Genomic DNA, 55,766 nt, shown 5'->3' with positions numbered 1-55,766 from the left:
GGACGCCACCGGCGGGAAGTCGACACCTTCACCTTGGGCAACCTGCAGCAGCAGGTTGGGAGAGCCACTGCCCAGACCACTCAACTTATTGCTGGTACCGTCTTGCAATAGTGTGCTGAAAACACTGGCCGGCGCTGCGTTAGGGTTTTGCGACAGAATCAACGCCGCCGCACCGGCAACGTGTGGCGCAGCCATTGATGTGCCGCTGATGGTGTTAGTGTCGTTATCGCCCTGGTACCAGGCAGAGGTGATTGCCGAACCGGGGGCAAAGATATCAACGCAGCTTCCTTTATTGGAGAAGGAAGAACGCGAATCAGATGACGTTGTTGAGCCAACGGTAACCGCTTCAGCCACGCGGTTAGGTGAACCGCTACAGGCGTCGGTATTGTCATTGCCGGCTGCCACCACAAAGGTAACGCCCGCATTAATCGCGCCTTTTACCGCTGCATCCAAAGCGGTACTGTTGCCGCCGCCGAGGCTCATGTTGGCAACCGCTGGCGCTTGATGGTTTGCCGCGACCCAGTCCACACCGGCAATAACACCGGAGTTGCTGCCTGAACCGTTACAACCCAGTACACGCACCGGATACACTGTGGCGCCCTTTGCCACACCGTAGGTGCTGCCCGCGGCCGTACCGGCAACGTGGGTGCCGTGACCATTACAGTCATCGGTATCTTCAGGGTCCGTACTGCTAAAGAACAAGCCGCCAGAGGCGGCAAAGTTACGCCCTACACCTGTGCGGCCGGAGAACTCATTGTGACTGCTGCGAATACCGGTATCGACGATGTAAACGTGAACGCCACTGCCATCGGCGCTGTAAGAGTATTGATTATCCAGCGGCAGCGAAGGCTGGTCGACACGATCCAGCCCCCAGGTCGCGTTATTCTGAACCGCAGCAATTGAGACGGTCTGATCCTGCTCAACCAGTTTTACCAGGGGATTCTTGGCCAGTAAGGCCGCCGCTTCCGGGCTCATTTTGGCCACGAAACCGCTGACCGCATTTTGATAAACACCCAATAGCTGACCGCCTACTGTCGCGAGCAATTCATCCACCAGGTCCGGCAGAGGCAGCGCCCCAAGCAAGCTGTCTTCTGCTTTTTGCAACAGCACAATGTATTGACCGTCGATCGGCTCACCTGCGGTCAGGTCGTCAGAGACCGAGGTTTCAAAGGTGCCCAGTTGCTGAGCGTCGTCTTGCTGCGCGGCACTCTGCAGGTTCGCGTCATCGCCCGAACCACCACTACCGCCGCCACATGCTGACAAGCCAAAGGCCAGCATCGAGCTCATAATCAGCGCTCTGTTTTTCATCATTGAAGTGCGTCCCCAATCAATTTTTATAATGTCCCAACGAAAAGCCCGATCCTTTCTTCGGGCCGGCGATGACTATAAACAAAGCACACTTATACAAACTGTTAACTGATGCCGATTGGAGAATTGGCGCGACTCAATTGCCTCGTTTTGTGACAGTGATCAACAAATGCCCTACCAGCGGGCGAAGTGATCTTCTGCAAAACCCCACTGCCCTGACAGCTCCAACTCCTCGCCCGGCAGGCTAATGCGACCATAGTAGCGGCCGAAAAACTGAGTAAAGTTTGAAGCGATCACCACCGCGTTGCGCTTTTCACTGCGCTGACCCGCTGGTTCAAAACGCAGATCCAAGATGCCATCTTGCGATCGCATAACCCACGGGGCCTCGCCGTCTTGGCGGTCAAAGTCGAACACGACAGTGCTGAGCTTCACCATCTGGTCATCCAGCCATAGCGCGTTTTCGGTATAACCCGTATCATTTACACCGGCGACTAAATTAAAGCCGATGCGACGGCCATCACTGAGGCGGGCTGACAAGCTTCCCCAGTTCCAGAACGTCTCGCGCCGCATATAACCCGCGCTCCAATCCACCCCCGCCAGCGCCGACATCGCAGCAAGATCGTAGTCGCGCCCCTGCCACCGCACGCTACCCGACACCGGCCTGGCCGTGGTTTTCTGGGTGTACACCCAGCCGGCGTAGCCTGCTCGCGTGCAAATAGATAAGGGTTGATAACCCTGTTCTTCATCGATAATTGCGTCGACCTGCAAACCACTGGCAAGCGACACAGTGAGGTGGCGTTGGCCGGGCCCGGCGACAATCTTTACGCGATTTTTCCCCGAGCAAAAATGCGCCTCGCCGTTATTGGGCTGAGTGTGAATGGCCGTTTTCAGACCCAGGGGCTGAACAAAGCTGAACTCATCGTACTCACCGCTATCCGGCGCATAGCAATAGACAAAGGCATTGCTCACCCACTTAAGGTCGACAATCGCCACGCCAATTATCAGCTCGTCACAACACAGCGATAAAAACTGAAATTGGTTGAAAGCGAAGTGGCGCGCCAACTTGCCGCGCGGCTTATCCATTGCGTTGCGCAGGTCGTAGTCGCGGTAATTGATATCGCCGACAGGCCGCTCGAAAACGCCAAAATGAGGCTGCCCATTCGCCTTGATTAACGCTGCTAAATCACCCAACTTCACCTCTCCATCGTCGACGGCTATGCCCTTCTAAACGGCGCCTATGGTAGACCAAAGCGCTTGAAGTCAACAGGTGAGACATGGTCATCATTACCCACAGCCAGACGCGCGGCGTTATTATTTTCGATGAGCACTGACCAGAATTTGCCCCGACGATGCAGCAATGGCTAAGCGACGCTAAAATCAACAGCCGCGAGCACCGCGTAGAGGGCTTGGAAAATGCCCCTCAAGCCTATATCAATCTGCTGGAGTCGCGTAATGTCGGCACAATGCTTGTCCGGGGAAGCGCCGAATCACAGTAAAAAACACAGGAAGCACTATGAAGATTTTGATGGTTCTCACCTCTCATGACCAACTCGGTGACAGCGGCGAGAAAACCGGTTTCTGGTTGGAGGAGTTTGCCGCCCCTTACTACGTTTTTCACGATGCTGGCGCCGACATTACGCTGGCATCACCGGCCGGTGGGCAGCCCCCACTCGACCCAAAAAGCGCGGCGGCCGATGCCCAAACCCCGGCAACAGCGCGTTTTAATCAGGACGCCGACGCTCAGCAGCGCCTTGCCCATACGCAGCGCTTAAACGATATGCGCGAACGCGACTTCGACGCAATCTTCTACCCCGGCGGCCACGGGCCACTCTGGGACCTAGCAGAAGACCCGCATTCAGTGCTGCTCATCGAACAGTTTATTCACGCCGAGAAGCCCGTCGCCGCGGTCTGCCACGCGCCCGCCGTCTTTCGCCACAGCATCGCCGCGAATGGCGAACCCTTGGTCAAGGGCAAACGCGTAACGGCGTTTAGCAATAGCGAAGAAGAGGCGGTTGGGCTTAGCAAGGTGGTGCCCTTTTCACTGGAGGATATGCTGAGCGAGCGCGGCGCGATTTATCAAAAAGCCGAGGACTGGGCCAGCCATATCGTTTGCGACGGCCTGATCTTTACCGGCCAAAACCCCGCCTCGTCGGCGGCCCTCGCCGAAGCCTTGCTAGCCCATCTCGCAAAAGGAAGCTAGATACCAGCCCGGCGCGACAGCATGCGCCGGGCAGCCTACAATAGTGGCGACATTCTAAGAACCTGCTCGCCATGCGTGAACCCACACGACCAGCCACTCTCCCGCCCTCCTTTTTGCACGCCTATCAGCAAACCGGCGCTGCGTCTGAGGGCCTGATACGCCTGAGCGCGGAATTTGATAGTGCGGCGTTCTCACCCTCTTTATTTGAGCAGTGGTCACTGTATTGCCCCGACAATATTGCCGACTCAATTACCAAGCGCCAGGCAGAGTTCTTCGCCGGCCGCTGGTTGGCCAGTCAGGCGCTGGCTCAGTTTGGACATCAAAATTTCACCGTCTTAGCCGATGAAAAGCGCTGCCCACTTTGGCCGGCGGGCACCGTCGGCAGCGTCACTCACAGCGACAACCAGGTTCGCTGCGCCATCGGTCGAGCCAGTGTGTATCAGACGCTGGGTATCGATATTCAGCCCTCGCTGAGCGAATCCGCAGCGCAAAAGCTGCAACGGCGGATTTTGTCACCAAGCGAAGTGCAGTTATTGGCATCGAGCGCGCTGCCCTTAGCTGTTGGGGTCGCGCTGAGTTTTTCGGCGAAGGAGAGCATCTATAAGGCGCTCTATCCCATCGTGAAGCGCTATTTTGGCTTTGCCTGCGCTCGGCTGGTCGCGGCAGAGGCTTGCGCCCAGACATTGCGGTTCACTATCGACGACGAACTCTCTGGTCTACCCGGCTGCCCCGGTGAAGTCAGCGTGCGCTATGAGTACACCCAGGAATTTGTGTATACAGAAGTCACGCTATCGAGATAACCGCTAAACCAACAGGCGAAAAAAAGGGCACCCTAGGGCGCCCAAGTAGATGCTGGAGAAGCATTTGCCTCGTAACCCGGGGCGAGGTATCACAGTGCCAGCGGCTGGCTGACCACTGGAATTGGGGGAAGCAATTCGATTTCGGCGCTTAAAATGGTGCCGCCGTCGCTGAAGTAGGTGGCCAGCGATGCGGGGTCATCTTTTAAGGCACCCAGCAGGGGGACAACAGCAAACAGCGTGTCGGGACCAAGGCCTGAACCGATGGTCGTTAGCGACTGCGGGTCGGCAACAACACCTGTGATGAAGCCTTCAACGGCACCCACGGCCATTTCCACTTTTGCCAGCGTCGCGTAGTCAGCGAGTGCTGGAATATCGATAATCGCGTCGAGTCCGGGAATACTCAGGTCACCGGTACCCACTGCTGCGATCTGCGCCAATGGCAGGAAGTCAGCGCCGGGCAGTCCGCCAGTGCCCAAGCCATTCAATATACTCAGCAGGGCATCCACACCCGGTAATTGCGGTGTTTCAGATGACAGCAGTGGCAGCGCATCCAACAGGTCACTCAGCCCTGGAACATCGCCAGCACCAGCGCCGCCCATACCACCTATGCCCAACACGCCGACGAGGGGCAGTGAATCCAGGCCGGGTAGACCGCCGCTACCAATATTGCCCAGTACATCGGGGAGTGCTTCCAAGCCTGGCAGCGGCAGCGCGTCTAAACCTGGCAAGCCTGCGCCAGACAGGCCATCCAGGCCCGCAGCGGGATTCATCAATGCATCGAGAGGCAGCGCGCCGATAATAGGTAGGCTGCCAAGGCTTGTAAGCAGACCACCAAGAACAGGAATTTGTGCCGCTTGGGCATGACTAAAGCTGGATGCCGCCAGCGAGACGCTTAGGGCAAGGCCATTTCTTAAACCGCGGAAAGACATGGTAAAGACTCCGTATTTATCATTTATTGCGAGACGTGTCGTTTCGAGTAACCATCAACGGCACGATGCTACGCGCAAGCTCTGCAGCAAAATTTGAACTCGCTCACATTTGACAACATCGCCACATATTAAATGCGTTATAAATAAACACTCTGCTATCAGTGAGTTATTGCAGGCTACGTTACTATGCACAACTACGAACAGTAATACGTAGATACCCGTATCTTAACAAGTGTTTACCTATATTTTGAAGCCTGTCGCAATGAAACACACCCCCGACTTTGCGCCGTACCTGAGCGCGTCAGTGAGCGCTATTCCTGACCAAATTACACATTGAGATCGCCTTGCCATAGACTGCATGGGCAAGCCCTTATTGACAGCTACCACGCTTTCAATTTGCGCCTTATAGCCGCACTTACTGCACCGAGCTCGAAGGACACACCAATGACCGCATCACCGCTAAGCCAGCGCACGCACTACCGTTGGTTTACCCCAATCACCACCCGCTGGATGGACAACGACGTCTATGGTCACGCAAATAACGTGAACTACTATTCGTGGTTCGACACAACCGCGAATCGTTATTTGATAGAAGCCTGTGGACTGGATATTCACCGCGGCGAGCAAATCGGGTACATCGTTCACAGCGAGTGTTTCTACACCTCTGCTGTGGCGTTTCCAGACGAGCTGGAGGGCGCGCTGTGCGTCAACAAACTGGGCAATAGTTCAGTAGAGTACGGCGTAGCGATTTTCCGGCGGGGAGAAACCATCGCTGCCGCACACGGCCGCTTTACCCATGTGTTTGTCAATCGACAAAGCGAACGCCCCATGCCGATGACCCCAGCGCTTAGGCAGGGCCTGGAAAAAATTCAACGTGAGGCCGAACCATCGTGACTAGCACCGCATTTCGTCAATGCCGACCTGGCGATAGGGAAAAAGCCCTACCGCTTATCATCAGCTCCGGCCCGGAAGCGTTCCACTACGTGTTCTGCGACCGCCAAAGCGAGCAACTTACGTCGTTTCTAGAACGCGCCTTCATCGCCAAAGGCAACGAATTCAGCCACGATCAACACCTCGCGCTTATCGACAACGACCAGCTGGTGGCCGTGGGCGCACTGCGCTACGCAGAACAAACCAATCGTTTCACCCTAGCCGCGATGCGTCTGATTTTCGCCCACTATTCACCACTGGCGGCACTGCGCACAGCCTGGCGCGGCCTGCGCACCGAGTCGGTTATCAAGCCGCCGGGTAAAGGTGTCGCCTTTATCTATCAGCTTGCCGTGTGTCCCGAACAACGAAGCCGGGGCTTTGGGCGGCGAATGATCGCCGAGCTGCTATCCCGCGCCAGGCAGCAAGGCTACCGGCGCGCAGGCCTCAATGTGTCGGTGGAAAACCCCCGCGCCCAAGCCCTGTATGAACAACTCGGGTTTCGCGTTCAGCGAGAATACAGCGGCGAGCTGCGCAGCCCCTACGGCTACGTACCGGGCCAGCGTTATATGGAGTGTGAACTTCACGCCACCAATCAATAAAGGAGAGCAAGTATGCAGTTGCAGCGCCCCGATCTGCTTCGCGACAACAACTACATTAACGGCCAATGGCAGGCTGCCGCCAGCGGCCGGCGCTTTCCCGTAGAGAACCCCGCCAATGGCGAGAAACTGACAGAGGTTGCCGATGGCGGCACCGCCGATATGGACGCCGCCATCACGGCAGCCGACGCAGCACAAGCCGCCTGGCAAAGCGAAACACCTAAAACCCGCGCGCAGATTCTGCAGCGCTGGTATCAGTTGATCATTGAACACCGCCGCGATCTCGCGGCGATTCTCACCGCCGAACAGGGCAAAGTACTCGCCGAGGCGGATGCTGAAATTGGCTACGGCGCCAGCTATGTTGAATGGTTTTCTGAAGAGGCCAAGCGCATCGATGGCGACATTCTCGCGGCCCCGTCGCGCGACAAACGGCTACTGGTCATCAAACAGGCTATTGGTGTGGTTGCGGCGATTACGCCGTGGAATTTCCCCAACGCCATGATCACTCGCAAGGCCGCGCCGGCATTGGCAGCGGGTTGCTGCATTGTGATCAAACCCGCCCATGAAACGCCGCTCAGCGCCCTTGCCTTAGCGGCCCTGGCCGACGAGGCCGGCTTCCCTGCCGGGGTGTTTAATGTGGTCTGCGGCACACAGGCCAGCGACATCGGCAGCGTGATGACAAGCAGCCCATTGGTGCGCAAACTCAGCTTCACCGGATCGACCCGCGTCGGCAAAATTCTGATGGAACAGTGCGCCGCGACGGTTAAAAAAACGTCCATGGAATTGGGCGGCAATGCGCCATTTATCGTATTTGACGACGCCGATATAGACGCCGCCGTCGCCGGCGCCCTGGCGTCTAAGTACCGCAACGCAGGCCAAACGTGTATCTGTAGCAATCGCATTCTCGTGCAGGATGGCATCTACGATGCCTTTGCCGCGCGCTTTGCCGCCGAAGTCCAACAATTCCGGCTCGGCGATGGCCGCGATAGCGATGCCACAATGGGGCCCCTCATTACCCGCCAGGCGTGCGACAAGGTCACCGCGCTGGTCGACGATGCGCTGTCGAAAGGCGCATCAGCCATTACCGGTGGACGACGCGCCAGTATTGGCGAGCATTTTTTTGAACCCACTGTGCTGCGCGATGCCACGCCAGCCATGCGGGTATTTCAGGAAGAAATTTTTGGCCCGGTGGCCCCCTTGTTCCGCTTCGAGGATGAACAACAGGCGATCGCGCTGGCCAATGACACTAACTACGGGCTCGCCGCGTACTTTTACACCCAGAATTTAAACCGCGTCTGGCGGGTGGCAGAGGCCCTTGAGTACGGCATTATCGGCATTAACGAGGGCGTCACATCGAGTGAAATGGCGCCTTTCGGCGGCATGAAGGAATCGGGGATCGGTCGCGAAGGGTCGAAATACGGCATCGACGACTACGTTGAGCTGAAGTACCTGTGTCTGGGTGGCCTGGACAACTAGCGGCAATCTTCAGGCAAAAAAAAGCCCCCAAAAGGGGGCTCTTAGCACGGCCGCTACACTTAGACTTCTGGGTCAAAAGTAATCGGCATGGCTTTAATGGTGTTGATGAAGAACGAGCGCATGTAGGTAACATCGCCGGCAAACTTGGGGTTACGCAGGCGTGGAATCAGCTCTTCAAAAATAATGTTCAGCTCCATGCGCGCCAGGTTCATACCCAGGCAGAAATGCTCGCCGATACCAAAAGAACGGATCTCGCGGCGCATATTCGGCAGGCGCTTAGCGCGGTGAATATCGAACTTCATGGCATCGTCACCGTAGGCGTCTTCGTCGTGGTTGACTGCATGGTAGTGCAGCACAACTTTGTCGCCTTTTTTGATGTTGTGGCCATTCCATTCAATGTCCTGAGTGGCGGTGCGGCGCATCGCGATGAACGCGGTGTTGTAGCGCAGCATTTCCTCGACCGCATCGGGGATGTCTTCAGGGTGATCCACCAGGTGTTGCAGCTGCTCGGGGTGCTCGATCAGCAGGCGCATACCGTGAGCGGTTGCAGTACGAGTACTCTCGTTACCACCGACCATAATCAGGATGAACATCCAGGCGAACATTTCCTCGTCGACTTTTTTGCCGTCAACTTCACCATTCAGCAAGGCTTCAACCACGGGGCTGGTGGGGTTTTCGCGCTGTTTAGCCGCCAGCTCGGCAGCGTAGGCAATAACCTCAAAGCTGACCGCGTTGGCTTCATCGCGGCTGGTCGCCAAGTCGGGGTCATCGGCGAAAGCCATGATGTTAGTCCAATCGAAGAACTGCTTGCGGTCTTCCTGGGGCACGCCCAGCAATTCCAGAATTGCCATCAAGGGCAGCTCGGCAGCCACATCTTCAACAAACTCACACTCGCCTTTCTTGGCAACACGGTCAATGATTGAGCGCGCACCTTTGCGCAGCCACTCTTCCATATTTGCCACTGCGCGCGGCGTGAAAGCATCGCGAACAATTTTGCGGTACTTCATGTGCTTGGGCGGATCCATGGCGATAATGATGTTTTCGTGCATCACCGCTTGAATCTCTTCCTCGCCTTCGGGCACTTCCATCGGGAAGGGACCTTCAATGTTAGATGAGAATAAATCCGGGTTTTGCGAGACGAAATCCAGCGCATCACGCTTTACAACGGCCCAGTACGGCACGCCATTTTCGGGGTCATCCATGTACACCATTGAACCGGCTTGGCGAATCTTCGCCAGCTCTTCATAGGGCATACCGTTTACGTAAGTATCCAGACTGAGCAGGTTGGTAAAGGGACACTGGCTCATAATTGTTTTCCTCAATTACGCCCGGCACGAGGGCTATTTCGATTATTTACCGCGTGACGACCCGGGAAGGTGGTCATCTATAAACCCTAAAAGTAACAGGTCATTAACCAAATTTCGAGTTCATAAACGGTCAGGCAAATAACTTTATCGGCAACATTAAGATAGTCAGCTTTTCTGGAACCAGCGAGCACAATCCCCGATAATGCCGCCTTTCGTCACCACCGAGACAACACAATGACCCTGCCTACCCTGCGCCTTGCCAAAAATGAAGAACGTCGACTGCGCGGCGGCCATCTGTGGATCTATAGCAATGAGGTCGACAAACAGGCCAGCCCACTGAAGAGTTTCCAGGCCGGCGAGCAAGTGGTTGTCGAGTCATCCCAAGGCAAAACACTGGGCGTGGCGTACATAAACCCGCAGTCGCTGATCTGCGCGCGGCTGCTCAGCGGCGGTCAGCAGCCCTTTGGCCAGGCAATGATAGAACAGCGTATTGCCCAGGCGCTGGCACTGCGTGAGCAACTCTTTTCATCGCCCTGCTACCGGCTTGTCTACGGTGAAAGTGACCTGTTACCGGGCTTGGTCGTCGACCGCTTCGGCGACCACCTCTCGGTACAGTTTAATACCGCAGGCATGGAAGCCCTGCGCGAGCCGGTGCTGAAAGCGCTGGATAAACTGCTGTCTCCGGCGTCAATTTTGCTGCGCAACGACGCCTCGGTGCGCAAGCTCGAGGGCCTGCCCAGCGAAGTGGTCTGCGTTCACGGCGAGTCGCCGGAAGACGTTGAATTAACGGAGAACGGCGTGCGTTTCCTGGCGCCGCTGAGCAGCGGCCAAAAGACCGGCTGGTTCTACGATCAGCGCCCCAATCGCGCTTGGTTACGCGACATCGTTAAAGATAAGCGGGTGCTGGACGTCTTCAGTTATGTGGGCAGTTTTGGTGTGCAAGCCGGCGTTTTTGGCGCTCGCGAGGTCTGGTGCAACGACGCCTCAGAGCTCGCTCTGGAAAAAGCCCACGAGAACGCCGCGCTAAACGGCATTGGCGAGCGCTTCAACACCCTTCAGGGCGATGCCTTTGCGGCGCTCAAACAGCTCAAGGAAGACGGCCAACGTTTCGATGTCATCATCGTCGACCCACCAGCCTTTATTAAACGCAAGAAAGACCAAAAAGAGGGCATTCTGGCGTATCGGCGCATCAACGAACAGGCCATGCGCTTACTCGAACCCGGCGGCTATCTGCTATCGGCCTCCTGTTCCATGCACATGCCTCGCGAGTCACTACTGGATATTGTGCGGGCCGCCTCACGCCATATTGACCGCCACGCTCAAATACTGGCCGAAGGTATGCAGGGCGCCGACCACCCCGTACACCCGGCAATCCCCGAGACCCGCTACTTGAAGGCCGTACTGAGCCGGATCTGCCGCAGTTAGCCCTTTCGTTCTCTAGGGGGCGGGATTTGGCTGGGCGGTGTGAATGGCCTCGATACCTTCCATTAGCGCATCGCTGAGAACGAGCTCGGCGCTGTCGATATTGCTTTTTAGCTGCGCCATTGAAGTCGCGCCGATAATATTGCTGGTGACAAATGGCTGATTGGTTACGAATGCCAACGCCATCTGCGCAAAGTCTATACCGTGTTCTTCCGCTAACAGGGCATAGCGCTCGGTCGCCACGGCAGCCTGGGGATTGTTGTAACGCTGAAAACGCTCGAAAAGCGTAATGCGGGCATTCTCGGGCCGTTGCCCGTGACGGTATTTGCCACTGAGCATGCCGAAGGCCAGCGGTGAATACGCCAGCAGCCCCACATTTTCACGCAGGGCGATTTCGGCCAGCCCCACTTCAAAACTGCGATTCAACAGGTTGTAGGGGTTCTGAATACTCACCACCCTCGGCAGGGCATAGCGCTCGGCCAGGCGCAGGAAATTCAATACGCCCCAGGGGGTTTCATTGCTCAGCCCCACCGTTTTTACCTGCCCGCTGGCCACCAACTCGCTGAGGGTTTTCAGTAATTCATGCTGATTCGCTTCGACGTCGGCGTTATCGCTGCTGTGGCGGTAGCCCAACTTGCCAAAAAAATTGGTGTCGCGGTTTGGCCAGTGAATCTGATAGAGATCGAGGTAATCGGTTTGCAGGCGCTGAAGGCTGCCTTCGAAGGCCTTGAGCAGGGCGTCGCGATCCAGCCCGCGGCCGCCGCGAATATGTGCATTGCCGGGGCCGGTGGCTTTACTGGCAAGCACCAGTTGGTCTCGACCTCCGCGCTCACTCAGCCAGCGACCGATGTACTCCTCCGTGCGCCCCTGTGTTTCCGCCCGGGGCGGCACTGGATACATTTCAGCGGTGTCGAAAAAATTGATCCCACGCGAGCGAGCATAATCCATTTGCTCGAAGGCCTCGTCACAGGTGTTCTGCTCGCCCCAGGTCATTGTGCCCAGGCAGAGCTCACTGACCTCGATAGTGGAATTTCCCAGGGGACGCATTTTCATCACACACTCCTTTTGTATTTTTGCGCGAATAATTCAGCAACAGGGCAAGGCGCCGTCATCATCAGCCGTACTGAAAGGCAGCGACACGCCGCAGCCTTCAAAAATGCCGTAGTGGCGGCTAAAGTCGCCCAAAAAATCAAAGTGCTCGGCAAAACGGCTGTCGGCCAGCATTCGCCAGGTATTGCCACACACCGGAAACACCCGACCCACTTCAATAATATGGTGCTTGTCGAGGACAAAGTTCACCGGCGTTTCACGAATGCTGCCACGGTAGCGAACCGCCTGGCCGTAATCTTCACAGTCGCTTTCCAAATTATCGAGATTGAACAAACGATAGGTCGCCGAGAAAAACTCCACGCCTGCCGTTTTTGCTGCAACAGCCGGGTCGGTCATTTCCAAGGGGCGGTCTTCGACTAACCGCGGGTCGGTAAAGCCCTGCCCCTTGGCGAGTTGCACAAAGTCGTTCCAGTACAGGGCGCCGCCCAAACACTCGCCGTAGAGCAATGGATCATCGCGCATTGCCTCGGGAACACGCCGATTGGCGTAAACATCTGAAAAATAGAATTCGCCGCCGGGCTTCAGCAGCCGCTTCACCCCCGCTAACACCGCGGCTTTATCGGGTGATAAATTAATCACGCAATTGGATACCACCACGTCGAAGCTGGCTGGCTCCAGGTCCAATTCGTCCAGGCGCTCAATATAGCCTTGGATAAAGCGCACATTATCAAAGCCGAATTGTTCAGCGTGCCAGGCCTGGGTATCGCGCGCGACCGCTAACTGCTCGTCGGTCATATCCACCCCGACTACCTCGCCCTCCGCCCCCACCATTTGCGCCAGGGCGTAGACATCGCGGCCGCTGCCGCAGCCCAGATCAAGCACGCGCCGCCCCCGCAGCTCCGTGGGACACACCAGCCCACAACCGTAGTAGCGCGACAACACCTCGGGATGCAGCTTGGCCAACAGCGGCTTGAGCCACTCGGGCATGGCACTGGCATCGCAGCAGGCGCTGGTCTTTAAGTCGTCGGAGCTCTGCAGCTGCTTGCCGTAATAATCTTTAACAATATCGTGACTGCTCATCGTGTCATTTCCTTACAATGCCCCACCGCAACTGCTGCCCTGCCCCGCTGTACAACCATAGCAATGCCCCGCTACGCGAATTGGCTGCCCTTGCAGCGTTGTAGAAAGCAGGGTCGTTAAGTCAGCGCGCTGATCACCGGTACTCGGCAAGCCGAGCCCCAGCTGCTGGTTAAAGTCGCAGTCGTACAGGTAACCCTGCCAGTCAACGCTGACCAGACTGCGACACATCACCGACGATAAGTTGGCCTCGCTGTAGCTGCCTTTTAGCAGTGCGAGGTAATCGTCGAATTGCCCCTTGGAGATAAGCGTGGAGCCGAAGCGCTGAATGGGCATATTGGCCAGCGCAAACAGCGAGTTAAAAACAATGCCAAAGTGCGCCATGAGTTCACGCCGATAATCGGCCTCCAAGCGCTGCTGATTTGGCGGCAGTGCCGGCCCCTGGGGGTTGTACACCAAGTTGAGAACCCGCCCGCTGCCGCTCTGCCCGTAACCCAATTGGTTGAGAGTCTGAAGGCCTGCAATACTTTTATCGAACACACCGTCGCCGCGCTGGGCGTCGACATTTTCCATTGAATAACAGGGCAGCGACGCGACAACCTCTACATCGTTGGCTGCCAAAAACTCGGCCAGCCCTTCCTGCTCCGGCTCAAACAAAATTGTCAGGTTACAGCGATCAATCACCTTTACCCCGAGTGCCCTGGCCTTAACAACCAGCTCGCGGAATTGCGGGTGAAGCTCTGGCGCCCCACCAGTGAGGTCCAACACCTTGATATCGCGCGCGCGGAGTACATCGAGCACCAGGGCAATATTGTCCTCGGTCATCATCTCGGTCCGCGTCGGCCCCGCATTCACGTGGCAGTGCAGGCAGCGCTGGTTGCACTTGTATCCCAGGTTCACCTGTAAGGTATCGATAGCGTGGCGATCTATGGCGGGGAATTCGGTCAGCTCTAACAGCGGCAGGGTCTCTCGCATAATTATCCTGTTTACAAACGTAAGCCGGCTGGGCACATGCAGCCTCTGCTCATAGTTTCACAAGCGTGGCCTTTGTTACAAAATTCGTCAAAAAATGCGCCGCAGCATGTGCAGGCTTACGCGCCAATGCCAGTGACGGAGCAAGCGGCCAGCAAAAAGCAGCAGAATTGCCGAGGGCCGGCGCTGCGATCGCAGGAATTCGTTCAATAATCCACCAATTGACGCGCGCAGAGCCGGAAAATTGATTTATAATGCGCGGTTTTTACGCGACGAGAGCAAAAGCCAATGTCAGCAAAAGTTGCCCTAATCATGGGCTCCAAAAGCGACTGGGACACCATGCGTCCAGCCACCGAGATCATGAGCGAGCTAGGGGTCGAGCACCACGTGGAAGTGGTTTCCGCTCACCGCACCCCCGACAAGCTGATGAGCTTCGCCGAAACAGCCGTCGACAACGGCTACTCGGTGATTATCGCCGGTGCTGGGGGCGCAGCCCATCTACCCGGTATGGTGGCATCGAAAACCCGCCTACCGGTATTGGGTGTGCCTGTGCAGAGCCGCGCACTGAATGGCATGGACAGCCTGTTATCCATCGTGCAAATGCCCAAAGGGATTGCCGTGGGCACACTGGCTATTGGCACCGCGGGTGCGTTTAATGCCGGCTTGCTCGCCTGCCAGATTCTGGCCACCCACGATGCTGAGCTGGCCGAGCGACTCGAACAGTTCCGCAGCAAGCAGACCGACACGGTTCTCGACAATCCAGACCCCCGGGAGGCCTAATGCAAACTGTTTGGGTATTGGGCGCCGGTCAATTGGGCGCCATGCTACAACAGGCCGCGTACCCGCTGGCGCTGCGCGTTGAACCACTCGACCCCGACGTGACCGCGCTACCCAGCATTGGCGACAACGATATTGTCACCGTTGAGCGCGAACAGTGGCCGGAAACACCGCTGACTCGCCACTTGAGTGAGCACCCGAATTTCGTCAACGCCGATGTTTTTTGGCGCATTGCCGACCGCTTCCACCAAAAATCTCTGCTCGACAGCCTTGACGTTGCCACGGCCCCGTGGCGCGCCGTTGAGCAGGACACCAGCGCCGACGAACTGCACCAGGCACTGGGCAAGGACGTATTACTGAAGCGTCGCACGGGCGGCTACGACGGCAAGGGCCAGTACTGGCTGCACAGTGACAATGCCGACGACGTGCCCGCGGCGTGGCAAGGCACCGCCATCGCCGAGCAGAAAATTCCATTCATGGAAGAGCTGTCTCTGGTCGGCGCCCGCGACAGCAATGGCAAGCACGTGTTTTATCCACTGACACTCAACCTGCACAGCAACGGTATTCTGATGGCGTCCGTTGCGCCGCTGTCTCGCGTGGATCACCTGCAGGGCCAGGCACAGGCCATGCTGGGTAAAATTATGGACGCCATGAACTACGTCGGCGTGATGGCGATGGAGTGCTTCCGGGTTGGCGATGAACTGATCGTCAACGAGCTGGCGCCCCGCGTGCACAACAGCGGCCACTGGACCCAGGCCGGCGCCTGCGTCAGCCAGTTTGAGATGCATTTGCGCGCTGTTGCCAAACTGCCGATCAAGGCACCCGAGGTGCGCGGTCACAGCGTGATGATCAACCTGATTGGTATTGAGCGAGACACTCGCTGGATGGCGATTCCCTCTACTCAGTGCTACTGGTATGGCAAAGACGTTCGCCCGGGGCGCAAACTCGGCCATATCAATATCAATCATCCACAGCTGTCGGCGGTCAGCACCGCATTAGAAGCGCTGAAACAACAGCTGCCGGAAAATTATGGCCCGGTTTTCGACTGGGTAGAAAGCCAGTTAACCTAAGGCGCTTTATTCTGACGGCACACGCCTGGCCCGGCCGCTTGCTGGGCCAATTGTTGCGTTTTCGCGCCGCTGTAGCTGGCAACTCAGTAGGGCGTAAGGTAGTTGAGCAATAAGCGCGGCAGATCCGGTTCGACACCCGCCCACAGCACTTCACCCTGATTGATCACATTTAATATCGTGCCCACGACGGCAGCCACTTTCAGCGCGGTGAAAACGACCGGCCGCGACATTGCGCTGTGCCAGAACCCCATTGCACTCTCCTTAAACCATTCCCCGCAATGACGCGTCGCGGGGCGCGGTGTTACAACTGCCACTGCTTTTCTTCGGCAGCTTGTTGCCGCAAGCCCTCCAGCATTTGGCTCAAGGCCAGCGAGCGCTCACCACGCCGGGTGAGCAAATACACCGGGTAGCTGAACTCGGGGGCGTCGTTCACACGGCGCAGCTGGCCACTGTCAAAGTAGGGCGCTAACACACGGCTGCGAAAATAGCCGCTGCCGCCGCTGGCCAACATCAGCTGCAGGGCCAACGGCCCGAGATTCACCCTACAGCGGTGTTGCTTTGCTCGCGGCAAACTTGCCTCAAATTGCTCGCGAAAGCCCGGCCCCCAATCAACCAGATAAAATGGCCCTGACCGCGATGGCGTCTCAGCCAAGAGGAGCTTTTCTTCCAGCAGCAATTCCACAACGTAGTCGCTGTGGTAACGCGGCAAGTGCACAAGCACGGCATCGAGCTCACCGCACTCTAACTTGGCCAGCAAGGTCTCGGCACTTTCTACACAGGCCTCAAACTGCACCCCGCCCAGTTGTTGCTGGGCCCACTGCAACCAACCGCTCAGCAAGGGATTCCACAGGCTGGTTTCGCCCCCCACCGCCAACCTTGCTTGCTCGGTAAGGGGCTCTGCTAGCGCGTCAACTGCCAGCTGCCACTCACTGAGCAAGCGCTGTGCATGGGGCGCAAAACGCTCCCCTTCCGGGGTTAAGCGCGCGCCTTTGCGGTTTCTCACAAACAGGGCACAGCCGAGCTGCTGCTCCAGGCGCTGCAAACGCACAGTCACCGCCGTTTGACTGATATGCAGGCGCTCAGCGGCCGCCAGCAAACTCCCGGCGCTCACTATCTCCATAAAGGTCTTTAACAGGGTTCTGTCCACAGCCGGCGCCGCCTATTTAAATTCACTTTTGTGAAATTTTAATATGATTAATATTCCATAAACATAATAATTATTGCTCGTTAGAATGCACGCCCTAAATTGGTGCCATGCCAAACCGGCAAGGCCAGTCAAAGGGCCCATCGCACGTGCCAAGCCACCACGTTCATCAGCCTCTCGCCCGCCTACTTGGCGTTGAGGCCAACACCACTTCCCATGCTGAGAAGTGGCTATCGATTATCGGCAGCACACTCGGCATGGCCTTCGCCTGCTGGCTGAGCAGCCAGCTGCCCGGTGGGAATTCGCTGGCCTGGATGCTCGCCTCAACAGGCGCCAGTGCGGCCCTGATTTTCGCCATCCCCCACGGCGCACTGTCTCAACCCTGGCCAGTATTGGGCGGGCATGTTATCTCGGCGTTTATCGGCGTGAGCTGCCAGCGCTATTTACCCGCCCACGAATTCGCCGCGATCGCGGCAACGGGGCTATCTATTGCGGCGATGTACTACCTGCGCTGCCTGCACCCTCCCGGCGTGGCCACCGCGCTATTTGCCGTGATGGGCGGGCCAGAGATTCACCAGCTGTCGTACTCACTTTTGCTTAACCCGGTGCTGCTGAACGCCTGCACCCTGGTGTTGGCAGGCCTGCTGTTTAACAATCTGTTTCCCTCGCGCCGCTACCCCAGCACCCTCGCACGCGGCGCCGCAGCAACATCGAGTTTGCAAGAAGAGGACGTTGCCAAGGCGCTGCGCGAGCTGGACTCCTTTGTCGATATCAGCCCAGAGGATTTAAGCCGCCTGTACACTTGCGCCAATACCTTTGCGGCGCAGCGCCGCCGCGACTGGCAACATCGCGAATCGCGTATATTGCGTCTGCGTCCGCGCATGAAAGCCCAGCCACACCCACGATCTCGCAAGCAAAAGCGCGCTAACTGAGGTAGTCGACCTGGCGAAACTGCTCTGCTAAAAAGTCGACAAAGGCGCTGACCTTGGCGGATAGATGACGGTTGTGGGGATAAACCGCCCACACGGCAGTATCGGCGGGTTGATAGCTCTGCATCACCGCTTGCAGGCGCCCTGCCTGCAGGTCCTCGTAAACGTAAAACTCTGGCAACTGCACCAAACCCAACCCGCGGCGCGCCGCCGCCAATAGCGCGTGGCCATTGTTGCTGCGCCAGCGCCCCTCAACCTTGAGCTCGATATGCTGGCCACGGGAATCGCGAAACCGCCACGTGGGTAAAGAACCCACCAGACAACTGTGTTCGCGCAGATCCTCTACGCTATTGGGCACACCGTAGAGGTCGAAGTAGTCGCGGCTTCCACAAATTAACAAGCGCCTTTCGGCGATTCGCCGGGCGATCAACGACGAGTCCTTAAGCACCCCTGCGCGAATTGCCAGATCGTAACCTTCTTCCAGCAAGTCGATGTTGCGATTATTAAAATCCAGCTGCAGATTCACGGCGGGGTAACGCTTTAAAAATTCTGCCGCCGCTGGCGCCACGTAACGTTCACCAAAGGCCCCCGCCACCGTCACCCGCAGATTGCCCTGTGGGCTGGCCTGCTGCTGCATAACCGCCTGCTCAGTTTCTTGCATTTGCCCGAGAATACTTTTGCAGCGCTGAAAGTATGCCTCGCCGATTTCACTCAACACCAAACGCCGGGTGCTGCGAGTAAGCAGTTGCACACCGAGGTGATTTTCCAGGCGGCTGAGCTGACGGCTGGCATGGGATTTTGACATCCCCAAATGCTGCGCGGCCGCCGAAAAACTGCCCTGCTCCACCACGGCAACAAACACTTCCACCGCTTCCCAATGTTTCACGGCTGCCCCTTATTGTTGTCATATAAAAACAATGAGTTTACCAAATAGTGGATTATCGTTGATCAGTTATCAATTTAGACTAGCGCCATTGACCAATACTGGGAGACACCCATGAAAACAAAAGCTGCTGTCGCCTTTGGCGCTGGAAAGCCCCTGGAAGTACTCGATGTGGACCTCGAGGGCCCACGCGCCGGTGAAGTGATGATTGAATTAAAGGCCACCGGTATTTGTCATACCGATGCCTTTACCCTGTCTGGCGATGACCCGGAGGGAGAGTTCCCCACCATTCTCGGCCACGAGGGCGCTGGCATTGTAGTAGAAGTCGGCGCGGGCGTTACCAGCGTTAAACCCGGTGACCATGTTATTCCCCTGTATACCCCGGAATGCCGCCACTGCGACTTCTGCCTGCATCCCAAAACCAACCTGTGTCAGTCGATCCGCACCACCCAGGGTCAGGGTTTAATGCCGGACGGCACTAGCCGCTTCTCCCTCGACGGCACACCACTCAAGCACTATATGGGTTGCTCAACCTTCTCCAACTTTACGGTGCTGCCAGAAATTGCTGTGGCGAAAATTCGTGAGGACGCACCCTTTGATAAAGTCTGCTACATCGGCTGTGGCGTCACCACAGGCGTCGGCGCGGTTGTCTTCGATGCCAAGGTAGAGCCCGGTAGCAATGTCGTGGTGTTCGGCTTGGGAGGCATCGGCCTCAATGTTATTCAGGGCGCACGCATGGCGGGCGCGAATATGATTGTCGGCGTGGACATTAACCCCAGCAAGGTCGAGCTGGCGAAGAAATTCGGCATGACCCACTTTCTCAACCCCAAGGAAGTGCCGGATATTGTTGAAGCCATTGTCGAGCTTACCAAAGGCGGTGCCGACTACAGTTTTGAGTGCATAGGCAATGTCACCACCATGCGCCAAGCACTGGAGTGCTGTCACAAGGGCTGGGGGGAATCCGTGGTCATTGGCGTGGCCGGCGCTGGCCAGGAAATTTCAACGCGCCCCTTTCAACTGGTGACCGGCCGGGTCTGGCGCGGTTCCGCCTTTGGTGGCGCACGCGGCCGCACCGACGTACCGAAAATCGTCGACTGGTACATGGATGGCAAGATCAATATCGACGACCTGATCACCCACACCATGCCGCTTGAGGACATCAACAAGGGCTTTGACCTAATGCATGCGGGCGAAAGCATTCGCTCCGTCGTACTGTATTAACCGGGGGACGACGATGGAGAAAATTGCAGAGCACCGCTGTTTTGGCGGCCGACAACTTCGCTACCGCCACCAAAGCCAGACACTGAACTGCCCAATGCAGGTGTCCGTTTTTCTGCCCCCCCAGGCGAAAAGCGCCAAGGTGCCGGTACTGTACTGGCTCTCCGGACTCACTTGCAGCGACGAAAACTTCGTGCAAAAAGCAGGCGCGCAGCAATTTGCCGCTCGCTATGGCGTGGCGATCGTCGCACCGGATACCAGCCCGCGCGGAGAGGGCGTTGCCGACGACATCGACGGCGCCTACGATCTGGGCCTGGGGGCGGGCTTTTATGTCAATGCCAGCCAGCAACCCTGGGCTGAACACTACCAAATGGAGAGCTATATCAGCACCGAGCTGCCAGAACTAGTAAGTGCACACTTACCTGTTGATGCCAGCCGCTGTGGTCTATTCGGCCATTCCATGGGCGGGCACGGCGCGCTGACTCTCGGCTTAAAATACCCCGAGCGCTTCCACAGTTTGTCGGCGTTCGCGCCCATTAGCTCGCCGATGAACTGCCCTTGGGGAGAAAAGGCACTCAGCCAGTACTTGGGGGACGATCGTGAGCAGTGGCAGCAAGCGGACAGCTGCTTTTTGATTCGTGAGCACGGCGCCACTGCCCCACGCATTCTGGTTGACCAGGGCAGCGACGATGACTTTTTAGAGAGTCAGCTAAAACCCGCGTTGCTGCAGGCCGCAGCCACAGCCGGCGGCGCTGGCCTGACTCTGCGGATGCAAGAGGGCTACGACCATAGTTACTTTTTTATCGCGAGCTTTATTGAAGACCATATTCGCTTTCACAGCGAGCAACTCGAGCCGGCTCACACTCGTTGAGTCACGCCTGTTGCAGCGAAAAATTCGCCGTTCGAAGAATGAGAGGGAACATTTGCTTATTCTAAATGAGCGGCGCAGCGGCGGCGGACTCAGTCCGCCGTTTTCTCAAACAGTAAGTCCCACACGCCGTGGCCCAGGCGTTCACCGCGACGCTCAAATTTTGTCACCGGCCGGTACTCCGGGCGCGGCGCGAATTGGCCTTCGCCCTCGCAGTTGGTAAAACCGGGCGCGGCTGACATGACCTCCATCATGTGCTCAGCGTAGTTTTCCCAGTCAGTCGCTAAGTGAATCACGCCACCGGGCTGCAGTTTTTTGCGCAATAGCTGAACAAATTCCGGCTGAATTAGACGGCGCTTGTGGTGGCGCTTTTTATGCCAGGGATCAGGGAAATACACCTGCACTCGGCTTAAGCTTTCATCAGCGATACAGCGCTCTAACACTTCAACGGCATCGTCGCAGTAGGCGCGCAAATTCTCGATACCGGACTCATCGATTAAATGCATCAGACGTCCGACACCGGGGCTGTGCACTTCAACACCGATAAAGTTTTTCTCTGGCGCGGCAGCGGCCATGGTGGCCAGCGAGTCGCCCATACCGAAACCGATTTCCAACACCGTTGGTGCGCGGCGGCCGAACACCTCGTCCAGGTCTATCGCGCCCTTTTCAAGCTCCAGCCCCTTGCTTGGCCAGTGCAAATCGTAGGAGCGCTTTTGGCCTTCGGTCATCCGCCCGGTACGCAGTACAAAGCTGCGAATTCGGCGCATTTTGGTGTTCTCTTCACTCATTGCACACCTCTTAGGGCTGCCACCATCAGGCAAATCCACGCCGCAAGAAAACACAAGCCACCCACCGGGGTGATCGCCCCCAGCACTTTAATACCACTAATCGACAGGGCGTAAAGGCTGCCACTAAACAGCACAATACCTATGCCAAAGAGCCATGTGGCCGCACGCAGCGCACCGTGTTGTACGCCCAACTGCATCAATAACGCGACGGCCAATAACGCAAAGGTATGATAGAAGTGATACTGCACGGCCGTTTCATACACGGCCAACATGTCAGCCGATAAACGACCCTTTAAGCCATGGGCACCAAAGGCGCCCAAGGCCACAGCGAAAAAGCCGGAAAGCCCGGCCAGAAAGAAAGTGATCGACGCCATACTGCCCCCACGAAAACAGCGCGTATTGTAAGGGCTGGAAGCCGATAGGCAAAGCTGCCGGCAGCAGCGTCGCAATTATGCAATTAGAAAGGCACGCGGTATTCAACCCCGAGCGCCAAGTTATTCACATCTTGCCGGCGATATTGATTGAGGCGGTATTCCGCCACCGCATACCACTGCTGCCACAGCCGCCAGCCGAGTTGTAGCTCGGCAACCATCGGGTTGGCCGGGAAGCCCTCAGGTAGGTCTTCATTAAAGGTGTGATCAATAAACCCAGCGAGGTATAGGCGCTCACTCACGGCGGGAGAACTCCAGCGCCAGCTATGCTCTAACTGCCAAACCGATTCGTCGCGGTCGTCAATTTGCAGGGCGTGCAGGGTCAGCGAATAGGTCAGATTGAGTTGCACAAACAGTTGGCGAAACCACGAACTATCATTCAGGCGCCACCGCAGGCCAAAGCGCAGTCGGTCATTGTCCTCGCCGGTGCGCATATTATGCTGCACGCTTAGATCGAGCGACGGTACTGCCGCCAACTGCCGACGCAGATTTTGCTCGGTGTAATAACTATTCGTTTCCGACAGCTCAGCCGTAGCCGGCTGGTTATAGAAATTGATAAAACCAAAGTATGACCAGCGCTGCGAAAGCTAGGCGCCAATATTCAGTGTAAAAACCGAATCGCTTTCTACGTCATCAAGGTAGGGGTATAGGTTAAAATCCAGAAAGCCCTTGCCATAGACGTGCCACGGGCACAGTAACAACGCGCCGCACAATACGAGGCAGCGCTTGCCGCCGCGTGCTGAAAGCCAAGGGAATGTCATTATTCTTTGCCCCGCCACACCAAACCTTGGCCATTTGTAGCGCGTCCCTCAGCGGGGGAACATGCGTATTTATGCGTGGCAGCCCGCAAAAAAAACGCCCCGACTAGCGGGGCGTTTTCAGGTGTTACTGGGGAGGGCCGCGGCGGGCGCGCTTACTCCATGGCCGCCTTAAGCTTTTTCATCGCCGCTTTTTCCAGCTGTCGAATGCGTTCGGCGGAAACACCGTAGCGGTCTGCCAACTCGTGCAGCGTCGCTTTGCTTTCAACCAACCAGCGGCTTTGCAGGATATCCCGGCTACGCTCGTCCAGCTCGTCCAGCGCCAGCGCTAAACTCTGGTGGTTGCTCTCTTCCCAGTTGTCAGCTTCCAGCAGGCGCGCGGGGTCTTGGCTGTTGTCTTCCAGGTAATGCACCGGCGCGACGAAACTGCTGTCGTCGTCGCTGTCGCTGGCATCGAAGCCGACATCCACCGAACTCAGGCGCCCTTCCATACGGCGCACTTCAGTGACATCAACGCCGAGATCACTGGCCACGGCGTGGGCCTCGTCATTACTCAGCCAAGCCAGCTGTTTCTTCGCGCTGCGCAGATTGAAAAACAACTTACGCTGCGCCTTGGTGGTTGCTACTTTCACAATGCGCCAGTTGCGCAATACGTATTCGTGAATTTCCGCCTTGATCCAGTGCACCGCAAAGGACACCAAACGCACCCCTTTGCTGGGGTCAAAGCGCTTAACCGCCTTCATCAGGCCGACATTGCCTTCCTGAATCAGGTCAGCCTGGGGCAGGCCATAGCCGCTGTAGCTTTTAGCAATGTGCACCACAAATCGAAGGTGCGACATAACCAACTCGCGGGCCGCCTCAAGGTTGCCACGATAGTGAAGTTCTTCCGCCAGTTCCCGCTCACGCTCAACACTGAGCACAGGGATACTGCCTACTGCTTGAATATATGCAGAGAGATCACCACCCGGCACAAGTTGCTGTACTGGCTGCAGATGGGTGCTCATGCACATCCTCCTCACTGGTTACGGCCTCCCTCGCGGGGGCCCGAAAATACCGACTGCTTATTAGATGCCTAATAGTCGAAAAGTTCAAGACTAAAACCCGCTCAAGTGCCCGAAGTCACTGGCGGCGGGGGTTACAGCTCGTTAATAAACACCACTACAAAAATTCTTGGAATACGGGTTCACCGTCAAAATGGGCATCCAACTGCGCAATCAGCGCATAGACACCCATGAGTTTACGCATAACGTAAAGGAAGTCCTTAGGGGGCAACGCAAAATACGTGCTGATGGAGGCCGCCACTGCCCGCTTGGCAATACGTTTAGGAAGGTTGCTGCGCCGCCAGTCGTAAAGGCCGTCGGCGCTACGCGCCTCATCCGGGGCCTGGGAGGCTGAGCGCAGCGGCTCGCCGATATCCATACCAATGTCCACGAAGTTATCCAGCACGCTGTCCGGGAAGTGCTCCTTCATAAAACCCAGATCAATACTGCACTGCCGGAACACCTTGCGATCGCGACGGTAAGCGGCACGCATCATCTCGCAAAAACGCTCGGCGAAGTCCGGCGGCAACAGTCGCATGGCGCCGAAATCCAGCAGCACTAACTGGTCGTTGGCATCGTCATTAATACGCACGCGGTAATTGCCAAAGTTGGGGTCGGTCTGCATACGCTGCCAGCGAAACAGCTCGGTAAGAAACAGCCTCAGCAGCGCCTCACCCAGCGCGTTGCGGCGCGCCTGCGACAATGACTCTACGTCGCAAGCAGCCACGCCCAGCGAACTCTCATAGCTCATGGTGAGCACACGCCGAGTGCAGTAGCGGTCGTAACTGCGGGGCACCACATAGCGCGCTTCACCGCTCAGGCGCTGGCGGGCGAAATCGAGATCGCGTTTTTCCTGCTCGTAATCGACTTCTTTGTGCAACAGCTGGCGGATATCACCAAACCAGTCATCAATATTACGCGTGGCATCCAGCAGCCGAGACAGTTTCAACAGCCCCATCAACGCCTGGAAGTCGGCGTCGATAGTTTTATCCACGCCGGGGTACTGCACCTTCACGCACAGCTGTTCACCACTGCTGCGCAAAACGGCCCTGTGCACTTGGCCTAGCGAGGCGGCGGCGAGCGGCTCGGTGTCGATATCCAGCTCAGCAAGGCGCTCTTCGCCCAGCTCTTTTTCCAACACCTTGCGAATCGCCCGCCAGCTCATTGGCGGCGTGTCGTCCTCCAGAGAATGTAGCGCTTCAGCAACTTCTGGCGGCATTAAGTAATCGGCGTAGGTGGCCATCACCTGGCCAATTTTCACCACACTACCCTTCAATTTACCCAGCTCTGCAATAAAGAATTCAATGTTCTCGCGGCGCTGGGCCAGGGCGGCCTCCTCATCGTTGGAAAAGCGCTCGCGCAGCGACTGGCGCAAGGCTCGGCTGCCGTAGCGCAGCCCCACTTTGGATAATTCCAGGCGGCGCGAAAAACCACCGGTTTTAATGCGGTGCAGGGACTTTTCTTTATCACTCATAACTACGTGGCACTGGGCGGGAAAATTGGCGGACGAGCGGCCTAGGGCCAGTCATCCCCGTAGTCGTGCAGCAGCTCTTCGCCAGGGGCGATATCTCGCAGCGCGACCACACTAAAGTCGTCATAGTAGATCACGTTGGCCGGCCGGCCGTGATTGATGTACTTCAAGGAGCAGCAAACATCCACGTCGCGGCCATCCGCCAGGCTCAAAGTGTGCAAACCCGGCTCTACTGTCGGCGCTGTTTCGCACCAGCCAATCACGGTATCGGCGGCAATAGCCCGGCGAGCAAACAAGCCCTTGCCATGCAAAGGGCTGTTGCGCACCTTATATAAACGCGAACCGGCCATCGCCGTGCTTAGTCTTCCAGCATGCGCATCAGGGCTGCCCAGCTCTGGCTGTCAGCCTTGGCGTCATAGCTCAATGGCAGACCGTATTTTTTACCGACGGCCGTGGCACCGGGGTTGGTAAAGCTATGCTGAACGCCAGGGAAGCTCATCAGCTGTAAATCCACACCTGCAGAAGACATCTCCTCAACGAAGGCGCCGACTTGCTCAGCGGGCACCATGGGGTCAGCCCCACCTGTGGCCACCAGCACCTTGGCTTTCACCGCGCCCGTTTGCGCCGGGGTTTCGGTACCCAGGCTACCGTGAAAACTCGCCACTCCCGCCAAATCCAGCCCGCGACGCGCCTGATTCAACACCACAGCGCCACCAAAGCAGTAGCCAATCGCGTAGATATCACCTTTGGTTTGGCGCTTCAAAATAGCCATCGCCGCATCAAAGCGGGCATTCATTTTTTCCGGCTCAGCGAGTGCTGCATTCATAAAGGCCGTGGCATCTTTTGGATGGCTCGCTGTTTTGCCGTGTCCGTACATGTCGACAGCAATGGCGGTATAGCCAGCCTCAGCAAGCATCTTGGCGCGCTTGCGAGCGTAATCATTTAAGCCCCACCATTCGTGCACCACAACAACTGCGGGAGCGTCACTGCGCTTGGCCTTGTACAACATTGCAATCCCGAGATCGTCCGGCAGCTGAACCTTCTCGGCGGCCAGTGATTGGCTGACGCCCGACAAGGCCAAAATGGCGGCGAACAATAACGAAAAAAGTCGCATTAATTTTTCTCTCCCTGATTAACAGCCTCAATGAAAAACCACATCGTGGTTCGTATTCTCAACATTACAGACTACACTCTACATCAACACCCAGTGGTGATGATAACTCTTGCGGTACGGACCCAAGTCTCATGTCGATTTTTGACCTCCACCCAGGCGCCGCAGCCAGTGCCTTTCTCCTTAGTTTACTGCTTGGCTACATCTGGTATTCACCGCGAGTATTCGGCGACGCCTGGCGTTTAGAGCAGGGGCTCAGCGATAAAGCGGCTGGCCCGGAATCGTCGTTGCTGGCAATGGCGAGCGCCTGCTTGCTGCAAAGCTGGATGGTTGGGGTGCTGGTAATGCTGCTGCACAAGGGCTTGCTTCCGTCTGGCACAATGATGCTTTGCCTCAGCAGCTATGTTAGCGTGGCCTGGCTATTGCGCCGGGTGCAGGCTAAAAATCGCAAGGTCGCCCTTATCGATTGCAGTTTTTTGGGCGCGACCACCATTCTCAGTTACTTGATGCACAGCATCATTTATTAGCGCTCACATCATGCTGCGCTCCACCTCCCGCAATCGGCGGGAATGATAGCGACAGTTCTTGCGCAACCAGAGCTCCCGGCTTTTTCGCGCCCGCTTCATGGCGGCACCACTTTTATAGCCCTTCAACTTACGACCATCGCGCAAGGCCTGCTGCAAACGCACCGCCTCTCGCTTAGCACTTTTACACTGTGGCCAATCCGCTGCATTGGCACTCTCCAATGACAGCAGTGACACCGTTAGTCCAACAATGATCCACCCACGCATTTCGACAACCTCCCTGTTGCGAAGCGACCTTTCCCCTTGAAGCTAGAACAGTAACCCCGCCTGCGCAACGTACTGTTACTGATGCACCCCCACTGGCATAATAGCTGCTTTGTTACCACACCGACCGGATGCTCCCGATATGTCCCGCCAGAACCTCTCTGACTACCTTTCCTCTAACGCGCCTTCATCGACACTGGCACAACTGATTTTGTCGATTGCCGAGGTCAGCCGCGCCATTCGCGACGACCTGTCCGGCGGCGCGCTGAATGATATTCTCGGTGCCGCCGGTGCAGAGAACGTTCAGGGAGAAGAGCAAAAGAAGCTGGATGTGATCGCCAACGAGCGCATTAAAACCGCACTGTCGGCATTGCCCAGCGTGCGCGGCATTGCCTCTGAAGAGGAAGATGAGGTCGTCGCCGCCCACAATGATGGCGAATTTTTGGTCACGTTCGACCCACTGGACGGCTCGTCGAATATCGATATAAACAGTATGGTCGGCACCATTTTTTCGGTGCTCGGCAGCCGCGGCGAAGGCGCCGTTAGCGAGGCTGAGTTCTTACAGCCGGGCCGCCAACAATTGGCTGCGGGGTATGTACTTTACGGGCCATCTGTAATGCTGGTATTAACCCTAGGCAAAGGCGTGGTGATGTTTACCTACGAGCCGAAATCGGGGGAATACCTGCTCACCGAGGCCGAGGTCAGCATTGCCAGGGAGTGCAAGGAATTCGCCATTAATATGTCGAACCAGCGCCACTGGCACCCCGCTATGCAGCGCTATATTGGTGAACTGCTACAGGGCAGCGAAGGCCCCAGAGGCAAGAATTACAACATGCGCTGGGTGGCAGCGATGGTGGCCGATGTGCACCGCATACTGTGTCGCGGCGGTCTGTTCTGCTACCCCTGGGACGCCCGCAAACCCGAGCAGGCCGGCAAACTGCGCCTGATGTACGAGGCGAACCCAATGGGACTGCTCGTCGAGCAAGCCGGCGGCAAAGTCTGCACCCCCGACGGGAATATTCTCGACATTCAGCCCGAGCATATCCACCAGCGCGTCCCCGTGATCCTCGGCGCCGCGGATGAAGTGACGCAGTGCCTGGACTATCACCAGCAATAAAGAAACGCTAGCGCCGCCTTGCCCTGCGCAGGCGGCAGCACTCGCTTAAAACCGCTTAAAGACTTCTACACCGTAAAACCGGGGATCCCCCAGCGCTTGAGCATAAGTCCCCAGCGACTCACCCGTTGCCACAGCACCAATATCGTAGCGCTCATCGGTGGCATTTTTCACGTAGGCGGCGATGTTCAGGTCGTCCTCGCGATTGCTCCAGCTCAGGCGCAGGTCGACCAGCATATAGTCGTCGGCATACACCAAGCCCGGGTTGCGCTTGGCCACGTCCCAGGAGGCGTCATCCAAGCCCATATACACTTCACCCTTGTAGCTCAAATCAATACGCGGCGTGAACAACCCCACCTCTGTATTCAAGGTGTACTGAACACCCAGTGCCGCCGTTTTCCTCGGCGACACCGCAAACTCTTCATCACTGCGATCGATTGCAACGCTGTCGCCCGCCACCGCCAGCGGTAGCAGAGCCGTATCTTCAAACTCGACAAAGCTGTAGTTGTTATTGCTGTAGCTCAGGGTAATCAAGGTATTCATGGTCGGCAGCCACGTCAGCTCCATCTCGCCGCCCTCAATCGTCGACTCGCCGGCATTTTGCGAGGTCACGATCAGCGAATTGGCCGAGTCCACGCTCACGGTGATCAGCTGCATATTTTCGAAGGTCATGACATACAGCGCCACATTGAAGCGCAGCGACCGCTCCAGTGCGTCTATCTTGAAGCCGATTTCACGGTTTTCCAGCAACTCCGGTTCAACCACCGCTAAGCCATCGACCCCGCTGGGCTCGTGAAAGCCCGACTTGAAGCCATTGCTCCACGTGGCATAGACCATGGCGGAATCCACCAGACTATTTTCCAGTAGCGACTCCGGCAGCACCCAGGAGGTTGATGCCATCGGCGTGAACTCCTTAAAGGTGCTGCTGGTTTCGTAGTTTTTGGCAGCGCCTAATGGCGCACCGATGATATCGGGGTAGGCCTCTCGCAGAATATCCTGGGCAATACTCAGCGGGTCCTGAGACCAGGTGCCCAGGAAAGTATGAATGCCCATCGACGGCTCGACCGGCACAAATCGCGGATCGGCCGAGGTCAAGGCGGTAGACACCGCCGCCAGGTCGGCCTCGCGTGTAGCCAGTTCGGAGTCGCGACTCTCTTCGGTGTAGCGACCGCCGACGGTCAGCTCCCAGTCCTCAGTGATGTGCCACGTTGCTTGCGCAAAGGCCGCCGCTGTCTCGCCGAATATTTCAAAATCCTGCACCGTTGCCAGCGGCACCAGCGCGCCCAGCACCGGAGGGTTAGTGCCACCCGGGGGGATCAATGCCGAGCTGGGGACTTGCCCGGCCAACAACTGCGCCAAGGAGGTGGAATCGGCACCAACCAATGGGCTGCCGACCATAAAGCGCTCGTTCTTATATTCATCTTGCCAGAACAGCCCCGCCGTGTAGTCTACGGCGCCATCGAATAGCCGGCCGTTGAATTGCAATTCTAAGGTCAGCGATTCCTGGTCGCTGTCACCCAACACGATGCCGCGCAAAAAGGGCGCTGGGCCGCCTTCATCCGCATTGCTCTGAGGCCCGCCTTTCACCGCGTCGCGGTAGCCAAAAATCCCCTTGATACTGTGATCGGCATTGAGCTCCCAGTCTGCCGTCGCGCCGAGCAGCACAACATCTTGATCTTTAACTTGATACTGCTGATCACCCTGATTGGTCACCAAATCGGGCTGCTTATCCCGGTCATTCGCCTCGCAGTTGTCGCGATACGCCCGAGGGTTACTCGGGTCGGTATCGCCCGGCCACAGCAGACCGAGGCCATCCACAAACAAGGCGTCATCATTGACAATTTTGCAGTGATAGGTGGGATAGCGCTCGCGAATTTTGCCGAGGAAAGTCAGGGTATCCAGTGTCAGGCTATCACTGGCGAGCCAGCGGGTTTGAAAGATGGCCGAGAGTCGGTCAATGGACTGCGTGTCGCCGATACTGCGGTCTTCGAGAAAGCCGTCGCGGCGGTGGCTATTCACTGACAGGCGCGTAAGGAAGTCCTCACTCACCGGCATATTCACCGCTGCCCGCAGCCGGTTCTCACCATAGCTACCCAGGCCACCCTCCACATAACCACTGGCAACATCCTCAGGTTTGCTCAGCGTGAAAACAAGGGCGCCGCCGGTGTTGTTCTTGCCAAATAGCGTGCCCTGAGGGCCACGCAAGACCTGCACACTGTCGACGTCAATAGTATCCAGCAGCTGGCCATCCGGGCGCGGAATAAATATGCCGTCCAGATATACACTCACCGAGGGATCAAAGCGCGCCATCGGTGCCCGCTGACCAATACCGCGAATAAAAATCTGCGCCGACGTGCTGTCGTTAATCTGCAAGCTGGGCACCGATTTACTCAACTCGGTGGTGCTCAAAATGCCCTGGGCACGCAAGTCGTCACCGCTCATCGCGGTGACCGCAACCGGTGTTTCCTGCAAATTTTCCGAGCGCTTACGGGCCGTTACCAGCACCTCTTCGATAGTACCGCCCATTTTTTCCTTGGCGGCAACTGGCGCTTGTTGAGCAAATACCGGGCTCGCACCTAGCAGCAACACGCAGCCGGGCAGCAAGCCCCGGCCGAGGCAAGAGAACATACGCATAGTGAGTACCATCTGTCATTATTCATTATTGTTATGGCGCGCCAAAACACGCGACGCAGATATGTAGCCTAACTACAGCAACGCTAAAACACAATGTTTTCGTTATGGGTCTTTGCGAATTTAAAGGAGGAGAGAACAAGAAGCGCCCCACCACCCGGCCGGTGGTGGGGAAAAGGTTGGACAGGCAGGCTTAGAGAACCGCCTCAGCTAAAAACTCCATGGTTTCGACCGACGTTTCAAAGTGATCGCGGTGGCCGATCATCAGGCTGGTCACCGGTGATTTCTTCCAGTCCTGCAAGCGTTCTTTAATTCGCTCCTTCGGGCCCACCAGGGAAATTTCATCCACTAAGGCATCCGGCACGGCCTTGATCGCCTCTTCGTGCTTACCCTCGTACCACAGGTCCTGCACTTTTTCGGCTTCGTCGCCAAAGCCCATGCGTCCCATCAAGTTCTTATGGAAGTTATCTTTGCGGGCGCCCATGCCGCCGAGATAGAGAGCCATGGTCATCTTGCCCGGGAACATCGCTTCTTCGAGGTTATCGTTAATGATGCAATTCACCATGGCATTAATTTCGAAGCCCTCAGGCTTATTTGCCAGACTTTCCTCAAAGATATCCATACGGTAGGGCGAGACAAATATAGGCATCCAGCCGTCGAATCGCTCTGCCGCAAGAGCGATGTTCTTAGGCCCTTCAGCGCCGAGAAATACCGGAATCTTATTGCGCAGCGGATGGGTAATACTCTTCAGGGGCTTGCCCAGACCCAGGCTATCCGGCCCGTTGTAGGGCAGGTTGTACTGCTTGCCGCTGAACTCCACCGGCGCCTCACGGGCGATGACCTGCTGGAAGATATCCAACCACTCACGCGTGCGCTCCAAAGGGCGCTTAAACTGCTGGCCATACCAGCCCTCAACAACCTGCGGCCCCGATACCCCCACGCCCAGACACAGGCGACCATTGGAAATATGGTCGAGGGTCAGTGCCGACATCGCGGCGCACACGGGGGTACGCGCCGAAATTTGCATAACGCCGGTACACAGTCGAATCTTAGAGGTCATTGCGGCGATCGCCGCCAAGGGGGTAAAACAGTCGGAACCGTAGGCTTCCGCTGTATACACAGAGTCAAAGCCGAGGTTTTCCGCAGCCTGTGCAAGTTCGATAAAGCGATCTGTGGGTTGCTTTTGAAAGTAGCCCAAATGTAAGCCGAGTTTCATGGCCGCGTCCTTCTAGCTGTGCGAATAAGCGCTCAGTATAGAAAGGTGGCTTGCGCAGACCTATGGCAAAACAGCTCAATTGGCATTTTGGCAGTGGCGAAAAAGATCAGCTGCCCACCGTGGGTGGCTGGGTATTGGCCACCCACTCCCACCACTGGTGCTCGCCCTCCGGCTTATCCTTATCTTGGCAGCGATACACATTCCACGTGACCAGATAATCCGGGTTGTCGACAGCGTGGCCAGCGCCATCGCGGTATTGACCTGGCGGCGCAATAAACCACGGCGACATGGACGAGGGCAGGGTAAATTCCTCACCCTGAGGCGGGCGCAGAGTAATGCCGTCGCTGGGCGTTACCCGCACGACCTTGCCCGACAGCATGCGCTGCTGCAATGCGGCACCGTCTACATCAAAGTAGCTCAGCGCCACCAGGGCCGTTTTATCCAGCAGCGCCTCAAGGCGTTCCAGCTCAGCCATCAGTGCGCTGACTTAGAACAGCAAGCGGCAGCGGATAGTGTCGGGAATCTGCGACAACTTCTCTTGAGCCAAGGCCCCAGAGTCCTTATCCAGATCCATGACCACGTAACCGACTTGGTCGTTGGTTTGCAGGTACTGACCCGAGATATTGATATTGTTCTCAGAGAAAATCTGGTTAATGGCGCTGAGAATACCCGGCACGTTGCGGTGCACGTGCAGAATACGGTGTTTGCCTGGGTGGGCCGGCAGCGCCACTTCAGGGAAGTTAACCGACGAGGTTGTTGTGCCATTGTCAGAGTATTTCACCAGCTTATCGGCCACTTCCAGACCGATGTTTTGCTGAGCCTCTACCGTTGAACCACCGATATGCGGCGTGAGGAAAACGTTGTCGAATTCACGCAGCGGCGAGATAAACTCGTCGTTATTGCCGCGCGGCTCCTCGGGAAATACATCGATTGCAGCGCCTGACAAGCGGGCATCGCTCAGCGCGTTACACAAGGCATCGATATCAACAACCGTACCGCGCGAGGCGTTGATCAGGATCGCCCCGCTCTTCATCTGGGCCAGCTCATTGGCACCGATCATATCCTGCGTGGACGCCGTTTCCGGCACGTGAAGGCTGACAATATCGGAGGTCGCCAGCAATTCACCCAAACTCACTTGAACAGCATTGCCCAGTGGCAGCTTGTTCACAACATCGGTAAAGCACACCTCCATACCCAGGCCTTCCGCAATAACCGAAAGCTGCATACCGATAGAGCCGTAGCCGATAATTCCCAGGCGCTTACCGCGAATTTCATAAGAGCCGACAGCACTTTTCATCCACTCGCCACGGTGGGCCGCCGCGTTCTTTTCAGCAATGCCACGCAACAGCAAGATCGCTTCGGCGATCACCAGCTCGGCGACCGAGCGCGTGTTGGAGAACGGCGCATTGAACACCGCAATACCGCGCTCAGTTGCCGCTTTTAGGTCTACTTGATTTGTGCCGATACAGAAGCAACCCACCGCGATCAATTTCTTCGCCGAATCAAACACGTCAGCCGTCAGCTGGGTACGCGAGCGAATGCCAACAAAATGGGCATCGGCGATCTTTTGCTTTAGCTCATCGTCGGGCAGGGCCTTCTGATAGTAGTCGATGTTGCTGTAGCCAGCGGCGTGGAGTGCGTCTACGGCGGACTGGTGAACACCTTCTAAGAGAAGGAATTTAATCTTGGCCTTGTCTAGGGAGGTTTTTGCCATCGGGGATGTGCTCTCGGAGGGGAAATATGAAAGCGCAATATGGTATCATAAAACGCTTTTCCTGTAGTCAATTTCCGAGGCAATTTGCCATGTCTTCCGCCAATCTCCATTCCTCTCCAGAGCGTGTTATTGCTGAGCTTCAAGCCATTGTTGGCGAAGACAAAGTTCGCTGCGACGCCGACACCCTTCACAGCCACGGCCGAGACTGGACCAAGGCCTGGGAGCCCGCACCACTGGCGGTCGTTTTTCCGCGCAGCACCGAGCACGTTCAAGCCATTGTTAAACTGGCCAACGCCGAACAGCTGGCAGTGGTGCCAAGTGGCGGTCGCACCGGCCTGAGCGGCGGCGCCGTGGCTGCCAACGGCGAGGTGGTTGTCTCCTTCGACTATATGAACCAGCTCAGTGACTTCAACGCTATCGACCGCACCGTGCGCTGTCAGGCTGGCGTGATTACCGAACAGCTACAGCACTTCGCCGACGAGCAGGGCCTCTACTATCCCGTCGACTTCGCCTCTGCGGGCTCCTCGCAGATTGGCGGTAATATTTCCACGAATGCTGGCGGTATCAAGGTTCTTCGCTGGGGCATGACCCGCGACTGGGTTGCCGGGCTGACCGTTGTCACCGGCGCTGGCGACATACTGGAATTGAACAACGGCCTGCTTAAAAACAATGCCGGCTACGACCTTCGCCAGCTGTTTATCGGTGCCGAGGGCACCCTCGGACTGATCTGCGAAGCAACGATGCAGTTAACCCGACAACCGAAAAACCTCACTGCCTTTGTACTGGGTGTTGAGAACTTCGATGGCATCATGAACCTGTTCAACCGTTTTCAATCAGAAATGGACCTGACTGCCTTCGAGTTTTTCTCCGAGCAAGCGCTGCAAAAAGTCGTTGAGCACAGCAAATTGCCACGCCCCTTCGAGTCGACGTGCCCTTACTACGCCCTACTGGAATTCGAAAAACTCAACGACGAAACCGAAGAACAGGCAATGGCCTTATTCGAAGCCTGCGTAGAGGAAGGCTGGGTACTCGATGGCGTAATGAGCCAAAGCCTTGAGCAGCTAAAAAACCTGTGGCGTCTGCGCGAGGATATCTCCGAAACCATTTCACGATGGACGCCCTATAAAAACGATATTTCCACGGTCATTTCAAAAGTCCCCAACTTCCTCAGCGAAGTCGAGAATATCGTAAATAGCGAATACCCGGATTTTGAGATCATTTGGTTTGGACACATTGGCGACGGAAATCTACACCTGAATATTCTCAAGCCAGACAGTCTGGATAAAAGTGAATTCTTTGAGCAATGTGGCAAGGTCAGCCTGGCGGTGTTCGATATTGTGCAACGCTTTGGCGGCAGCGTATCGGCCGAGCACGGTGTCGGCCTGCTGAAAAAAGACTATCTACAATACTCGCGCAGCCCCGAGGAAATTGCGCTGATGCGCCACGTGAAGCAGGTTTTTGACCCCAACGGCGTAATGAACCCTGGAAAAATTTTCGACTAAAAGGGCTTTGCCATGTATTCGCAACACCGTTTTATCGATGGTCGCCCGCTGGAGATGCCACCGGGAAAAATCGTCTGTGTGGGCCGCAACTACGCGGCTCATGCCAAGGAATTGAATAACCCGGTACCCGAGCAGCCGCTGCTTTTCATCAAACCCGCCAGCGCCCTGGCTGCCTTGGAGGCGCCAATAGCGCTCCCACAGGGCAAGGGTGAATGCCACCACGAACTAGAGGTCGCCCTGCTGATCGGCTCGACGTTAAGCCAGGCGAAACCTGAAGACTGCCTGGCCGCGATAGCAGGATACGGCTTGGCGCTCGATCTCACCCTTCGGGAGCTTCAGTCAGAACTAAAGGCCAAAGGCCACCCCTGGGAGAGAGCCAAAGCGTTCGACGGCGCCTGCCCGCTGTCGGCATTTGTTCCGGCGGCCAGTGTCCCCGACTGGCGAGAGTTACGTTTTGAGCTGCATCGCAACGGTGAACGGCAGCAATCGGGTCACTGCAGCGATATGCTGTTTCCCATCGATGTATTACTTGCCGACATTAGTCAGAGCTTCACATTGCAGCCCGGCGATATTGTGCTGACGGGAACCCCGGCAGGCGTGGGGCCACTGCAAAATGGCGACACCCTTACCTGCCAGCTCGACAAGCTGCTCAGTGTGACAACAGAAGTGCAAACGCCCTAAACAAAAAAACCGCCCTAAGGCGGTTTTTTTATCAAGCCAAACGGCTTAATTCTTTCTCTGCGACGAGCTTAAACTTCCAGCTTGCGCCAGTCAGTCTTCAGCTCAGTTGCCCAACCACGGATCTTTTTATCAACCTGTGGCGCGCGCGTCTCTGCAACTTCACCGGTTTTTGGATGCTTAAACTTACGCAGTGGGCGCGCGGCCTGCTTCTTGCGAGGCTTCTTAGCAGCCGCTTTTTTAGCGACGGGAGCGGCTTTGGCAGCAGCGGGTTTACGGCCGCGCTTCTTAGGTGCCGCAGCTTCAGTTTCATTCAAAATTTCCAGCAGGCCTTCGGCAGTTTGGCCGTGCTTTTTCATCAGTGCTTGCAGATCTGAAATAAACTTGAACTTCTGATCAAGCGCTTTGTGCTCTGCTTCGAGCTGCTTCTGAAGTTTTGCAATATCCATAAGATATCCTTAACTAATCATTGAATGAAAAAAACACGTAACTAAATAGTAGTTGCGTCATATAAAAATCTTCGCTTAATTATCAATCAGCACTCGCAAGAAATAAACCAAATATCGAAGCTCTAACCTACAATCACGCGATTATTGTGTTGAATTCCCATTAATAATGATTAAGGCACCTCTGATTAATTCGGTGATAACTCAGACTTTGCCTTATTTCGGTTGGCAAGGCGCGCTCAGACAGTAAGGCTGGTTGCCTTTCAAATGAGCGCAACGCCGCCAGGCGAAATAAGGCAAAACCCCGAAAGGCGGGTCTCTCGCGCCCCCTGGCCGTCGTTGCAACACTCGTCAAGAGAACCACCCTTGACCTTCGCGCTGCGCCTCGCCAGTGCACGCGAGAGGCTCCGCTGAGCCATTACCGAATTAATCAGAGGTGCCTTAAAGCCAGCGTTTATATCGAAAATAAACCAACATCAATACCGCTACGCCTATTAGCATGCCAACGAACAGCATAAAGGCTTGTTGATTATCCGCCCCCGGAATTCCGCCAACATTCACCCCTAATAAACCGGTAGCAAAGCCGAGCGGTAAAAAGATCGCCGAAACAATGGACAGCACATACATGCGCGCGTTCGACTCTTCGGAAATTTGATTAACCAATTCTTCCTGCGTAACGGCAGCGCGCTCACGCACACTATCGAGCGTTTCAATATACTGCGCTAAGCGATCACCGGATTCACGAACCGTGGCCCGGGCATCATTATCAAACCAGGCGACACGTTCACTTAATATCCAGTTCAGAGCCTCTCGCTGCGGCGCCAGGTAACGGCGCAGTGATATTGCCTGGCGACGCAAATCGCTCAATTGATTTCTGAGTCGCGCGCGCGGCGTCGTCAGCAATGACTCCTCCAACAGATCCACGCAATCTTCAGCTTCCTCTATTGGCCCGGCCATACGGCTAACCAAACGCTCACATAGCAGTGCCACAAACTCCGCGCTAGAACACGGGCCCTCACCACGCGCAAACCGACCAACCACATCGTCCATCGACAGCAAGCGCCGCTTTCGCGAGCTAATAATATGATTGGCGTCGGCAAATATACGCACCGACACCATATCTTCGGGGTCGGCATTGGGGTTCATATTAACGCCGCGCAGCGCCATCAATAGACCGCCATTGTGGGCCGCCGCGCGGGGCCGCGTTTCCTCTGCCAGCAACGCGGCAACTGCCAGATCATCCAGCGATGTAATATCTTCACGACTCGCGAAAGCAGATAACCACGAGCGCGTATCACTGTGGCTGTAGTCCACGTGTACCCAGAGCACGCCCTGCTCGGGCTTCCAGAGGTCAATTTCCTCTCGCGTAATTGCCCGTGCACCGCCTCGCCCATCGAAAATAAAGGCGTAGATAATTGATTCGCTCATAAAGCCTCCACCGTTTTCCGGATCATCGCACGCAAATGAGCCGCAGACTAGCGTATTCACAGCCTCCTCTTTCTGGGTGAGTCACTAAATGCTTCATCCGCCTAGAATGGTAAAAAAACACGATAAGAGAACAGCAATGAAAATTGGCGTCTGCCTTCCCTATATGAAACGCGGCCTGAGCCGTCAAACCTTTAAAGACTGGTGCGGCATTATCGACCAAGGCCCCTTCCACAGCTTGTCATGTGGTGAACGCATTACAGGCTACAGTATGGAAATGCGCAACATCCTGGCTTTCGCAGCGGCCAGTACCGAGCGCGTGCGCATTATCCCGGCACTGTATGTGCTGCCCATGCACAGCGCGGTTCAAGCCGCCAAAGAAATTGCCACTCTGGATATTCTTTCCGAGGGTCGCGTCACGCTCACCGTGGGCGTGGGCGGTCGTGAAAAAGACTACCAAGCGCTCGGCGCGAGTATGAAAGGCCGCTTCCAGCGCATGGACGATCAAATCGCGTTGATGAAACGGGTGTGGCGGGGAGAGCAAATCGAGGACTATGACGAGATTGGCCCTGAGCCCGTGCAAGCGGGTGGGCCGCCTATTCTCGCCGGTGCGATGGGCCCCAAAAGTATCGACCGCGTTTCCAAGTGGGCCGATGGCCTGTATGGCTTTGCCATGGACGGCGACGCAGGGCTGATCGATTATTTTTTCAAGGCTGCCGACCAAGCCTGGGCAAATAGCCAGCGCCCCGACAAACCCTACCGCATGGGTGGTTTCTGGTACTCTCTGGCCGACAATGGTGAGCAGGCGCTGCGCGACTATGTTTTCGACTACCTGAAAATTTTCGGCGACGCCGAAGCGGAAAAGGTCGCCGCAACCATGCGCATGCACGACCCGAAGGCCATACTCGACGGGCTCGACGCCATTGAAGCACTGGGTTGCGACGAAATTCAATTGGTGCCCGCCAGCGCCGATTTGGCCGAGGTAGACCGCCTCGCCAATTTGCTCGCCGGTCGTTAACGTATCGAAATAGCTGATAAATTAACGCAGATAAATCCGCTTTTTTATCAGCTCACCCTATCTATACTGGGCGTACTGTCATCGTATGGAGACGCGAGTCTTATGCCCCTTAGAAATACCAGCACCGGCTACGGCTGGGTAAGCATCGCCTTACATTGGGGCATGGCCCTGGCCATTTTCGCCATGTTCGGGCTCGGCTTGTGGATGCGCGACCTCGGCTACTATGACACTTGGTACCAGCGCGCCCCCCATATTCATAAAAGCATCGGCCTTATCCTGTTGGCGCTGCTGGTCTTTCGCCTGCTGTGGCGCGCGACCAACCCCACACCGCAGGGCCCACCGAACATCCCGCGCTGGGAACGTTTGAGCGCACACCTCACCCACTATGGCCTGTATGCCATGCTAGTCGTGATGATGCTTGCTGGCTATCTGATCTCAACCGCCGACGGGCGTGCCATCGAGGTTTTTAATTGGTTTAGTGTGCCAGCTACCGTACAGGACCTGCCCAACCAAGAAGACGTTGCTGGCGAGATTCACGAGATTCTTGCCTGGGCCATTGTATTGCTGGCCGGTGTGCACGCACTGGCGGCCCTCAAGCACCATTTTTACAACCGCGACAACACCCTGAAAAAAATGCTCGGACTTGCCAACCAAGCACCGGACTCGCGGTCGAAGTAGTTTCAGCACTGGCTCACCACTCAATAACAGAGGATGTATGTATGAAAACCTTACTCTCACTCACCGCCGCCCTGCTCATTGGCCTGAGCGGTAACCTTCACGCCACCGAATACAAAATCGACACCGCCGGCGCCCACGCCTTCATTCAATTTAAGATCAAGCACTTGGGCTACAGCTGGTTGCACGGTCGCTTTGACGACTTCGAAGGCCGCTTTAGCTACGACCCCAAAAAGCCCGAAGACTCGGATGTGACCGTTGTCATTGATACTGCCAGCGTCAACAGCAACCATGCCGAACGCGACAAGCACTTGCGCGGCAAGGACTTCCTTAACGTCGAGAAGTATCCTCAGGCCCGCTTTGAAAGCACTGCATTTATCCCTAAGGGTAACGGGAAGGCCGAACTGAAAGGCGAGCTGACGCTACACGGCGTAACTCGTGAAATTAGTATTGATGTGACAGAAATTGGCGGCGGCAAAGACCCCTGGGGTGGCTACCGCCAAGGCTTTACCGGCACCACTGAATTCGCCCTGAAGGATTTTGGCATCGACTTTGATCTGGGTCCCGCGTCGCGCACGGTACAAATGATCCTGGATATTGAAGGCATTGCACAAACCATGATGTAAACGGAACTTTTTAGATTTCCACCCGGTCTTAATATCGACTTATCTCGATACCCTCTTTCGGAGCCTTACGGCTCCGTTTTTTATTCTGCTTGGTCGGCAAACAAAAACGCGTCACAGGCCTGCCAAATTTGTGCGCGGTAGTGCTCGCCCTCCTTTACCAGGTGATGGCGCGCGCCGGGAATAATCACCTCGCGCAAGCGACGATATTTCTTCCTCAGCACGGGCAAATTGTATTGCCAATCCACCGTGTCATCGGCGTCACCCTGCAGTATCAATACCGGGCAGTCACACGCTGGCTGAGCGTGAAACCACGGCAACCACTGTTTCAACGCTCCCACCCAGGCTACCGGCAATATGCGCGGCTGAAGCGGATCGCGCTCGCGCAAAAACTCCAGAAAGGCCTGGTCGTCGGAATTGTCGGCAAAGCGCCGCGGCAGACTGTGAAGGAAATACTTCAAGATACTGTGCGCGGGCTTACCCCACCAAAACGCGCGCGGGCGCACCAGCGGCGCCATTAAAATCACCTGCTCAAAGTCATCGCTGCCGCCATCCAGAATATGCGAGCCGACAATGGCGCAACCCGTACTTTGGGCCATGGCAAAGCGTCGCGGTGGCAGCTCGAAAGGGGCCACCGCGGCAAAGGCGGCGCGCAATACGGAGCGGTAGCGAAAAAAGCTGTCTATCGATGCCCGCTCACCACTGGAAAGGCCATGACCCGGCAGGTCGAAAGCCACCACACTGCAACCGTGTTTCAAGCAGTAATTGATTACATTGTTGAACAAACCCACATGGTCGTAATAGCCGTGATAAACAAACGCGGTGCGCTGCGCGTTGGGCAACTTAAATACCTGCGTGGCAATGCGCTCGCCCTCCGCCTCGAAATAGCCAATGTAATGGCGCAAACCCGCATAGTCCTTTTCAAGGTCAATGCCATAGTAAGCACAGTATTCCGGCAGCCAGGGCTGGCTGTTGACGGTCGATTGCAACGACAAAGGGCTGAGCGAAGGAAGGTTCTCTTGGTCGATATTATCGGGCCACGGCATAGCAAGGTCCTTAGGTTTATTCTTTTTCGCGGGCCCTAGTGTGCCCCGTCTGCAGGCACAAAATAAAGGGCAAAAAAAAGCCCGGCAGTACCGGGCTTTTTAATCACCAGTGCGCGATGCGCGCCGCGATTATTTAATGTTTGGGTTTAAACGACCCGACTCGTACTCGCCAAACATCGCTTCCAAACTAACAGGTTTAATTTTGGAGGCATTGCCGGCCGTGCCGAAGGCTTCGTAGCGTGCAACACAAATTGCCTTCATTTCCTTGATGGTTTCTTTCAGGTATTTGCGCGGATCAAACTCGCTGGGGTTTTGCGCCATAAAGCGACGTACCGCACCCGTGGACGCGAGGCGTAAATCGGTATCGATATTGACCTTGCGCACACCGTATTTAATGCCCTCGACGATCTGCTCAACGGGCACACCGTATGTCTCGGGAATCTCACCGCCAAACTCATTGATGATCGCCAGCCACTCCTGAGGCACACTGGAGCTGCCGTGCATTACCAAATGCGTGTCGGGAATACGCGCATGGATAGCTTTAATACGGTCGATCGCCAGAATATCGCCAGTGGGCGGACGCGTAAATTTGTAGGCACCGTGGCTGGTACCACAGGCAATAGCCAGCGCATCCACACCCGTTTTGGCAACGAAGTCAGCGGCTTCTTCGGGGTCGGTAAGCATCTGCTCGTGAGACAAGGTGCCCTCTGCACCCACGCCGTCCTCTTCACCGGCTTGCCCGGTTTCCAGCGACCCCAGACAACCCAACTCACCCTCAACGGAAACACCACAGGCGTGAGCCATGTCGACAACCGTGCGGGTAACATCGACGTTGTAGTCGTAGTCGGAGGGCGTTTTGCCATCTTCACGCAGCGAGCCGTCCATCATTACGGAGCTGAAGCCGAGTTGAATCGAGCGCTGACAAACGGCGGGGCTGGTGCCGTGATCCTGGTGCATCACTACGGGAATTTCAGGGAATTCTTCAATCGCCGCAAGAATCATATGACGCAGGAAAGGCGCGCCAGCATACTTTCGCGCCCCAGCCGAGGCTTGCATGATCACTGGGCTGTCGGTTTCTCTCGCCGCTTCCATAATGGCGCGGGTTTGCTCCAGGTTATTGACATTAAATGCCGGTACGCCATAGCCGTATTCTGCGGCGTGATCCAGCATTTGACGCATGCTGATAAGTGCCATGTGAGTTCCCTTTTCAGTATTTTAAATATGAATTATTGATCGGCGAGCGCGCTTACTTGGCGCGCTCTTCCAGTACCGCAACTGCCGGTAATACTTTGCCCTCAACATATTCGAGGAAGGCGCCGCCCCCGGTCGAAATGTAGGACACCTTGTCGGCAATACCAAATTTGTCTACCGCCGCCAGCGTATCGCCACCACCCGCTATCGAGAAGGCGTCTGACTCAGCGATCGCGTTGGCAATGTCTTCGGTGCCATCGGCAAACTGGTCGAATTCAAATACACCCACCGGACCGTTCCAAATGATGGTGCCAGCCTGACGCAGAATGGCCGCCAGCACGGAGCCGGTAACCGGGCCAACATCAAAAATCATGTCGTCGTCGCCGACATTTTCCACTGGGCGCAATGTTGCCGGCTCGTTCTCGTCGAACTTCTTACCCGTCATTACATCGCTGGGCAGCGGGATATCGCACTTCTCCATTAGCGCTTTTGCCTGTGGAATCAGGTCGTCCTCGCAAAGCGATTTACCGACGTTGTAGCCCGCCGCCGCCAGGAAAGTGTTAGCGATGCCGCCACCAACAATCAGCTGGTCCACTTTGTCAGACAGTGTTTCCAATACGGTCAGCTTAGTGGAAACCTTTGAACCACCGACAATGGCAACCATCGGGCGCGCAGGGTTAGCCAAAGCCTTTTCCAAGTTCTCCAGCTCATTGGCCAGCAGCGGGCCGGCACAGGCCGTTGGCGCAAACTTGGCAACACCGTGGGTCGACGCCTGCGCCCGGTGGGCCGTACCGAAGGCGTCCATAACGAAGATGTCGCAGAGCGCGGCATAGGCCTTGGCCAGGGACTCATCATCTTTCTTTTCGCCGGGATTAAAGCGAACGTTTTCCAATAGCACCAGTTGCCCGGCCTCCAGCTCTACGCCGTCGCGCCAATCGGCTACCAGCGGTACCGGCTGGCCGAGGGCATCACTGAGGTAGTCCGCTACAGGGCGCATTGAGTATTTTTCTTCAAACTCACCCTCAGTCGGGCGCCCGAGGTGAGACATCACAATCACCTTGGCCCCTTTTTCCAACGCCAGTTTCAAGGTTGGCAGGGCCGCCCGCAGACGAGCGTCGGAGCTCACTTTTCCATCCTTGATGGGCACGTTCAGATCTTCACGTATCAGCAGACGCTTGCCCGCCAGATCCAAATCACGCATTTTCAATACGTTCATAACACTTCCCGTTTCACTATCCGTTTACCGAACTAAACTCGCCTGCTTGTGCAGATCTGTGTACCCACAGCAACATTGCCCGGGGCACGCTAACAGTGCCGCCTAATGCAGCCAGTGTGCGACCATGTCCAACATACGGTTGGCATAGCCCCATTCATTGTCGAACCAGGTGAAGACACTCACCAGCTCGTCCGCCACCCGCGTTTGCCCGGCATCGACAATACCGGAGCGCGGATCGTGGTTAAAATCACAGGACGCCAGCGGCTCCTCGCTCACCCCCAGTACAGCGCTCAGCCGACCGCGCGCGGCCATTTGCAGGGCCGCATTCACATCGCTGGGTGACACCCGAGATTGCAGGGTCACGCTCAGCTCCATCGCCGAGACATTGTGCGTGGGAATACGCACCGCCCGCGCCGCGAAACGGCCATCCAGATCCGGCAAGATGCGACCAATACCCGCCGCCAATCCCGTATCGACCGGAATCATCGACATACCCGCCGCGCGCGTTTTGCGCAGGTCGGTGTGGTGATAGGCGTCCAACACCGGCTGGTCGTTCATTGCCGAGTGAATGGTGGTAATACAACCCGAGCGCACACCAAAGGCCTGGTGTAGCACATCGATGACCGGGGTAATGCCATTGGTGGTACACGAGGCATTGGAGATCACCCGCTGCTCGCTGGTCAGGCCGTGGTGATTTAAGCCAAACACATAGGTCGGAATACTCGCCTCACCCGGCTGCGACAACAACACATGCCGTGCCCCCCGCTCCAGGTGTTCATGGAGTGCGGCCTCACTGCCGAGGGTACCACTGCATTCCAGCACCACATCGATGTTGTGCCGACTCCAGTCAACATCGCGCAGCGCGGTGCAGTGGCTCACGGCAATCTCGTCACCGTTAATGCGCAAACACTCGACACCTTTTTCCACCGTACCCACAAAACGGCCGTGGGTACTGTCGTAGCGCGTTAAGTGCGCGATGGTGTCCAGATCGGCAGGCTCGTTAATGGCCACAATACGCATGGCGTCGCGCATTGGCGACTCGTAGAGCGCCCGCAATACGCAGCGCCCAATGCGCCCATAGCCATTGATCGCCAGTCGAATCATTCGCCTATGCAGTCCTCAACAGCAGCAACCACCGCCTCGGTGGTAATACCAAAGTGCTTGAAGAGTTCACCCGCCGGCGCCGACTCGCCAAAGCTGTCCATCCCGACAATACGGCCGTCCAGGCCAACGTACTTGTACCAATAGTCTTTGTGCGCGGCTTCAACGGCGACGCGCGCCAATACGTTGCTAGGCAATACCGACTCGCGATAGTAGCCGTCTTGCGTTTCAAAGGCTTCGGCGCAGGGCATAGACACTACGCGTACTTTGCGACCATTTTCAGCCAGCTGTTGCTGGGCTGCCATCGCCAGTTTCACTTCCGAACCGGTGGCAATAATAATGGCCTCGGGCTCGCCCTCGCAGTCACTCAATACATAGGCGCCGCGAGCAATGGCGGCAACCTGAGCGCTGCTGCGGTTCTGATGAGGCAAACCCTGGCGGGTAAAGATCAGTGCCGTCGGGCCATCGGCGCGCTCCAGTGCGCTGCGCCAGGCCACGGCCGATTCGACCATATCGCAGGGGCGCCACAGCGCCATATTCGGGGTGCCACGCAGTGACGCAATTTGCTCGATTGGTTGGTGAGTCGGGCCGTCTTCACCCAGGCCGATGGAGTCGTGGGTGTAAACAAAGATACTGCGCTGCTTCATCAGCGCCGCCATACGTACCGCGTTGCGGGCGTATTCCATGAACACCAGGAAGGTCGCGCCGTAGTTGATAAAACCACCGTGCAGGGCAATACCGTTCATCATGGCCGACATACCGAATTCGCGCACGCCGTAGTGCAGGTAGTTGCCACTGGCATCGTCGGCTTCAACCGCCTTGGAACCCTTCCACCATGTGAGGTTGGAGCCCGCCAAATCGGCCGAGCCGCCAAGCAGTTCTGGCAGCATCTCGCCGTAGGCATCCAGACACAGCTGCGACGCTTTACGGGTGGCGACTTCTTTACCTTCGTCTTGGCACTGGGCAATAAAAGCATCGGCCTTTTGGGCAAAGTCGGCGGGCAAGTCACCGCGCACGCGGCGCTCAAATTCAGCCGCCAACTCTGGGTGGGCAGCCTGGTAGGCGGCAAACTTTTCATTCCACGCTTGCTCGGCAGCGGCGCCGCGCTCACGAGCGCTCCAGGCACTGTAGACATCTTCAGGCACCTCAAAGCTGCCGTGGGGCCAGTTAAGCGCTTCGCGAGTCAGGGCAATTTCGTCATCGCCCAGTGGCGCGCCGTGGCACTCTTCTTTGCCCTGCTTATTGGGCGAGCCCTTACCAATGACCGTTTTGCAGCAGATCAGTGTGGGCTTGTTCGGCTCGGCGCGACCCGCCTCAATGGCAGCGGCAATGGCATCGCTGTCGTGGCCGTCGACCGCTGGGATCACCTGCCAGCCGTAGGCTTCAAAGCGTCTGGGGGTATCGTCGCTGAACCAGCCTTCCACTTCACCGTCGATGGAAATGCCATTGTCGTCGTAGAAAGCGATCAATTTGCCCAGGCCCAGGGTACCGGCCAGTGAACATACCTCGTGGGAGATACCTTCCATCAGACAGCCATCGCCCATAAAGGTATAGGTGTAGTGGTCGACGATGTCGTGGCCGTCGCGGTTAAACTGCGCCGCGAGAATTTTCTCAGCCGTGGCCATGCCCACCGCGTTGGCAATGCCCTGGCCCAGCGGCCCAGTGGTGGTTTCAACACCGGGGGTATAGCCGTATTCAGGATGGCCGGGGGTTTTGCTGTGCAGCTGGCGGAAGTTTTTCAGGTCATCGATAGACAGGTCGTAACCGCTCAGGTGAAGCAGCGAGTAGATCAGCATGGAGCCGTGACCATTGGAGAGCACAAAACGGTCGCGGTTGGCCCACTCAGGGTTGGCCGGGTTATGCTGCAAGTAGTCGCGCCACAACACCTCGGCAATATCGGCCATGCCCATGGGCGCACCCGGATGACCGGACTTGGCTTTCTGGACGGCGTCCATACTCAAAGCGCGAATGGCGTTAGCGAGGTCGCTACGTGAAGGCATCGGGAGCTCCTGAAATTGTGATGGCGGCAAAGAGGGCGCTATTTTCCCCTACCCCGCGCGATACAGCAAATATCAGGAGCGTAAAAATGGCCGCTAGACCAATAAAAGCGGCTTTTATCGGTGCGCGAGGGCAATTGCTGCCGCCGCGCATGGTGGCAGCACTATTTTAGTTTTTTGTACTTCATGCGCTTGGGCGCAGCATTGTTGCCTTTGCGCGCCACAAAGTCCTCGTGGTATTCGCTGTAATTGCCCTCAAAGAACACCACCTCACTGTCGCCCTCATAGGCCAAAATGTGGGTGGCGATTCGGTCGAGGAACCAGCGATCGTGGGAGATCACCAGCGCGCAACCGGGGAAGTCCAGCATGGCGTCTTCCAGTGCACGCAGAGTTTCCACGTCGAGGTCGTTGGATGGCTCGTCCAACAGCAACACATTGCCGCCTTCTTTTAACGTGCAGGCCAATTGTAGTCGACCGCGTTCACCCCCGGACAGCTCACCCACGCGCTTCTGCTGGTCACTGCCCTTGAAGTTAAAGCGGCCAATATAGGCCCGCGAGGGGATTTCGTAGCTGCCGATGCGCAATACATCCAAGCCATCAGACACCGCTTCCCACACGGTTTTGCTGTCATCGAGGGCATCGCGCATTTGCTCTACCGATACCAGCTTCACCGTCTCGCCCAACTCAATGCTGCCGGAATCAGGCTGTTCCTTTCCGCTGATCATGCGGAACAGGGTGGACTTACCGGCGCCGTTACCGCCGACAATACCCACAATCGCGCCCTTGGGAATACTGAAGCTAAGATCGTTAATCAGCGCGCGATCACCGTAGCCCTTGCTAACGTGATTCACCTCAATCACCTTATCGCCCAAGCGGGGGCCCGGTGGAATGTAGATCTCATTGGTCTCGCTGCGCGACTGGAATTCCTGCGACTGCATTTCCTCAAAGCGCGCCAGACGCGCCTTGCTCTTGCTTTGACGCCCCTTAGCGTTACTGCGCACCCACTCCAGCTCGGTGGCAATTGCTTTTTTGCGCGACGCCTCCGACTTGGCCTCTTGCTCCAGGCGCTGTTCCTTGGCTTCCAGCCAGTCGGAATAGTTACCCTCGTAGGGAATACCGCGGCCGCGATCGAGCTCCAGAATCCAGTTGGCGGCATTATCGAGGAAATAGCGGTCGTGCGTGATCGCCACTACGGTGCCGGGGAAGTCACATAAAAAGCGCTCCAACCAGCCCACCGATTCGGCATCCAAGTGGTTGGTCGGCTCGTCCAACAGCAGCATATCCGGGTTCGACAACAGCAAGCGACACAGCGCGACACGGCGGCGCTCACCACCGGAGATTTTTGTTACGTCGGCATCCCAGGGTGGCAGACGCAGGGCATCGGCCGCCACTTCCAGCTTGTGATCCAGGTTGTGGGCATCGGTCGCCTGAATAATATCTTCCAGCTCGGCTTGGCGCTTGGCCAGCGCATCAAAGTCGGCGTCAGCCTCGGCGTAGGCGGCGTAGACTTTATCCAGCTCGGCCAGCGCATCTTTCGCCTCTGCCACGCCGTCTTCGACATTGCCGCGCACGTCTTTGCTCGGATCCAGCTCTGGCTCCTGGGGCAGGTAACCAATCTTGATACCCGGCTGCGGGCGCGCCTCGCCATTAAATTCAGTATCAACCCCCGCCATAATGCGCAGCAAGGTAGACTTACCGGCACCGTTCAAGCCCAGCACACCGATTTTGGCACCCGGGAAGAAAGAAAGGGAAATATCGCTGAGAATCTCGCGCTTGGGTGGCACGACTTTGCTCACGCGATTCATGGTGTAGACGAATTGCGCCATGGTCACTCCTGAATACACGACAAACCGCCCTAGGCGGCAAACAAAATGTGAGCGAACGTTACCGAAAGGGGCGAGCATTGGCAATCCGACGCCGCTGGCAAGGCTTAAATTAGCCGCCAGCGGCAAGAAAACGGGCAACCGCATTCAACCGCGCGGCGCCAGCAAAGCAAGCCCCGTCAGGTCATTTTGGCAACCACGCTCAGCGGCAACACCTTCATTAACCACCCCATCGGCACCCAGGGCCAACCCGGCACTTTGGCTTCGCCCGGCTCTTTCTCAATAGCCTTGACCAAGGCCTTGCACCCCGTTTCCAGGTCGACCCGCATTGGCGCTTTTTTCAGATCTTCGTTGATGGGCGTGAGAATAAAGCCCGGAAGGATACAACTCACTTTGATCGGCGTGCCAATAACATCGGCGCGCAGCCCCTCTGTCATGGTGCGCAACCCCGCTTTGGTAGCAGCGTAAATGTTGATGGCACGCGGCATGCCACGCAGCGCACTCATTGAAGAGATGGTGACCAAATGCCCGGCATTTTGCTCGCGAAATATGGTCATTGCCGCTTCGCACTGCGCCAAGGCACCCGTGAAATTAGTCTGTGCGGTGCGAAGGTTGGCGTGGAAATACCCGGTGCCCATCGACGCACCCTTACCCATTCCCGCATTCACAATCACTCTATCGAGGCTACCCAACTCATCGCGAAAAGCATTAAACACGGTAAACACCTGCTCATAGTCACACACATCCAGGGCTTTAATCAGCACCTGAACATCGGGGTGTTTTGCCTCAAGGTCCGATTTAATCGCCTCCAGGTTTTCAACCCGCCGTGCGCACAGCGCCAAGTTGCAGCCCTTCGCAGCAAACGCCCGCGCCATGCCCTCACCAAGGCCCGAGCTGGCGCCGGTAATCAACACATTCCTTCTAAACATAACGTCCCCCGATCTCATTTCTATTCACATGGATATTGTTATATTCGCTTCAGGCCAAAGCGGCCACATCGATAAAAATCACAACAAAGGAAAAGACTATGGACGCCTCTCCCATTTTACTGCCGGTGATCATCCTGGTGCTGTGGAGCATGGTTATGCTCAGCTGGATGGCCATGGCGCGACTCCCGGCGATGCGAAAAGCGCGCATGCCGCCCAGCACTGGCGAGCGCACCGCCGAGCTGGCAACCATGATGGACAAGCGCATTCAATGGAAGGCGGACAACTACAACCACCTAATGGAGCAACCGACTATCTTTTATGCCACGGCAATCGTGCTGGCTATGCTTGGCCAGGGCGATGGCATTAACCTGGCGCTCGCCTGGTTTTATGTGGCATGCCGCATCGCTCACAGCATCGTGCAAAGCACCAGCAACGTGGTGATGCTGCGATTCAGTATTTTTGCGCTAAGCAGTCTGGCCGTGCTCGGCATGGCAGTGAATGCACTGCTGGCACTGGTCTAATCAGCGCTTGCGCATCATGCCCGCGGTATTTTTCAGCATAATTTTACGAAACCAGCGATAGGGCAGCAGGCGTTTTAGCATCACCAAACGCTTGCTGTCGTCGTGGGTAAGAATTTTAAACTGCTTCTCCTCCACCCCTCGAAATACCTTCTCGGCAATCTCGTCAGCGCTTACTTTCGCCTTGTTAACCAACTTCTGAGTTAATACCGTCGACGTCGGGTCTGAGGCGCGCAGCGATTCTGCCAGGTTGGTTCGAAAGATCGCCGGGCACACAACCGAAACGGCAATATTGTCGCTATCCAGCTCCAGGGTCAGCGTTTCCGATAACGCCACCACCGCCGCTTTGGTTGCACAGTAGGACGCCATTTTCGGTGGATGTATCACCCCTGCCAGCGACGCCACATTCACCAAGTGGCCACCGCCCTGCTGGCGCAACAGCGGCGTGAACACCTTGCAACCGCGCACCACACCCAACACATTGATGTCCATTACCCACTGCCAGTCTTCCATGCTCTGCTCATCTATCGCACCGGCCGTGGCAACCCCAGCGTTGTTGATCACCACATCCACACCGGACCAGTGCTGGCGCAGCCAATCAGCGGCAGACTGCAGATCGTCTTCACGCTGCACATCGCAGTGCAAATATTGCGCGGTGGTAACCGCCTGAAGCGCTTGCAGGGTTTCTTCACCGCGCTCCTTATGGATATCGCCGATGCACACCCAGTAACCCGCCTGCGCATAGCGCTCGGCCAAGGCGCGCCCCAATCCCGATGCGCCGCCGGTAATAAATACGCGCGGAGCCTGCGTTGTCATACTTGCCATAGTGATCTCTGTGCCTCGTCTTAGGGTGTGTTGTATTTGGTAAATTCTAGTCGGGCAATCAAATTGCGGTGCACCGCATCTGGGCCGTCGGCGATGCGCAATACCCTTGCCATTGCAAACATGGATGCCAGCGGCGTGTCATTGCTTAGGCCCGCTCCGCCATATAGTTGAATGGCTTCATCCACGACATTTTGCAGCACATTGGGCGCGACCACCTTGATCGCAGAAATTTCGCTGAGCGCCGCCATGGCGCCGACTTGGTCGATCTTCCATGCGGCGTATTGTGTGAGCAATCGGGCTTGGTCGATGGCAATTCTCAGGTCGGCAACACGCTCGGGGTTGGCGCCCAACTTAATCAGCGGCTTGCCAAAGGCCTGCCGCGACTGACCGCGCTTAATCATTAACTCCAATGCGCGTTCAGCGGCGCCAATGGCGCGCATACAGTGGTGAATACGTCCCGGCCCCAGTCGGCCCTGAGCAATTTCAAAACCGCGCCCCAAACCCAAAATCAAGTTGTCTTTAGGCACGCGAACATTGTCAAACCACACCTCGCCGTGACCGATAGGCTCATCAAAGCCGCCAAACACCGGCAGCATGCGTTTGATGGTCACGCCTGGCGTATTCATCGGTACCAACACCATGGAATGGCGACTGTGGCGCGCGGCATCGGGGTTGCTCAGCCCCATAAATACGCCGACTTCACAGCGCGGATCACCCACCCCTGTCGACCACCATTTTTTACCGTTGAGCACCAGCTCGTCGCCGTCTACCGCTATGGTGGCTTCCATATTGGTCGCATCGGAAGAAGCAACATCCGGTTCGGTCATGAAAAATACCGACCGAATTTCAGCATTCAGCAACGGGGTGAGCCAGCGGGCTTTCTGCGCCTCGCTGCCATACTTCCACAACACCTCCATATTGCCGGTGTCGGGCGCATTGCAGTTAAAGACTTCAGGCGCAAAATGCGAACGCCCCATTTGCTCGGCAAGCACCGCATATTCGCTTACTGACAGGCCGGCGCCGAATTCGGCATCGGGCAAAAACAGATTCCACAACCCAAGTTCGCGGGCTTTCTCCTTCAGTGCTTCCACCTGCGGCAACACCGACCACTGCCCCCAGTCACCGCCGTGTTTGCTAAGCAGCAACTCCGGCAGTACGGCCTCTTCAACGGGCATAATATGGTTATCAATGAAATGACGAACTTGGTCGCGCAAGTCCTGGGCACGAGGGCTGAGACTGAAATCCATGATCGGCTCCTTACGGGTTTAGCCAACCAGATTACGGCGACTCAAAACATCAGTCTAATTTATTTTATAAATCAGTTATTATTCTAATTATGAATGAATTGAGTGGCCGCCATGGACCTGAATCTCTTTCGCGTTTTTGACGCGATCTACCGCGCTGGCTCGTTAACGGAAGCCGCCCGCGACCTCCACCTAAGCCAACCGGCGGTGAGCAACGCCCTGTCGCGCCTGCGCGAACATTTTGACGACCCCCTGTTCATCAGGCGTGGTCGTAGCATCGCGCCAACGCCGGTCGCTGACGCCATCGCCGACGACATCCAATCCGCGCTGAGTTTGTTGCAAGACAGCGTGCACCGCGGGCAGCATTTTGAGCCAAGCGCCTCACAGCGGCGCTTTGTATTAGGTCTGGGCGACACCATGGAATTCCTGCTGCTGCCGCCACTGATCAAGCAACTTTCAGCAAGTGCACCCGGGCTTTCTTTGCACAGTCGGCGGCTGCGTCGGGATCAACTCAGCCGCCACCTCGCCCTTGGGGAGTTGTCATTAGCGGTGGATGTTCCCCAGACTGTCGACAGCAGTATTGAGCAGCGCCCCTTGCGCAGTGAGCCACTCTGCGTACTGATGCGTGCGGACCATCCACTGGCCGCGCACGCTCTCACCATGGAAGGCTACCTGCAGGCGCGACATATCGGCGTTTCCGGGCGGCGGGAGGGAGCGCTGTTTGAGGATATACAGTTACAGCAACAGGGCTTCAAACGTCAGGTGCAGGTACGCGGTCAGAGCTACCATGCAGCCTGCCACGTTGTGGCTGCATCATCGCTACTGCTCACCCTTCCCCAGCAACTGGGTGAGCGCTACGCCGACTTGCTCGGCTTAGCGCTGCAACCCCTGCCTGTGCTTACCCCCACACTCGATATGACGCTCTACTGGCACCGCAGCGCCAACGCCGACGCGGGGCATCGCTGGCTACGCGAACAGCTCATCGCATTGGCGGCAACGTTGTGAGCGTCCGCCGCCCTATGATAGCTAGTACTGCACCTGCAGACTTACTGTGAGACCAGCCAACTCGTAGTCGTCCCTGTCTAGCAAACTCGCATACTCGATATTGATGAGCGCTGGCGACTCAGTAAAAGAAACCTGCATACCCAAGCCGTAACTCAACCCACTCTTACCGCCATCACCTGGGGCGCCGCCATTTAGTTCAAACTTACTTTTACCGAGCAACGCATAAGGATAGAGGCGATCCGAAAGAGGCATACCAGCGCGAAGGTAGGCACCCAACATATCATTAACGTCTACGCTGCTTCCTACGTTCGTGGTTTCCCCCTCTTCACCGACCAAATAACGTAGCTCAATTGCAAAATGCTCGTTTACGGGGAAACCCAACAAAGCACCGTAGGCAGCTAGATCACCGTCAAAATCACCAGCCTCGTAGAGTATGTGAGAGTAGATTGCACCCACATAGACGACAGGATCTTGCTTATTCGCCAACACTGGAGACGACAAAATACCCAAACAAACAAAAGGAGCGAATCCCTTCATAACAACAATCCTTATAGAAAAATTTGCACCATAGGGTAGCTGTTATAGTAGAGACAGCCATCTGGGGTAATACTTAGATCTGTAAGGCATCACTAGGCATACCTCAACTCGCCGCCGCAAGCTGGTTACGCCCGGCAGCCTTCGCGGCATAGAGTTGCGCATCGGCCAAGGCCAGTAGCGCATCCTCGCTACTGTCAGGCCTGAGAGCCAAGCAGGCCAAGCCCACACTGGCGGTGAGCACCGACGCTATTGGCGACGCTCGGTTTGGCAGGGCAAGTTGCTTGATCGCGGCATTCAAAGGCTCAAGGAGTACCCGCGCTTGCTCAATAGAGGTATTGCCCATCACCAGCGCAAAAACTCGTCAAAACACCGTCGATTCGCCACGCCTGTTAAACCATCCGAGCGGTCGCACACCGACAAGTAGTTTTGCCCCTTCCACTCGCAGTGGGGTGTGCAAGCGTTTTGCTCAGCAAACTGCCGCCAACGGCTGTTTACGTATAGGATCAAACCAGTCTCGTCGATGACGGCGATATGCTCGCTCATCGTATCGAGGGTCATTTTCAGGAATTCATGCGACCGTTCCATGCCAACATCACCATTAAAGGACGTCCGTCGCATGCCACTTTTATCACTTACAACGGGCCTTTTAGGTTGCGGGCAAATTAATAACCGTTGTATTCGCATTAACCCCTAGCGCGAATCGTCAGAGGAGCTTTTCCTTCTCTAGCCGCTGGCTAACGCGACGACGAATCTCCGCAGATAGGCGTTCACCGTACTCTCGCCCCAGTTGACTGCTGCGCGCATTGATTGCCGGCGTGACGCGCAGCAGCGTTTTTCCCAGGTCACTACGATAAAACGTCAATAGCTCACGGAGCTGAGGCTCGGTCAATGCCTCCGTGTAAATCTCGCGCATCGCATTGGCATAGGCATCGCTGGCAATGAGCTGGCTGTATATCACCGCATCAACCTCTTCTTTAACCACGCTGTTCGCCGCTGCGGGTAAATTCGGGTAACTGGCCCGCAACTGACGGGTCAGACTGTCGTTAAACAGGCGGGAAAATTGGCTGGCGATGGTCGACACTGACTGGCCGGTGAGCTCAAGTAAGCTATCAACCAGTACGTGTTTTTCATCAGCGGATTGCGCATAACCCGGCATCGCGAACAGGCATGCGCACAACAATATAGCAGGTGTTTTCATTGGCAGTCTCATCAACGGTATTAGCGCCCAAGCATAACCGCTCAGCCTGCCAACGTCCCGCTGAGGTGCACAACACCGCCATCGCAGAGACTATGTCGCCACGCTGACAGCCGCCTCTAACACCTTCTCGCCGCTGACAGAGTTCGCGATTAGACAGGCTTTCTCAGATTTGTGCAGCAGGCGCTCAGCCACCTCCACACTGACGCCCTCCGGTATTTCCAGGCGAGCGCGTGTAAGGAAACGCGTAAACCGGACAGCACCATCGCTTTTCTCCAAAGTGCCATCGACCTCGCAGGACAGACTCAACCATTCAAGATGAGAGGCCCGGGCCACCGCCTTGAAGGTTAAAATAAAGCAATCGGCCATCGATGCCAGTAACAGCGTTTCCGGCGACCACTTGTCACCCGGGCCACCAAATTCAGCGGGCGGTGCCGATAGCAGGGTTTCCAGCCCTGCCGCGCTCAAGCTAACGTCTGAAGCCGACTCGGCGCGACCACTGACCGTGTACAAATGGGGAAGTGCTTGCATAGGGGTTCTCCTTTCCAGGCAACCATTCAAACACAGCCCCTCACCAGCAAAACATGCGCTCGATCAAGAACGCCATCGCTTGTTAAAGATGTGACCCACTCAGCACCCCGACCAATATAGGGGTAAATACCTAGGGAAGGTCTGCACAACCTCTCCCTTTTATAAAATATCGCCAAATTTCCGCGTCAACGGCGTAAAACGCAGCAATCCTCAGTTCATCTCA

The 55,766-nt window shown here is 56.5% G+C and carries 60 protein-coding genes (1 of these 60 running past the window's edge); 21 read left to right on the top strand and 39 right to left on the bottom strand.

Annotated features, from left to right (window positions below; genetic code table 11):
* Positions 1 to 1,311: the 5' portion of a S8 family serine peptidase gene (locus tag HNR64_RS08690; RefSeq protein WP_204996119.1), read on the bottom strand. The gene continues 558 nt to the left of window position 1, outside the view; only the first 1,311 of its 1,869 coding nucleotides appear in the window; the start codon lies at positions 1,309 to 1,311; the stop codon falls past the left edge of the window.
* Between the two features lie 171 nt (positions 1,312 to 1,482).
* On the bottom strand, positions 1,483 to 2,505 hold the full coding sequence (locus tag HNR64_RS08685) for a DUF2804 domain-containing protein (protein ID WP_338061840.1): 1,023 nt from the start codon (positions 2,503 to 2,505) through the stop codon (positions 1,483 to 1,485).
* A gap of 152 nt (positions 2,506 to 2,657) precedes the next feature.
* Here HNR64_RS08685 and HNR64_RS08680 point away from each other — a divergent pair, with 152 nt between their 5' ends.
* The 3 genes from HNR64_RS08680 to HNR64_RS08670 all read left to right on the top strand — a co-directional run bounded on the left by HNR64_RS08680 (position 2,658) and on the right by HNR64_RS08670 (position 4,308).
* The gene (locus tag HNR64_RS08680; protein ID WP_204996117.1) at positions 2,658 to 2,804 is read left to right on the top strand and encodes a hypothetical protein; all 147 of its coding nucleotides are present in this window, start codon (positions 2,658 to 2,660) and stop codon (positions 2,802 to 2,804) included.
* A gap of 17 nt (positions 2,805 to 2,821) precedes the next feature.
* Entirely contained in the window at positions 2,822 to 3,508 is a 687-nt protein-coding gene (locus HNR64_RS08675) for a type 1 glutamine amidotransferase domain-containing protein (RefSeq protein WP_204996116.1), read from the top strand.
* 71 nt (positions 3,509 to 3,579) lie between these two features.
* The gene (locus HNR64_RS08670; RefSeq protein ID WP_204996115.1) at positions 3,580 to 4,308 is read left to right on the top strand and encodes a 4'-phosphopantetheinyl transferase family protein; all 729 of its coding nucleotides are present in this window, start codon (positions 3,580 to 3,582) and stop codon (positions 4,306 to 4,308) included.
* An 89-nt stretch (positions 4,309 to 4,397) separates the two neighbouring features.
* On the opposite strand, the gene HNR64_RS08665 is transcribed toward HNR64_RS08670, so the two are convergent.
* A complete protein-coding gene (locus HNR64_RS08665; protein WP_204996114.1) occupies positions 4,398 to 5,237 on the bottom strand; it encodes a hypothetical protein in 840 nt (279 codons plus the stop codon).
* A 444-nt stretch (positions 5,238 to 5,681) separates the two neighbouring features.
* Here HNR64_RS08665 and HNR64_RS08660 point away from each other — a divergent pair, with 444 nt between their 5' ends.
* Genes HNR64_RS08660 through HNR64_RS08650 form a run of 3 tightly spaced genes read left to right on the top strand, consistent with a single transcriptional unit; the run spans position 5,682 to position 8,239 of the window.
* Positions 5,682 to 6,131, top strand: a complete 450-nt coding sequence (locus HNR64_RS08660; protein WP_204996113.1) for an acyl-CoA thioesterase — start codon at positions 5,682 to 5,684, stop codon at positions 6,129 to 6,131.
* Positions 6,128 to 6,766 (top strand): GNAT family N-acetyltransferase, encoded by a 639-nt coding sequence (locus HNR64_RS17470; RefSeq protein WP_204996112.1) that lies wholly within the window; start codon positions 6,128 to 6,130, stop codon positions 6,764 to 6,766. Before HNR64_RS08660 ends, HNR64_RS17470 begins: the two co-directional genes overlap by 4 nt.
* A 12-nt stretch (positions 6,767 to 6,778) precedes the next feature.
* Positions 6,779 to 8,239: an NAD-dependent succinate-semialdehyde dehydrogenase gene (locus HNR64_RS08650; RefSeq protein WP_204996111.1), complete on the top strand. Its 1,461-nt coding sequence runs from the start codon at positions 6,779 to 6,781 to the stop codon at positions 8,237 to 8,239.
* 59 nt (positions 8,240 to 8,298) lie between these two features.
* Here the strand turns inward: HNR64_RS08650 and HNR64_RS08645 are convergent, their stop codons facing one another.
* A complete protein-coding gene (locus HNR64_RS08645; RefSeq protein ID WP_027875114.1) occupies positions 8,299 to 9,546 on the bottom strand; it encodes a cytochrome P450 in 1,248 nt (415 codons plus the stop codon).
* 234 nt (positions 9,547 to 9,780) lie between these two features.
* On the opposite strand from HNR64_RS08645, the gene HNR64_RS08640 reads away from it, so the two are divergent.
* On the top strand, positions 9,781 to 10,971 hold the full coding sequence (locus tag HNR64_RS08640; protein ID WP_204996110.1) for a class I SAM-dependent rRNA methyltransferase: 1,191 nt from the start codon (positions 9,781 to 9,783) through the stop codon (positions 10,969 to 10,971).
* Between the two features lie 12 nt (positions 10,972 to 10,983).
* Here HNR64_RS08640 and HNR64_RS08635 read toward each other — a convergent pair whose 3' ends face one another.
* Genes HNR64_RS08635 through arsS form a run of 3 tightly spaced genes read right to left on the bottom strand, consistent with a single transcriptional unit; the run spans position 10,984 to position 14,070 of the window.
* Complete coding sequence (locus tag HNR64_RS08635) at positions 10,984 to 12,021, bottom strand: NADP(H)-dependent aldo-keto reductase (protein WP_204996109.1); 1,038 nt, start codon at positions 12,019 to 12,021, stop codon at positions 10,984 to 10,986.
* Between the two features lie 33 nt (positions 12,022 to 12,054).
* A complete protein-coding gene (locus tag HNR64_RS08630) occupies positions 12,055 to 13,098 on the bottom strand; it encodes a methyltransferase domain-containing protein (RefSeq protein ID WP_204996108.1) in 1,044 nt (347 codons plus the stop codon).
* A gap of 12 nt (positions 13,099 to 13,110) precedes the next feature.
* On the bottom strand, positions 13,111 to 14,070 hold the full coding sequence (arsS, locus tag HNR64_RS08625; protein ID WP_204996107.1) for an arsenosugar biosynthesis radical SAM (seleno)protein ArsS: 960 nt from the start codon (positions 14,068 to 14,070) through the stop codon (positions 13,111 to 13,113).
* Positions 14,071 to 14,355: 285 nt separating this feature from the next.
* Here arsS and purE point away from each other — a divergent pair, with 285 nt between their 5' ends.
* Together purE and purK are read left to right on the top strand one after the other, a co-directional pair.
* Positions 14,356 to 14,847, top strand: a complete 492-nt coding sequence (purE, locus tag HNR64_RS08620) for a 5-(carboxyamino)imidazole ribonucleotide mutase (RefSeq protein WP_027875119.1) — start codon at positions 14,356 to 14,358, stop codon at positions 14,845 to 14,847.
* Positions 14,847 to 15,914, top strand: a complete 1,068-nt coding sequence (gene purK / locus HNR64_RS08615) for a 5-(carboxyamino)imidazole ribonucleotide synthase (protein WP_204996106.1) — start codon at positions 14,847 to 14,849, stop codon at positions 15,912 to 15,914. The genes purE and purK overlap by 1 nt, the downstream gene beginning before the upstream one ends.
* 83 nt (positions 15,915 to 15,997) lie before the next feature.
* Here purK and HNR64_RS08610 read toward each other — a convergent pair whose 3' ends face one another.
* A complete protein-coding gene (locus HNR64_RS08610) occupies positions 15,998 to 16,165 on the bottom strand; it encodes a hypothetical protein (RefSeq protein ID WP_204996105.1) in 168 nt (55 codons plus the stop codon).
* 50 nt (positions 16,166 to 16,215) lie between these two features.
* Positions 16,216 to 17,061 carry a LysR family transcriptional regulator gene (locus tag HNR64_RS08605; RefSeq protein WP_204996104.1) on the bottom strand — a complete coding sequence of 282 codons (846 nt, stop codon included), beginning with the start codon at positions 17,059 to 17,061 and terminating at the stop codon, positions 16,216 to 16,218.
* A gap of 146 nt (positions 17,062 to 17,207) precedes the next feature.
* Between HNR64_RS08605 and HNR64_RS08600 the strand changes: the two genes are divergently transcribed.
* A complete protein-coding gene (locus HNR64_RS08600; protein WP_204996103.1) occupies positions 17,208 to 17,990 on the top strand; it encodes an HPP family protein in 783 nt (260 codons plus the stop codon).
* Here HNR64_RS08600 and HNR64_RS08595 read toward each other — a convergent pair.
* Complete coding sequence (locus tag HNR64_RS08595; protein WP_338061839.1) at positions 17,983 to 18,873, bottom strand: LysR family transcriptional regulator; 891 nt, start codon at positions 18,871 to 18,873, stop codon at positions 17,983 to 17,985. The two genes, HNR64_RS08600 and HNR64_RS08595, sit on opposite strands and share 8 nt — an antisense overlap.
* 111 nt (positions 18,874 to 18,984) lie before the next feature.
* Here HNR64_RS08595 and HNR64_RS08590 point away from each other — a divergent pair, with 111 nt between their 5' ends.
* Positions 18,985 to 20,091, top strand: coding sequence for an S-(hydroxymethyl)glutathione dehydrogenase/class III alcohol dehydrogenase (locus tag HNR64_RS08590; RefSeq protein WP_027875124.1), 1,107 nt, complete (start codon positions 18,985 to 18,987; stop codon positions 20,089 to 20,091).
* A 13-nt stretch (positions 20,092 to 20,104) separates the two neighbouring features.
* The gene (fghA, locus tag HNR64_RS08585; RefSeq protein ID WP_204996102.1) at positions 20,105 to 20,959 is read left to right on the top strand and encodes an S-formylglutathione hydrolase; all 855 of its coding nucleotides are present in this window, start codon (positions 20,105 to 20,107) and stop codon (positions 20,957 to 20,959) included.
* A gap of 89 nt (positions 20,960 to 21,048) precedes the next feature.
* Here the strand turns inward: fghA and trmB are convergent, their stop codons facing one another.
* The 8 genes from trmB to HNR64_RS08545 all read right to left on the bottom strand — a co-directional run bounded on the left by trmB (position 21,049) and on the right by HNR64_RS08545 (position 26,558).
* On the bottom strand, positions 21,049 to 21,744 hold the full coding sequence (gene trmB / locus HNR64_RS08580; RefSeq protein ID WP_204996101.1) for a tRNA (guanosine(46)-N7)-methyltransferase TrmB: 696 nt from the start codon (positions 21,742 to 21,744) through the stop codon (positions 21,049 to 21,051).
* Positions 21,741 to 22,118, bottom strand: coding sequence for a DUF423 domain-containing protein (locus tag HNR64_RS08575; RefSeq protein WP_027875127.1), 378 nt, complete (start codon positions 22,116 to 22,118; stop codon positions 21,741 to 21,743). The genes trmB and HNR64_RS08575 overlap by 4 nt, the downstream gene beginning before the upstream one ends.
* A gap of 83 nt (positions 22,119 to 22,201) precedes the next feature.
* On the bottom strand, positions 22,202 to 22,621 hold the full coding sequence (locus HNR64_RS08570; RefSeq protein ID WP_204996100.1) for a hypothetical protein: 420 nt from the start codon (positions 22,619 to 22,621) through the stop codon (positions 22,202 to 22,204).
* A gap of 141 nt (positions 22,622 to 22,762) precedes the next feature.
* Entirely contained in the window at positions 22,763 to 22,936 is a 174-nt protein-coding gene (locus HNR64_RS08565; RefSeq protein WP_204996099.1) for a hypothetical protein, read from the bottom strand.
* A gap of 152 nt (positions 22,937 to 23,088) precedes the next feature.
* Positions 23,089 to 23,937, bottom strand: a complete 849-nt coding sequence (gene rpoH, locus HNR64_RS08560) for an RNA polymerase sigma factor RpoH (RefSeq protein WP_027875128.1) — start codon at positions 23,935 to 23,937, stop codon at positions 23,089 to 23,091.
* A 154-nt stretch (positions 23,938 to 24,091) separates the two neighbouring features.
* Complete coding sequence (locus HNR64_RS08555; RefSeq protein WP_204996098.1) at positions 24,092 to 25,447, bottom strand: ABC1 kinase family protein; 1,356 nt, start codon at positions 25,445 to 25,447, stop codon at positions 24,092 to 24,094.
* A gap of 41 nt (positions 25,448 to 25,488) precedes the next feature.
* Entirely contained in the window at positions 25,489 to 25,794 is a 306-nt protein-coding gene (locus tag HNR64_RS08550; protein WP_204996097.1) for an SET domain-containing protein, read from the bottom strand.
* An 8-nt stretch (positions 25,795 to 25,802) separates the two neighbouring features.
* Entirely contained in the window at positions 25,803 to 26,558 is a 756-nt protein-coding gene (locus HNR64_RS08545) for a dienelactone hydrolase family protein (RefSeq protein WP_204996096.1), read from the bottom strand.
* A 131-nt stretch (positions 26,559 to 26,689) separates the two neighbouring features.
* Between HNR64_RS08545 and HNR64_RS08540 the strand changes: the two genes are divergently transcribed.
* Entirely contained in the window at positions 26,690 to 27,082 is a 393-nt protein-coding gene (locus HNR64_RS08540) for a DUF1761 domain-containing protein (RefSeq protein ID WP_204996095.1), read from the top strand.
* Between the two features lie 3 nt (positions 27,083 to 27,085).
* On the opposite strand, the gene HNR64_RS08535 is transcribed toward HNR64_RS08540, so the two are convergent.
* Positions 27,086 to 27,346, bottom strand: coding sequence for a hypothetical protein (locus tag HNR64_RS08535; protein ID WP_204996094.1), 261 nt, complete (start codon positions 27,344 to 27,346; stop codon positions 27,086 to 27,088).
* A 139-nt stretch (positions 27,347 to 27,485) separates the two neighbouring features.
* Here HNR64_RS08535 and HNR64_RS08530 point away from each other — a divergent pair, with 139 nt between their 5' ends.
* The gene (locus HNR64_RS08530; protein ID WP_204996093.1) at positions 27,486 to 28,460 is read left to right on the top strand and encodes a class 1 fructose-bisphosphatase; all 975 of its coding nucleotides are present in this window, start codon (positions 27,486 to 27,488) and stop codon (positions 28,458 to 28,460) included.
* A 45-nt stretch (positions 28,461 to 28,505) separates the two neighbouring features.
* Here the strand turns inward: HNR64_RS08530 and HNR64_RS08525 are convergent, their stop codons facing one another.
* From HNR64_RS08525 to serA, 4 genes are all read right to left on the bottom strand, one after another.
* The gene (locus HNR64_RS08525; RefSeq protein WP_239547740.1) at positions 28,506 to 31,091 is read right to left on the bottom strand and encodes a TonB-dependent receptor; all 2,586 of its coding nucleotides are present in this window, start codon (positions 31,089 to 31,091) and stop codon (positions 28,506 to 28,508) included.
* 190 nt (positions 31,092 to 31,281) lie between these two features.
* Positions 31,282 to 32,304: an LLM class F420-dependent oxidoreductase gene (locus HNR64_RS08520; protein WP_204996092.1), complete on the bottom strand. Its 1,023-nt coding sequence runs from the start codon at positions 32,302 to 32,304 to the stop codon at positions 31,282 to 31,284.
* Between the two features lie 106 nt (positions 32,305 to 32,410).
* Positions 32,411 to 32,779, bottom strand: coding sequence for a hypothetical protein (locus tag HNR64_RS08515; RefSeq protein ID WP_204996091.1), 369 nt, complete (start codon positions 32,777 to 32,779; stop codon positions 32,411 to 32,413).
* Between the two features lie 12 nt (positions 32,780 to 32,791).
* The gene (gene serA, locus HNR64_RS08510; RefSeq protein WP_204996090.1) at positions 32,792 to 34,018 is read right to left on the bottom strand and encodes a phosphoglycerate dehydrogenase; all 1,227 of its coding nucleotides are present in this window, start codon (positions 34,016 to 34,018) and stop codon (positions 32,792 to 32,794) included.
* Between the two features lie 89 nt (positions 34,019 to 34,107).
* On the opposite strand from serA, the gene HNR64_RS08505 reads away from it, so the two are divergent.
* Entirely contained in the window at positions 34,108 to 35,520 is a 1,413-nt protein-coding gene (locus tag HNR64_RS08505; protein WP_204996089.1) for an FAD-binding oxidoreductase, read from the top strand.
* A gap of 12 nt (positions 35,521 to 35,532) precedes the next feature.
* Positions 35,533 to 36,201 (top strand): fumarylacetoacetate hydrolase family protein, encoded by a 669-nt coding sequence (locus HNR64_RS08500; protein ID WP_204996088.1) that lies wholly within the window; start codon positions 35,533 to 35,535, stop codon positions 36,199 to 36,201.
* A gap of 68 nt (positions 36,202 to 36,269) precedes the next feature.
* Here HNR64_RS08500 and HNR64_RS08495 read toward each other — a convergent pair whose 3' ends face one another.
* Together HNR64_RS08495 and HNR64_RS08490 are read right to left on the bottom strand one after the other, a co-directional pair.
* Positions 36,270 to 36,647, bottom strand: coding sequence for a hypothetical protein (locus HNR64_RS08495; protein ID WP_204996087.1), 378 nt, complete (start codon positions 36,645 to 36,647; stop codon positions 36,270 to 36,272).
* A gap of 438 nt (positions 36,648 to 37,085) precedes the next feature.
* A complete protein-coding gene (locus HNR64_RS08490; protein ID WP_204996086.1) occupies positions 37,086 to 38,072 on the bottom strand; it encodes a zinc transporter ZntB in 987 nt (328 codons plus the stop codon).
* A 136-nt stretch (positions 38,073 to 38,208) separates the two neighbouring features.
* Between HNR64_RS08490 and HNR64_RS08485 the strand changes: the two genes are divergently transcribed.
* From HNR64_RS08485 to HNR64_RS08475, 3 genes are all read left to right on the top strand, one after another.
* Positions 38,209 to 39,087, top strand: coding sequence for an LLM class flavin-dependent oxidoreductase (locus HNR64_RS08485; protein ID WP_027875143.1), 879 nt, complete (start codon positions 38,209 to 38,211; stop codon positions 39,085 to 39,087).
* Positions 39,088 to 39,189: 102 nt separating this feature from the next.
* Entirely contained in the window at positions 39,190 to 39,765 is a 576-nt protein-coding gene (locus HNR64_RS08480; RefSeq protein ID WP_204996085.1) for a cytochrome b, read from the top strand.
* A gap of 41 nt (positions 39,766 to 39,806) precedes the next feature.
* A complete protein-coding gene (locus tag HNR64_RS08475; protein ID WP_204996084.1) occupies positions 39,807 to 40,388 on the top strand; it encodes a YceI family protein in 582 nt (193 codons plus the stop codon).
* An 80-nt stretch (positions 40,389 to 40,468) separates the two neighbouring features.
* Here the strand turns inward: HNR64_RS08475 and HNR64_RS08470 are convergent, their stop codons facing one another.
* The 7 genes from HNR64_RS08470 to HNR64_RS08440 form a co-directional block, all read right to left on the bottom strand.
* Positions 40,469 to 41,431 carry an alpha/beta hydrolase gene (locus HNR64_RS08470; RefSeq protein WP_204996083.1) on the bottom strand — a complete coding sequence of 321 codons (963 nt, stop codon included), beginning with the start codon at positions 41,429 to 41,431 and terminating at the stop codon, positions 40,469 to 40,471.
* 129 nt (positions 41,432 to 41,560) lie between these two features.
* Entirely contained in the window at positions 41,561 to 42,625 is a 1,065-nt protein-coding gene (gene fba, locus HNR64_RS08465) for a class II fructose-bisphosphate aldolase (RefSeq protein ID WP_204996082.1), read from the bottom strand.
* A gap of 52 nt (positions 42,626 to 42,677) precedes the next feature.
* Positions 42,678 to 43,838 carry a phosphoglycerate kinase gene (locus HNR64_RS08460; protein ID WP_204996081.1) on the bottom strand — a complete coding sequence of 387 codons (1,161 nt, stop codon included), beginning with the start codon at positions 43,836 to 43,838 and terminating at the stop codon, positions 42,678 to 42,680.
* 102 nt (positions 43,839 to 43,940) lie between these two features.
* Positions 43,941 to 44,942 (bottom strand): type I glyceraldehyde-3-phosphate dehydrogenase, encoded by a 1,002-nt coding sequence (locus tag HNR64_RS08455; RefSeq protein WP_204996080.1) that lies wholly within the window; start codon positions 44,940 to 44,942, stop codon positions 43,941 to 43,943.
* Positions 44,939 to 46,939 (bottom strand): transketolase, encoded by a 2,001-nt coding sequence (tkt, locus tag HNR64_RS08450; protein ID WP_204996079.1) that lies wholly within the window; start codon positions 46,937 to 46,939, stop codon positions 44,939 to 44,941. Before tkt ends, HNR64_RS08455 begins: the two co-directional genes overlap by 4 nt.
* 161 nt (positions 46,940 to 47,100) lie before the next feature.
* A complete protein-coding gene (gene ettA, locus HNR64_RS08445) occupies positions 47,101 to 48,762 on the bottom strand; it encodes an energy-dependent translational throttle protein EttA (protein ID WP_027875150.1) in 1,662 nt (553 codons plus the stop codon).
* Positions 48,763 to 48,938: 176 nt separating this feature from the next.
* On the bottom strand, positions 48,939 to 49,688 hold the full coding sequence (locus tag HNR64_RS08440; RefSeq protein ID WP_204996078.1) for an SDR family oxidoreductase: 750 nt from the start codon (positions 49,686 to 49,688) through the stop codon (positions 48,939 to 48,941).
* Positions 49,689 to 49,786: 98 nt separating this feature from the next.
* Between HNR64_RS08440 and HNR64_RS08435 the strand changes: the two genes are divergently transcribed.
* A complete protein-coding gene (locus HNR64_RS08435) occupies positions 49,787 to 50,209 on the top strand; it encodes an MAPEG family protein (protein ID WP_204996077.1) in 423 nt (140 codons plus the stop codon).
* On the opposite strand, the gene HNR64_RS08430 is transcribed toward HNR64_RS08435, so the two are convergent.
* On the bottom strand, positions 50,210 to 51,031 hold the full coding sequence (locus HNR64_RS08430; RefSeq protein ID WP_239547739.1) for an SDR family oxidoreductase: 822 nt from the start codon (positions 51,029 to 51,031) through the stop codon (positions 50,210 to 50,212).
* 20 nt (positions 51,032 to 51,051) lie between these two features.
* A complete protein-coding gene (locus tag HNR64_RS08425; protein ID WP_204996076.1) occupies positions 51,052 to 52,278 on the bottom strand; it encodes an acyl-CoA dehydrogenase family protein in 1,227 nt (408 codons plus the stop codon).
* Positions 52,279 to 52,389: 111 nt separating this feature from the next.
* On the opposite strand from HNR64_RS08425, the gene HNR64_RS08420 reads away from it, so the two are divergent.
* Entirely contained in the window at positions 52,390 to 53,280 is an 891-nt protein-coding gene (locus tag HNR64_RS08420; RefSeq protein WP_204996075.1) for a LysR family transcriptional regulator, read from the top strand.
* A 21-nt stretch (positions 53,281 to 53,301) separates the two neighbouring features.
* On the opposite strand, the gene HNR64_RS08415 is transcribed toward HNR64_RS08420, so the two are convergent.
* The 5 genes from HNR64_RS08415 to HNR64_RS08395 form a co-directional block, all read right to left on the bottom strand.
* Positions 53,302 to 53,817 carry an outer membrane beta-barrel protein gene (locus tag HNR64_RS08415; RefSeq protein WP_204996074.1) on the bottom strand — a complete coding sequence of 172 codons (516 nt, stop codon included), beginning with the start codon at positions 53,815 to 53,817 and terminating at the stop codon, positions 53,302 to 53,304.
* Between the two features lie 103 nt (positions 53,818 to 53,920).
* On the bottom strand, positions 53,921 to 54,160 hold the full coding sequence (locus HNR64_RS08410; protein WP_239547754.1) for a diguanylate cyclase domain-containing protein: 240 nt from the start codon (positions 54,158 to 54,160) through the stop codon (positions 53,921 to 53,923).
* The gene (locus HNR64_RS08405) at positions 54,160 to 54,402 is read right to left on the bottom strand and encodes a PAS domain-containing protein (RefSeq protein ID WP_204996072.1); all 243 of its coding nucleotides are present in this window, start codon (positions 54,400 to 54,402) and stop codon (positions 54,160 to 54,162) included. Before HNR64_RS08405 ends, HNR64_RS08410 begins: the two co-directional genes overlap by 1 nt.
* A gap of 118 nt (positions 54,403 to 54,520) precedes the next feature.
* A complete protein-coding gene (locus HNR64_RS08400; RefSeq protein ID WP_204996071.1) occupies positions 54,521 to 55,015 on the bottom strand; it encodes a DUF2059 domain-containing protein in 495 nt (164 codons plus the stop codon).
* A 90-nt stretch (positions 55,016 to 55,105) separates the two neighbouring features.
* A complete protein-coding gene (locus HNR64_RS08395; protein WP_204996070.1) occupies positions 55,106 to 55,543 on the bottom strand; it encodes an OsmC family protein in 438 nt (145 codons plus the stop codon).
* Between the last annotated feature and the right edge of the window lie 223 nt (positions 55,544 to 55,766).

The organism is Spongiibacter marinus (assembly GCF_016906995.1).
In the GTDB taxonomy this organism is placed as follows: domain Bacteria; phylum Pseudomonadota; class Gammaproteobacteria; order Pseudomonadales; family Spongiibacteraceae; genus Spongiibacter; species Spongiibacter marinus.
Note: the sequence above shows the minus strand (reverse complement) of the source record. Positions and strands in the feature narration are given on the sequence as shown.

Coding starts and splice junctions, on each gene's coding strand:
- HNR64_RS08680 (WP_204996117.1), top strand. CDS start 2,658: ATGCAGCAATGGCTAAGCGACGCTAAAATCAACAGCCGCGAGCACCGC.
- HNR64_RS08675 (WP_204996116.1), top strand. CDS start 2,822: ATGAAGATTTTGATGGTTCTCACCTCTCATGACCAACTCGGTGACAGC.
- HNR64_RS08670 (WP_204996115.1), top strand. CDS start 3,580: ATGCGTGAACCCACACGACCAGCCACTCTCCCGCCCTCCTTTTTGCAC.
- HNR64_RS08665 (WP_204996114.1), bottom strand. CDS start 5,237: ATGTCTTTCCGCGGTTTAAGAAATGGCCTTGCCCTAAGCGTCTCGCTG.
- HNR64_RS08660 (WP_204996113.1), top strand. CDS start 5,682: ATGACCGCATCACCGCTAAGCCAGCGCACGCACTACCGTTGGTTTACC.
- HNR64_RS08650 (WP_204996111.1), top strand. CDS start 6,779: ATGCAGTTGCAGCGCCCCGATCTGCTTCGCGACAACAACTACATTAAC.
- HNR64_RS08645 (WP_027875114.1), bottom strand. CDS start 9,546: ATGAGCCAGTGTCCCTTTACCAACCTGCTCAGTCTGGATACTTACGTA.
- HNR64_RS08640 (WP_204996110.1), top strand. CDS start 9,781: ATGACCCTGCCTACCCTGCGCCTTGCCAAAAATGAAGAACGTCGACTG.
- HNR64_RS08635 (WP_204996109.1), bottom strand. CDS start 12,021: ATGAAAATGCGTCCCCTGGGAAATTCCACTATCGAGGTCAGTGAGCTC.
- HNR64_RS08630 (WP_204996108.1), bottom strand. CDS start 13,098: ATGAGCAGTCACGATATTGTTAAAGATTATTACGGCAAGCAGCTGCAG.
- arsS (WP_204996107.1), bottom strand. CDS start 14,070: ATGCGAGAGACCCTGCCGCTGTTAGAGCTGACCGAATTCCCCGCCATA.
- purE (WP_027875119.1), top strand. CDS start 14,356: ATGTCAGCAAAAGTTGCCCTAATCATGGGCTCCAAAAGCGACTGGGAC.
- purK (WP_204996106.1), top strand. CDS start 14,847: ATGCAAACTGTTTGGGTATTGGGCGCCGGTCAATTGGGCGCCATGCTA.
- HNR64_RS08610 (WP_204996105.1), bottom strand. CDS start 16,165: ATGGGGTTCTGGCACAGCGCAATGTCGCGGCCGGTCGTTTTCACCGCG.
- HNR64_RS08590 (WP_027875124.1), top strand. CDS start 18,985: ATGAAAACAAAAGCTGCTGTCGCCTTTGGCGCTGGAAAGCCCCTGGAA.
- fghA (WP_204996102.1), top strand. CDS start 20,105: ATGGAGAAAATTGCAGAGCACCGCTGTTTTGGCGGCCGACAACTTCGC.
- trmB (WP_204996101.1), bottom strand. CDS start 21,744: ATGAGTGAAGAGAACACCAAAATGCGCCGAATTCGCAGCTTTGTACTG.
- HNR64_RS08575 (WP_027875127.1), bottom strand. CDS start 22,118: ATGGCGTCGATCACTTTCTTTCTGGCCGGGCTTTCCGGCTTTTTCGCT.
- HNR64_RS08565 (WP_204996099.1), bottom strand. CDS start 22,936: ATGACATTCCCTTGGCTTTCAGCACGCGGCGGCAAGCGCTGCCTCGTA.
- rpoH (WP_027875128.1), bottom strand. CDS start 23,937: ATGAGCACCCATCTGCAGCCAGTACAGCAACTTGTGCCGGGTGGTGAT.
- HNR64_RS08555 (WP_204996098.1), bottom strand. CDS start 25,447: ATGAGTGATAAAGAAAAGTCCCTGCACCGCATTAAAACCGGTGGTTTT.
- HNR64_RS08550 (WP_204996097.1), bottom strand. CDS start 25,794: ATGGCCGGTTCGCGTTTATATAAGGTGCGCAACAGCCCTTTGCATGGC.
- HNR64_RS08545 (WP_204996096.1), bottom strand. CDS start 26,558: ATGCGACTTTTTTCGTTATTGTTCGCCGCCATTTTGGCCTTGTCGGGC.
- HNR64_RS08540 (WP_204996095.1), top strand. CDS start 26,690: ATGTCGATTTTTGACCTCCACCCAGGCGCCGCAGCCAGTGCCTTTCTC.
- HNR64_RS08535 (WP_204996094.1), bottom strand. CDS start 27,346: ATGCGTGGGTGGATCATTGTTGGACTAACGGTGTCACTGCTGTCATTG.
- HNR64_RS08530 (WP_204996093.1), top strand. CDS start 27,486: ATGTCCCGCCAGAACCTCTCTGACTACCTTTCCTCTAACGCGCCTTCA.
- HNR64_RS08525 (WP_239547740.1), bottom strand. CDS start 31,091: ATGCGTATGTTCTCTTGCCTCGGCCGGGGCTTGCTGCCCGGCTGCGTG.
- HNR64_RS08520 (WP_204996092.1), bottom strand. CDS start 32,304: ATGAAACTCGGCTTACATTTGGGCTACTTTCAAAAGCAACCCACAGAT.
- HNR64_RS08515 (WP_204996091.1), bottom strand. CDS start 32,779: ATGGCTGAGCTGGAACGCCTTGAGGCGCTGCTGGATAAAACGGCCCTG.
- serA (WP_204996090.1), bottom strand. CDS start 34,018: ATGGCAAAAACCTCCCTAGACAAGGCCAAGATTAAATTCCTTCTCTTA.
- HNR64_RS08505 (WP_204996089.1), top strand. CDS start 34,108: ATGTCTTCCGCCAATCTCCATTCCTCTCCAGAGCGTGTTATTGCTGAG.
- HNR64_RS08500 (WP_204996088.1), top strand. CDS start 35,533: ATGTATTCGCAACACCGTTTTATCGATGGTCGCCCGCTGGAGATGCCA.
- HNR64_RS08495 (WP_204996087.1), bottom strand. CDS start 36,647: ATGGATATTGCAAAACTTCAGAAGCAGCTCGAAGCAGAGCACAAAGCG.
- HNR64_RS08490 (WP_204996086.1), bottom strand. CDS start 38,072: ATGAGCGAATCAATTATCTACGCCTTTATTTTCGATGGGCGAGGCGGT.
- HNR64_RS08485 (WP_027875143.1), top strand. CDS start 38,209: ATGAAAATTGGCGTCTGCCTTCCCTATATGAAACGCGGCCTGAGCCGT.
- HNR64_RS08480 (WP_204996085.1), top strand. CDS start 39,190: ATGCCCCTTAGAAATACCAGCACCGGCTACGGCTGGGTAAGCATCGCC.
- HNR64_RS08475 (WP_204996084.1), top strand. CDS start 39,807: ATGAAAACCTTACTCTCACTCACCGCCGCCCTGCTCATTGGCCTGAGC.
- HNR64_RS08470 (WP_204996083.1), bottom strand. CDS start 41,431: ATGCCGTGGCCCGATAATATCGACCAAGAGAACCTTCCTTCGCTCAGC.
- fba (WP_204996082.1), bottom strand. CDS start 42,625: ATGGCACTTATCAGCATGCGTCAAATGCTGGATCACGCCGCAGAATAC.
- HNR64_RS08460 (WP_204996081.1), bottom strand. CDS start 43,838: ATGAACGTATTGAAAATGCGTGATTTGGATCTGGCGGGCAAGCGTCTG.
- HNR64_RS08455 (WP_204996080.1), bottom strand. CDS start 44,942: ATGATTCGACTGGCGATCAATGGCTATGGGCGCATTGGGCGCTGCGTA.
- tkt (WP_204996079.1), bottom strand. CDS start 46,939: ATGCCTTCACGTAGCGACCTCGCTAACGCCATTCGCGCTTTGAGTATG.
- ettA (WP_027875150.1), bottom strand. CDS start 48,762: ATGGCGCAATTCGTCTACACCATGAATCGCGTGAGCAAAGTCGTGCCA.
- HNR64_RS08440 (WP_204996078.1), bottom strand. CDS start 49,688: ATGTTTAGAAGGAATGTGTTGATTACCGGCGCCAGCTCGGGCCTTGGT.
- HNR64_RS08435 (WP_204996077.1), top strand. CDS start 49,787: ATGGACGCCTCTCCCATTTTACTGCCGGTGATCATCCTGGTGCTGTGG.
- HNR64_RS08430 (WP_239547739.1), bottom strand. CDS start 51,031: ATGGCAAGTATGACAACGCAGGCTCCGCGCGTATTTATTACCGGCGGC.
- HNR64_RS08425 (WP_204996076.1), bottom strand. CDS start 52,278: ATGGATTTCAGTCTCAGCCCTCGTGCCCAGGACTTGCGCGACCAAGTT.
- HNR64_RS08420 (WP_204996075.1), top strand. CDS start 52,390: ATGGACCTGAATCTCTTTCGCGTTTTTGACGCGATCTACCGCGCTGGC.
- HNR64_RS08415 (WP_204996074.1), bottom strand. CDS start 53,817: ATGAAGGGATTCGCTCCTTTTGTTTGTTTGGGTATTTTGTCGTCTCCA.
- HNR64_RS08410 (WP_239547754.1), bottom strand. CDS start 54,160: ATGGGCAATACCTCTATTGAGCAAGCGCGGGTACTCCTTGAGCCTTTG.
- HNR64_RS08405 (WP_204996072.1), bottom strand. CDS start 54,402: ATGGAACGGTCGCATGAATTCCTGAAAATGACCCTCGATACGATGAGC.
- HNR64_RS08400 (WP_204996071.1), bottom strand. CDS start 55,015: ATGAAAACACCTGCTATATTGTTGTGCGCATGCCTGTTCGCGATGCCG.
- HNR64_RS08395 (WP_204996070.1), bottom strand. CDS start 55,543: ATGCAAGCACTTCCCCATTTGTACACGGTCAGTGGTCGCGCCGAGTCG.